Source organism: Jeotgalibaca sp. PTS2502 (genome assembly GCF_001975685.1).
GTDB classification, from domain to species: domain Bacteria; phylum Bacillota; class Bacilli; order Lactobacillales; family Aerococcaceae; genus Jeotgalibaca; species Jeotgalibaca arthritidis.
The window spans coordinates 2,173,182-2,230,220 of record NZ_CP019433.1; the positions used below are offsets into that span (position 1 = coordinate 2,173,182).

A 57,039-nucleotide genomic window follows, 5' to 3' on the forward strand; every position below is an offset into this window, starting at 1 on the left:
TATGTTTTTTAAACAAGCCAAAACTCAAGGCAAGACACAAAATATTACTCAAATTAAAAATACATACACACAAGAGCAAACCTTAAAAAAACAAATTTCTACAAATCTTCAAAGAAAAGCAAGAAGAAGACTGCTAGCGATTATGATTGTAGGTTTGTTGATGGTGGTTCCGTTAGGTATCAATGTGGTCAAGAATTTATTTGAGATTCGTTCTTTGGATGGGAAAATTGCGGAGACAAAAGAAATTAATGTTGCATTGGCAGAAGAAAATCAAAATTTGAAGGTTCAAGTTGGGTTGCTACAGGATGATGAATATGTGGCTAAGCTAGCGAGGAGTCGTTATTACTTGAGTAAAGACGGCGAACTTATTTTCAGCTTGCCTGAAGATAATCGTAGCAAAGCAGCCGAAAAAGAAAAATCCGAGGAGAAATCAGCGGAATAAAGCGCTTATCCGGTGACAACCAACTGTATTTATAATGGATAACATGCTATAATTAGCATACAAAACTTAAGGAGGAAACTTTTTTTTATGTCAATTGAGGTTGGTAGCATTATATCAGGAAAAGTAACAGGTATTACAAATTTTGGTGCATTTATCGATTTAGGTGAGAAGAAAACAGGACTTGTTCATATCAGTGAAATTTCTGATAGTTATATTAAGGACATTAATGAAGTATTAACTGTTGGAGACGAAGTAAAAGTTAAAATTTTATCGATAGCAGATGATGGGAAAATTGGGTTGTCAATTCGTAAGGCAGAAGAGAAAACCGAAGAAGTTTCCCGACCTCAACGTGAGTATAAACCTAGCCAACGTAGTTCTGCTCCTGCTCCTGCTCCTAGAAAAACAACGTCATATAGCAGAGATAACAACGCTAGAGGAGACCGTTTTTCTCAAGGGCAAGAAAGCAAAAAAGATAGTTTTGACAATTTGATGAGCGCATTCCTAAAAGATAGTGATGATCGCTTAACATCGTTGAAACGCAATACTGAAGGTAAACGAGGCGGCCGAGGCGGAAGACGTAGCTAATAGGCTGATTAAAAGAGGGGTTGAACGAACAGTCATTTGGACCATTCGTTCTGCCTCTCTTTATTTTATTAAATAAGGAGGACAGAAGATGGATAAGTTAATGCAGCGTATTGCTAGCGACAATGAAAAGAATCACTATTGGCTACCATCAGATGTTGTCCTTGTTGCAGTCTCAGCAGGCGTTGATTCCATGGCATTACTAGATGTTATTCGCAGATTAGCTGAGGAAGGTGGTCCACAAGTAGAAGTCGTACATGTTCACCATCATTTACGGGAGTCAGCAGATGGTGATTTAAAATTGCTTGAGACTTATTGTCAGCTCCATCAGTTGCCGTGTCATGTTAGACACTGGCACCAAAGCGAGCATCCAAACAGTAATTGGGAAGAAGCTGCGCGTCATGTGCGCTATCAATTTTTTGAAGAGCAAATGGAGGAGCGACAAGCGAGTTGTCTATTGACGGCTCATCATGCGGATGACCAGATGGAAACCATTCTAATGAAGCTGACACGAGGGAGCACTTTGAGTGGTTATAGTGGGATGAAGGCGGTTCGGCCTTTTGGAAATGGGCGGCTTATCCGGCCACTGCTAAGTTATGAAAAAAACGAGCTCTACCGTTATTGTCATGACAATGGGGTGCCTTATCAGGAAGATGAGACCAACCAAAGTATGGCTTATACAAGGAATCGTTATCGCCATCAACTTCTTCCGCTTATTAAACAGGAAAATCAACAAGCGAGCCAGCATTTTCAAGCCTTTTCCCAACAGCTACAAGATATTGAAGAGCTGTTAAGCCCGCTATTAACAACTCACTTTGCTCGCTTGTTTCAAACGAATGAAGATGGTTGGCAGTTAGATCGATTGCTGTTTATTGAGGAGACACCGGCACTACAACGGCTAGTGTTAACTTATTTTTTTGAAACAATCGGTCCAAAAGAGTCTATTTTCATCAGTAAGAAGCATCTCCCGACTGTCCTAGCATTTATTCAATCTGACCTTGCTCAAGGCGAATTAAATCTAGTCGGTCTTCAGCTTAAAAAACGCTATAATGTCATTTACTTCCATAGAGGAAGTGCTGAAAATGAGAAAGAACGTAAAAAAACGCCTATTTATAAAGAACTTAAACTAAATCAATGGTTAGAATTAGAGATTAATGGTAAAATAGGATTGTTTTTATTTAGTAATGGTGATTTAGAAAGAGCGGAATTAAATCAAGTCAGCTTTGTCTTTAAACAAGCTGATGTTCAGTGGCCGCTAATGGTTCGTCCTTGGCAGCCAGGTGATACGATTCAGCTTAATCCGAAACAACCTTTTACTAAAAAAATTGCGAGATTATTTGTTGACCGCAAAGTTCCAAAAGAAGAACGGCAACGAGCCCAAGTGGTTTGCGATGCAAATGGAACAGTATTATGGCTTATGGGTTATGCCACGTCAGTTTTACTGACTGAAGCTAGCCAACAGCAAATGAATCAAGAAAATAACGAGTACCTAATGCTGGTATTTGAAAATAACTAATGAGGTGAAAATGTGATCCATCCAGATATTAAAGAAGTATTGTATACAGAGGAAGAAATTAGACAGGCAACGCAAGAATTAGGTACCGTTCTAACAAAAGAATACGCAGGTAAAAATCCACTAGTGATTGGTGTTCTGAAAGGTGCCATCATGTTTATGACGGACTTATCTCGTGCGATGGACTGTGATTTAGAGTTAGATTTTATGGATGTTACAAGCTACGGTGCAGCGATTGAATCAAGTGGTGACGTTAAAATTCTTAAAGATTTAGATACATCAGTAGAAGGCCGTGACCTATTAATTGTTGAAGACATCATCGATACAGGTCGTACATTGAGCTACCTTATTGAAATTTTCCGTCACCGTAAAGCAAAATCAATTAAAGTGGTAACCTTATTAGATAAGAAAGAACGCCGTGCGGTTGATTTAGAAGCGGATTATGTGGGCATCCACGTACCAAATGAATTTGTCGTTGGCTATGGCTTAGATTACATTGAAAAATACCGTAATTTGCCTTATATCGGTGTTTTAAAAGAAGAGATTTACCAATAAAAGAGATAGTGAAAGATGGTCAGATATGGTATCATATTTAAGATACATTAATTAACTATCGCATTATAAGAGAAAAAAGGATATAAGCCAAAAAGGCATACTATCTGACAGGGAGGGTCAAATGAAAAAGAATAATTTTCTCAAAAGCAGTGGCTTTTGGATTCTAATCTTCCTGGCAGTCATCGCAGTCGTAACCATGATGACACGAGGAGTCGGGAACCAGTCAAGCCAAACTATTACTACAACTGAATTTGTCACAGCTTTAGAAAATGAAGAAGTGAAAGAATTCAGCATGCAGCCAGGCGCAGGCGTTTGGGAAATCGTCGGAGAATACCGTGAAGAAAAAACAGTTGAGAGTAGTTCTTCATCAAACGATTTGTTGTTGTTCAATGAGCAGAACTTAACAACAACAGCATTCCGTTCGACAGTATTGCCAAATGACTCAACCCTTGCACAAATCGGTGAATTAGCTGCCGCAGCAAATACGGACGTTACGATTGTCGAACAAGACCAATCAGGTGCTTGGATTAGTATTCTATTTAGCATCTTGCCTTTAATTATCTTCGTCTTCTTCATGTATATGATGATGGGACAAGGCGGCGGTCAAGGTGGCGGCGGAAGAAACGTTATGAACTTTGGTAAAACAAAGACAGAAGATGTTTCGAAGAAAAACGTTAAAGTTCGTTTCTCTGATGTCGCAGGTGCAGAAGAAGAAAAACAAGAATTAGTTGAAGTTGTTGAATTCTTAAAAGACCCAAGACGCTTTACTGCTCTTGGCGCACGTATTCCAGCAGGTGTTCTATTAGAAGGACCTCCAGGAACGGGGAAAACATTGCTTGCTAAAGCCGTTGCCGGTGAAGCAGGGGTGCCATTCTTCTCGATTTCAGGTTCTGAATTCGTAGAGATGTTTGTTGGAGTCGGTGCAAGTCGCGTTCGTGACTTGTTTGAAAGTGCTAAAAAAGCTGCACCAGCCATTATCTTTATTGATGAAATTGATGCAGTTGGTCGTCAACGTGGTGCTGGTATGGGTGGCGGACACGACGAACGTGAACAAACCCTTAACCAATTATTAGTTGAAATGGACGGATTTTCGGGTAGTGAGGGTATTATTGTTATCGCTGCAACAAACCGTTCAGACGTTCTCGATCCAGCTTTACTTCGTCCAGGTCGTTTTGACCGTCAAATTTTAGTTGGTCGTCCAGATGTTAAAGGCCGTGAAGCAATTTTGAAAGTTCATGCGCGTAATAAGCCATTGGCAAATGACGTTGACTTAAAAGTTGTTGCACAACAAACACCAGGTTTCTCTGGTGCAGATCTAGAAAACTTACTAAACGAAGCAGCGCTAGTAGCTGCCCGTCGTGATAAAGTTAAAATTGACGCCTTAGACATTGATGAAGCGCATGACCGTGTGATTGCTGGTCCAGCTAAGAAAGACAAAGCGATCAGTAAAAAAGAACGTGAAATGGTTGCTTACCATGAAGCGGGACATACGGTTGTTGGTATGGTACTAAGCGATGCACGTACGGTTCATAAAGTAACGATTGTGCCACGTGGACGTGCTGGTGGATATGCGATTATGCTTCCTAAAGAAGATCGCTTCTTAATGACTAAAAATGAAATGTTTGAACAAGTTGTTGGTTTGCTTGGTGGACGCTTGGCTGAAGAAATTGTCTTCAATGTTCAAACAACTGGAGCAAGTAATGACTTCGAACAGGCGACAGCCCTTGTCCGTAGTATGGTAACAGAATACGGTATGAGCGAACGCCTAGGAACTGTTCAATACGAAGGGAATCAACAAGTTTTTGTTGGCCGTGATTATGGTAATACCCGTTCTTATTCAGAAGATATTGCTTATCAAATCGACTCAGAAGTGCGTCGTATGATGGGTGAAGCTCATGATAGAGCACGACAAATTATTAATGACCATCGCGAACAATTAAACTTGATTGCTGAAAAACTGCTTGAACTTGAAACCTTGGATGAGAAAACAATCAAGAGTCTATTTGAAACAGGTAGAATGCCTGCAGAAAATGAGACAACTGAATATCCAAGTGAAAAGGCAGCTTCTTATGAGGACGCAAAACGTGCTCTAGAGAAGAAAGAAGCAGAGCGTGAGCAAGCTCAAAAAGAGAAAGAAGACCACTTAGAAAACGAAGAGGGCGACTACTTCTCAAACTGGGCAGATGAGCGTGAAGAAAAAGAATCAGATAAAGACTCAGAAGAATAAGAAAGAAACAGAGTGGGACTATCCTGCTCTGTTTTTGACTTTACGAGTTGTCTCGTTTGGTTTTTGGACAAGCTATAGTAAAATGGAAGAGAATAGAAAAATAGACCATCGTGGGAGGATATTAAATGTCAGATTATTTAGTAAAAGGATTAGCATATGAGGGGCAGTTCCGTGTTTATGCCGTTGATGCAACAGAAACAGTAGGCGAAGCGCAACGTCGTCATGATACATGGAGCGCATCTTCAGCAGCATTAGGCCGTACAATGGTTGGGTCGGTTTTAATCGCAACAACTGGATTAAAGGCAGAGCAAAAGATGTCAGTGATTGTTAATGGGAATGGTGTTGGTGGCCGCATTATTGTTGATGCTAATGGTCAAGGAGATGTGAAAGGCTATATCACTAACCCACATGTTAGCTTACCTTTAAATGGAAATGGCAAGTTAGATGTTCGTGGTGTTGTTGGAACAGAAGGCTTACTAACTGTCATTAAGGACCTAGGATTAAAAGAACCATTTACCGGTCAAGTCCCATTAGTGAGTGGCGAATTAGGTGAAGATTTCACTTATTATATGGCGAACTCTGAACAAATTCCTTCAGCAGTTGGACTAAGTGTTTTAGTTGATACCGATGATTCCATCAAAGTCGCTGGCGGTTTTATGATTCAAGTATTACCTGGAGCCAGTGAAGCAGCGATTACATCCATTGAGAAAAATCTAGCGGATATGCCGCTTGTTTCTCGCTTAATGGAAAAGGGTGTGACACCAGAAGAAGTTCTAGAGCGTATTTTAGGCAAGGAAAATATTCGCTTTGTTGAAAAAATGCCGGTACAATTTAAGTGTGATTGCTCGCATGATCGTTTTAAAGATGGTCTTGCAGCAGTAGGAAAAGATGAATTACAGGCAATTATCGAAGAAGACAAAGGTGCAGAAGTCATCTGTCAATTCTGTGGCGAAAAGTACCACTACTCAGAGGAAGAATTAACGGAACTATTAGTAGACATTCAAAAATAAAGGGTATCTCATCAAGTAGAATGGAGGAAAACGAATGAAGAAAGTCGTTAACCATATTTCAGAACTAATTGGAGAAACACCGCTATTTAAATTAAGCAAGCTTGTCCCACAAGGTGCAGCCGACGTCTATGTGAAGTTGGAATCTCTTAATGTAGGGCGCAGTATCAAAGACCGAGTTGTTCTTAATATCTTAGAAGTTGCGGAAGAACAAGGTCGTATTAGCCCCTCGGATACGGTTGTAGAAGTAACTGATGGCAATGCTAGTCTATCATTAGCGATGTTAGCAGCATCTAAAGGCTACCGCTCAATTTTGATGATGCCAGCAGGAAGTAGTCAAGATTTTAGTGAAAAACTCGCTTATTACGATGCAGAAATCATAGAAACCCCAGCGGAAGAGGGAATTGAGGGTGCTATTAAAGCAGCACGTGACTTGAGTCAACAAGAGGGTTACTTTTATTTGAATCAGTACAGTAATCTTGTGAACACGGCAGTTCACGAAGGGATGACGGGGCCAGAAATTGTGGATGCCTTTGATGGTCATTCGCCAGATGCCTTTGTTGCAACGGCAGGGACAGGCGGGACATTGACGGGCGTTGGCCGTTATTTGCGTTCTGTTAACCCTAATGTAGAGTTGTATGCTGTTGAAAGTAATCAAGCCGCTTTGTTGAGTAATGATGATACAGGACGTGTAGCAATCAGTGGTATGAGCGGTGACTACCTCTCGCCACTTTTAGATCAAACCTTATACAATGGCGTTGTTCGGGTGAGCTTAGAAGAAGTTCATCAAACAACCCAAGATTTAGCCCGTCTCGAAGGGTTGCTATTAGGCCACGCCAGTGGTGCGGCTATCGCCGGCGCCATTGAAATTGCTAAACGGCTAGGAAGTGGCAAAAAAGTAGTCACCATTTCAAATGGCGACTACTAAAAAACACAAGCTTTCGAGCTTGTGTTTTTTAACGGCTACCATCTTTCCCTTTTATTACAAGCTCGAAGGTGGTAGAATGTTTGAGACGTTTTTAATTTCTAATTAAAAACAAAGGAATAAAATGTTCAAGAAACCTTGCATTTTAACGTGTTTCTTGGCAAGATAGATAAGACAGAATATTGATAGGAACAGAACGGAGTGACCTCATTGAGTCAAGAAAAACATTCTGAAGAATTGAATGACCAATTGATCGTTCGTCGCGAAAAAATGCAAAATTTGCGTGAGTCAGGTGTAGAACCATTCCATAGTGGTTTTAACCGCACACACTTGTCACAAGAATTGCATGAGACATACGACAGTTTAACAAAAGAAGAAATTGACGAGCAAGAAATCTCAGTTTCCATTGCAGGACGAATTGTAACAAAACGTGGAAAAGGTAAAGTTGGCTTTGCCCACTTACAAGATAGCCAAGGCCGTATTCAAATTTACGTTCGTAAAGACGAGGTAGGCGAAGCTGACTATGAGATTTTCAAACAAGCTGACTTAGGTGATATTGTTGGTGTTGTTGGAACAGTTATGAAAACCAATACCGGTGAAGTAACGGTGAAACCAAGCCAATTTGTTCATTTAACAAAAGCATTAAAACCTCTACCAGATAAATACCATGGCCTAACAAATGTGGAACAAAAATACCGTCAACGTTACTTAGACTTAATTAGTAATGAAGATAGCTTTGAGCGTTTTGTTAGCCGTAGTAAAATTATTACTGAAATCCGTACTTACTTAAATGGCTTAGGCTATTTAGAAGTTGAAACACCTGTGTTACACACAATGGCAGGTGGCGCAAGTGCTCGTCCGTTTATCACTCACCATAACGCTTTAGATATGGAACTTTACATGCGTATTGCATTGGAGCTGCATCTAAAACGTCTGGTTATCGGTGGTATGGAAAAAGTTTATGAAATTGGTCGCGTCTTCCGTAATGAAGGAATCGATACAACGCATAACCCAGAGTTCACTATGCTAGAACTTTATACGGCTTACACTGATTACCAAGATGTTATGAACCTAGTAGAAGGAATCTTCTCAACGGTTATTGAAAAAGTAAAAGGAACTACAACTATTTCTTACAACGGCCAAGAACTAAACATGGCTGGTCCTTATGCACGCATCCATATGGTTGATGCGATTAAGGCAGAAACTGGTGTTGATTTCTGGGCTGAAATGACAGACGAAGCAGCTCGCCAATTAGCGAAAGACCACAATGTCCAAGTGACAGAGCATATGACAGTTGGACATGTTATCAATGAATTCTTTGAAGAGTTTGTTGAAGATAAACTGGTCCAACCAACCTTTATCTATGGTCACCCAACAGCCATTTCGCCTTTAGCACGTAAAAACGAAAAAGACGGCCGCTTTACTGACCGCTTTGAATTCTTTATCATGGGTAAAGAATACGGTAATGCCTTTACCGAATTAACAGACCCAATCGATCAAAGAGAGCGTTTTGAAGCGCAAGCGAAAGAAAAAGAACAAGGTAACGACGAAGCTCATGGTGTGGATGAAGAATTCCTTGAAGCACTCGAGCATGGTATGCCGCCAACTGGTGGGCTAGGAATTGGTATCGACCGAATGGTGATGCTCATTACTGATAGCCAATCGATTCGTGACATCCTATTGTTCCCAACAATGCGTCCGCACGACGACCATTAATATGAAGTAGTAACCCCACCCAAATCGTTTCGGTTTGGGTGGGTTTTTATTTGGTTTAGCGTTTAAAACCGACTTCAGCATCCGAAAAAGGTCTGAAGTCGGCCGAATCACCATTTCCACCGACTTCAGCGCTAATTATCCAGTTGAAGTCTGTTTATCAGCCATTATAAAGGGACAGCACTTTCCGAGTAGTATCTAGCGAAACAGTATGACCACACCAATCCCGTAATAGAACAGAAGTGATCATTTTTTCAGGAAACAACAACCGAAACTCATAAAGGCAATGCATCACAGCCTCTGTCTTAGTATAATAGCGCCGACAAGCCGGACAGAGAAAGTGCCGATGACTAGACACAAGAGCTTGGCAGACACAATCGCAGCACCAGACACCTTTTTTTAAACGATCGTAGCTATAAAAAATACCGATATCATAAAAATCTTTCTCATAACGCCTACTTTCAATGTAATCAGCGATAGCGTGATGCCGTTGGTCAAGTTTACGAGATCGATTCTTAATTGATTGAAAATGGCGATTAAGTTGAGCGTGAGTGACGAGTGGCAACGCATCGCTGTTACCGTATAACTGAAATTCAGGATTAATGAATATTAGCCGTTTCGTAATGGGAAACTGAATACCAGCATTTCTTAACAAAATATCTAATGTTTCATAGGCGCGGTCTAGCTGAATAAAGGGACTGCGTATTTTCTTTTTTTGCGATGTAAAGAATTCCCCATCTTCATAATAGTAATTACCGCTAAAGTTTTTGATATCATAAAGATAAATCATATCCCATGTCACCACAATAAAATCAAGCTGTGGGCATAGGGTGGCTTCAAATTCAGAGTCATAAATGGCGAGATAATCAAAAGACTGATTCAAAAGGTACTTACCAAAGTTAAATTCGCCAGAAGAACCGAGCTGGCTATTAGTAAAACGGAATTGATCGTGAGCCTTAAATGACATGCGGCGATTGAGAGATTCGAATGTTTTTACAGATATGACTGTTCTTAATGTCATCTATTTCACTCCTTCATATATACAATCCGCAAAAGAGATTTATTTCCGTTTTAAAAAACTTTCGTCTAAACTGTTGACGAATACGAATTTTCATGTTATTATTTCAAAGGTGCTTTTATACACAGATTCCTGAAAAGAATTTCAGTCGTGCTGACTGATTGTATAACAGCACAGTACTTAAAAAATCGAAGAAATATTCGGTTTATTATTTTTTGCAAATAAATGGACCACCTGGATGTGTGGACCAAGAACAACCTGTTAAGGAAGGAGGAAACATTAAATGCCTACAATTAATCAATTAGTTCGTAAACCTCGTAAATCTGCGATTGAAAAATCTAAGTCTCCTGCTCTAGGAAGAGGATATAACAGTTTCAAGAAAGCTCCAACAAACACAAACTCACCTCAAAAACGTGGTGTTTGTACTCGTGTTGGTACAATGACTCCAAGAAAGCCTAACTCGGCTTTGCGTAAATATGCGCGTGTACGTTTGTCTAACCTTTTAGAAGTGACAGCTTACATTCCTGGTATCGGCCATAACCTACAAGAACATAGTGTTGTTCTTATTCGTGGTGGACGTGTAAAAGACTTGGCGGGTGTTCGTTACCATATCGTACGTGGTGCTTTGGATACAGCTGGTGTAAACGGTCGTATGCAATCACGCTCTAAATACGGTGCTAAAAAACCTAAAAAATAATTGAGTCTATAAACTCAACACTTAAAACTAAAATTGAAAACTGAGGAAGGAGGAGTCAGAATGCCTCGTAAAGGTCCAGTCGCAAAACGCGAAGTAATGCCAGATCCGATTTACAATTCTAAATTGGTAACTCGCACAATTAACCGTCTTATGGTTGATGGTAAACGTGGAAAAGCAGCAACTATTCTGTATAACGCATTTGACATCATTAATGAATCTACTGGTAATAACCCATTAGAAACTTTCGAACTAGCTATGAAAAACATCATGCCTGTTCTTGAAGTAAAAGCTCGTCGTGTAGGGGGTTCAAACTATCAAGTACCTATCGAAGTTCGTCCAGAACGTCGTCAAGCATTAGGTCTACGTTGGTTAGTTAACTACTCTCGTCTACGTGGTGAAGATACCATGGAAGAAAGATTAGCTAAAGAAATCATGGATGCTGCAAACAACACAGGAGCATCAGTTAAGAAACGTGAAGAAACACATAAAATGGCAGACGCTAACAGAGCTTTCGCTCACTACCGTTGGTAAGATTGTCTTACATAATATGCATAAGATAAGAGCAGCGGCAGCTGTTCTTACTTAACTCAATAATTACAAAGAAAGAGGTGTACGAAGCAGATGGCAAAAAGAGAATTTACTCTTGAAAACACAAGAAATATCGGAATCATGGCTCATATTGACGCTGGTAAAACAACGACTACTGAGCGTATTCTGTACTATACTGGTAAAATCCATAAAATTGGTGAAACTCACGATGGTGGGGCACAAATGGACTGGATGGAACAGGAACAAGAACGTGGTATCACAATTACTTCTGCTGCTACAACAGCCCAGTGGAAAGGTCATCGCGTAAACATCATCGATACACCTGGACACGTGGACTTTACTGTAGAAGTAGAACGTTCATTACGTGTTCTTGATGGTGCGGTTGCATTGCTAGATGCTCAGTCTGGGGTTGAACCTCAAACTGAAACAGTATGGCGCCAAGCAACTACTTATGGAGTACCTCGTATTGTTTTCATTAACAAAATGGACAAAACTGGTGCTGACTTCTTGTACTCAGTTGGTACGCTTCATGAACGCCTACAAGCTAACGCTCATCCAATTCAATTGCCAATTGGATCTGAAGATACATTTACAGGGATCATTGACCTAGTGGAAATGCAAGCTGAAATCTATGATTCAGAAGACGGAACTGACTACCACGAGGAAGAAATTCCTGAAGAATACAGAGAAATTGCTGAAGAATGGCATACAAAACTAATTGAAGCTGTAGCGGAAACAGACGAAGAGTTAATGGAAAGATACCTTGAAGGTGAAGAAATCTCTATTCCAGAACTTAAAGCTGCTATTCGTAAAGCAACAGTTAACGTAGAATTCTACCCTGTACTTTGTGGTTCAGCATTTAAAAACAAAGGTGTTCAGTTGATGCTTGATGCAGCGATTGACTACCTACCAGCTCCAACAGACGTACCTGCTATTAAAGGTTTCGAACCTGGAGACGAAGAAAATGTTATCGATGTTCATGCTGACGATAGCGAACCATTTGCAGCTCTTGCATTTAAAGTTATGACTGACCCATTCGTAGGTCGTCTAACATTCTTCCGTGTTTACGCTGGAACATTACAATCTGGTTCTTACATTCAAAACGCAACTAAAGGCAAACGCGAACGCGTTGGTCGTATCTTGCAAATGCATGCTAACAGCCGTGAAGAAATTCCTGAAGTATTCTCTGGAGATATCGCAGCAGCTGTTGGTTTGAAAGATACTGGTACTGGTGACACATTGTGTGACGAAAAACGTCCAGTTATCCTAGAATCAATGGAATTCCCTGAGCCAGTTATCGAAGTTGCTATTGAGCCTAAATCAAAAGCTGACCAAGATAAAATGGGTACTGCTTTACAAAAATTATCTGAAGAAGATCCTACTTTCCGTGCATCATCTAACCCAGAAACAGGTCAAACTGTTATCGCTGGTATGGGTGAGTTGCACTTGGACATCATCGTTGACCGTTTGAAACGTGAATTCAAGGTAGAAGCTACTGTAGGTGCGCCTCAAGTATCTTACCGTGAAACATTCAAAACAAGCGTTGAAGCTGAAGGTAAATTCGTTCGTCAGTCTGGTGGTAAAGGACAATTCGGTCACGTATGGATCGAGTTCACACCAAACGAAGAAGGAGCTGGATTCGCATTCGAGAATGCTATCGTTGGTGGGGTTGTTCCTCGTGAATACATCCCAGCTGTTGAGGCAGGATTGAAAGACTCAATGGAAAACGGTGTTCTTGCTGGATATCCATTAGTTGACGTTAAAGCTCGTCTATTCGACGGATCTTACCATGATGTTGACTCTTCTGAGACAGCATTTAAGGTAGCTGCTTCTCTAGCATTGCGTAACGCTGCTAAGAAAGCTAACCCAGTAATCCTAGAACCTATGATGGCTGTAGAAGTTACAGTTCCAGAAGAGTACCTAGGAGACGTTATGGGACACTTTAGCGCTCGTCGTGGTAGCATTGAAGGAACTGTTGCTCGTGGTAACGCACAAATCGTTAAAGGATTCATTCCTCTATCAGAAATGTTCGGTTACGCAACAACACTTCGTTCAGCATCACAAGGACGTGGTACATTTACAATGGTATTTGACCACTACGAAGCTGTTCCTAAGTCAGTTCAAGAAGAAATTATCGCTAAAAGTGGTAAAGGTTCTTCAGAAGAGTAATCTTCATTCTATAACATGATATATTGCATTTTAGGTCCGTAATCGGTATACTTTATTATGATAGGCGGACCTGTAAATGCAGTAGTCTATAAAAATAAAAACACTCAATATGAGGAGGAAATTTAGAAATGGCAAAAGAAAAATTCGATCGTTCTAAACCCCATGTTAACGTTGGTACTATTGGACACGTTGACCACGGTAAAACTACATTAACTGCAGCAATCACAACTGTATTAGCTAAACATTACGGTGGAGCAGCTGTTGACTACGCTTCAGTAGACAACGCTCCAGAAGAAAGAGAACGTGGGATCACAATTAACACGTCTCACGTAGAATACGAAACAGCTAACCGTCACTACGCTCACGTGGACTGCCCAGGTCACGCGGACTACGTTAAAAACATGATTACTGGTGCTGCTCAAATGGACGGCGCTATCTTAGTAGTATCTGCAGCTGATGGCCCAATGCCACAAACTCGCGAGCACATCCTATTGTCTCGTAACGTTGGTGTTCCATACATCGTTGTTTTCTTGAACAAAGTTGATATGGTTGACGACGAAGAGTTATTAGAATTAGTAGAAATGGAAGTTCGTGACCTATTGTCAGAATACGACTTCCCTGGTGATGACACTCCAGTTATCGCTGGTTCTGCATTGAAAGCTCTAGAAGGCGAAGAAGAATACGAACAAAAAATCTTAGACTTGATGGAAGAAGTAGACAACTACGTTCCAAACCCAGAACGTGACACTGACAAACCATTCATGATGCCTGTTGAGGACGTATTCTCAATTACAGGTCGTGGTACGGTTGCTACAGGACGTGTTGAACGTGGACAAGTTAAAGTTGGGGATGAAGTTGAGATCGTTGGTATCGAAACTGAAACTACAAAATCAACTGTAACTGGTGTTGAAATGTTCCGTAAATTGTTGGATTACGCTGAAGCGGGAGACAACATTGGTGCATTGCTACGTGGGGTTCAACGTGAAGATATTCAACGTGGACAAGTATTGTCTAAACCAGGTACAATCACACCTCATACTAAATTTACTGCAGAAGTATACGTACTTTCTAAAGAAGAGGGTGGACGTCACACGCCATTCTTCACTAACTACCGCCCACAGTTCTACTTCCGTACAACTGACGTAACTGGTGTTGTAGAATTGCCAGAAGGTATCGAAATGGTAATGCCTGGCGATAACGTTAAAATCACAGTAGAATTGATCCAACCAATCGCTATCGAAGAAGGAACTCGTTTCTCTATTCGTGAAGGTGGACGTACTGTTGGTTCTGGTGTTGTTTCTGAAATTACTGCTTAATTTTAAAAAAAGCATAATAACATTACAACTTCTAAAGGAAGAGCATTTGCTCTTCCTTTTTTTGTGCTCATTTTTATCTAGAAAAGGGTTTTTGTTTATCAGAATTAAAAGAAAATATCCTTGTTTTAGTTGAGACGAAATGGCCTAAATGGATATCATTTTAGATTTAGGTAAATATTCGTTATAATGAGCATAGATTCACACTTAAAAAAATATAAGGGGGAATTCATCATGAATGGATTTACGAATTCATTGGAAAGTATTTGGTTATCATTTGTAGGTTTACTGCCGAGAATATTAGGAGCAATCTTATTAATTATTCTGGCATGGTTTATTGCAGGTGTGGTTAAGAAGGCGTTGACGAAAGGGTTACATGCTATTAATTTTAACCAGAAGTTAACGAAATGGGGTGTGGCATCGTCAGTTGAAGATGGCAACCGTATTATCGAGTCCATTGCTAAAGTCTTTTACTATTTGATTTGGTTATTCTTTATTCCAGGAATACTAGCTCAAATTGGTCTGGCCAATATTGCATCGCCAATTACGAATATGTTTGATTCATTCTTAGCATTCTTACCAAACTTATTTGCTGCAGTTGTTATTTTAGCAATTGGTTACTTTGTTGCTAAGTTTGTAAAAGAACTTGTTCGCAATCTACTAGAAACGGTGAACATTGATAAATATGTTCGTAAATATACAGCTAAGGCATCTAACGTTACACCAGTAGATGTCGAGAAGCAACGTTATACAGTCGCTAAAGTGTTAGCCAATACGGTATTCGTTGTTATTCTCATCCCAGTTATTACTATGGCACTCGAAACATTGGCTATTCGTTCCATCTCAGAGCCAATCGTGAATGTTTTAAACCAAGTACTAGCGATTATTCCCAATATTCTCGTAGCGGTTATCTTGTTAATTGCTGGAGGGTTGATTGCTAAATTTGTAGGTGATTTACTGGAAGGCTTATTAGGAAGTTCAGGAATCGATCGTTATTCACGCTATTTAAATACATCGAATAGCTCGACTATCACGATTTCAACTATTATTGCTAAAGTTGTTCAAACGGTTATTGTTGTCTTCTTTTTTGTAGAAGCTTTGAACGTATTAAACCTTGCCGTTCTAAACAGTATTGGCGTAGCGATTATTGCTTACTTACCATCTGTGCTAATCGGGCTAGTTATTTTAGCTTTAGGTCTATTCGGCGGTAATGCACTATCATCATTCATTAAAGATTCAACCGGTAGTATGATGATGGGGGAAGTAGTGAAGTACATCTTGTATGTTTTAGCCATCTTCATGACCTTAGATCAATTAGAATTTGCTTCAACAATTGTTAGTACAGCTTTCTTATTTATTATTGGTGGTTTAGCAGTTGCATTTGCACTAGCATTTGGACTAGGTGGTAAAGACTTTGCTAAGCATCAATTAGATAAATTAGATCAGAAAATTGAAGAAGAAAGCAATAAGGTCACTCATACAGCGCCGAAAACAGAAGCAGAAAAAAAGATTGATCATGAAATTGATCAGTCGTCCCTATCCTAATAATAACAAGCTAACAGACTAGAGGTCGAAAGACTTCTAGTCTTTTTTTGTCGAAACAGTCGATACACGTCAAATAAATGAGCGGTATCTTACATTTCGAGGCTAGAATGTAAGATACAACTCCCATTCGTGCAACTGTAAGCTACATTTGAAGGTAGAAATGTAACTTACAGGTCTTTTTTGAAAGCTGTATCTGACATACCGTATTGCACATATAACTTTACACTGAAAATTTTTTTATTTATAATGATATTATCTATTAATAAAGGGACAATTGACACTCGAGCCACACTAAGAAAGGCTGAAGACTATGAAATTACATTTTCATTTCAAGAGAAGTTTATCTGGTATTTTTCCTGAAGAGAGAAAAGAACGCACAGAGCAATTACCAATAAAAAAAGCTAAAGTACCGGATATGCTCATTTTTCCTTTAAATATGCATATCGGAAAACCTGCTAAAGCAGTTGTTTCGGTAGGAGACTATGTAAAAATTGGCAGCCTTTTAGCAGAAGCAGATGGTGGCATTTCTGCGAATGTGCTATCTTCGGTTTCTGGAAAGGTCATGGCGATATCAAGTCGTCAAACCGTTAAGGGTCCTCACCAAGCGATCGTGATTCAAAATGATTTTAAAGACGATAAAGACGAAGCTTTTTTTAAACAGCAAAAGTTAGAAAGCTCAGCAGATAAACTAGCGATGATTCGCCGAGCAGGTATTGTAGGGATGGGTGGAGCAACCTTTCCAACAGATGTAAAAGCATCAGCTCAAACGCATAAACCGATTGATACGATTATTATTAATGGCGCAGAATGTGAGCCCTATTCGACGAGTGATCACCGCATGATGATTGAGCACGCTGAAACAATCGTAAAAGGAGCTCGTCACTTGCAAAAAATTCTTGCTGGCAAACGTGTCTATATTGCGCTAGAAGACGATACACCAGATTGCGAAACAGCTTTATTATTAGCGATAAAGGATGTTCCTGATTTTGAAATAAAAGTGCTAAAAACCATGTACCCACAAGGTGCAGAAAAAGTATTAATAAAGAAGTTAACCGGTAGAGAGGTGCCATCAGCAGGCTTACCTGCTGATGTGAGGACATTCGTCACCAATGTATCGACTGCCCACGCCGTTTATGAGGCAATTGAAGAGCAAAAGCCGCTCTTTGAACGAGTAACAACTGTCACAGGGGAAGCCATTCGTCAACCTCAGAACCTTCGTGTTCGTATAGGTACACCGATTAATTGCCTAATCGAAGAATGTGGTGGTTTTATTAGCCCGCCAGCTAAACTATTACATGGCGGACCTATGATGGGGATTGCCATTGATTCAGCCGATATTCCCATTACTAAAGGGAGTTCAGTTATCACATTTCTATTAGCTGAAGAAGTGACAGATCAGGAGCGAACAGATTGTATTCGTTGCTCAGAGTGCTTAAACGTGTGCCCGGTTAGTTTACAACCTATTCTTATTAGTAACGCCTATGAAAGAGGAGATATCAATGAAGCGGAACGTTTAGGAGCCATGGATTGCATCGAATGTGGCAATTGCTCGTTTATTTGTCCATCAAAAATACCGCTCTTAGAGAATATTCGCTCTGCCAAATCAGCCATTAAAACAAAGAATGCGGGGTAGAGTAAAATGAATCAAATAAAAGAGTTATCTATTAGCCGATCGCCTCATTTATATGCAAAACCATCTGCTCAGTGGGTGATGCTGCAAGTCATTATTTCACTCTTATTCCCAACATCAGCAGCTATATACTTTTTTGGTTGGCGTGTATTAATGATGCTCATGGTTGGGATCGGGACCGCTGTATTGTCAGAATACCTTTTCCAAAAAATAGCACGTAGACAATCAACCATCGAAGACTTGAGTGCTGTCATTACGGGTATGTTAATCGCACTTAGTCTACCGGTGACCGCTCCTCTATGGACGATTGCAGTGGGGAGTGTATTCGCGATTGTAATCGTCAAGCAAATTGGAGGAGGGATCGGCCGTAATATCTTTAATCCAGCGGTAGCTGCTCGGGTAATGTTAAAGGTATTCTTTTCGCCATGGATTACCAATTGGGTTTTGCCGGGAGAGGATATCGTCTCTACAGCAACGCCATTAGAGTACATTGGTCATATGACGACAAGTTTACCCAGTGAAGGCATACCAAGTTTAACAGACTTGTTTTTAGGTGTCGGTTTAGGTGGCCCAATAGGCGAAACCTCCAAGCTAATGATTTTAATAGGGATGATTTATCTCATCATAAAAAGGGTGATATCACCAAACTTACCACTAATCTATTTAGCGACGCTTGCTTTAACAACTTCAATTGCTGGTGGCTTTCAATTTGATTATTATATGACCCATGTTTTAAGTGGTACAGCATGTTTTGCTGCGGTTTACATGATTACGGACTACAGTTCCCAACCCTTAACAAGAGATGGAAAACTACTTTATGCGCTTGGAGCAGGATTGTTAACTGCTATCATTCGATTGCTATTTAATTTTCCAGGTGGAGTGGGTATCGCTATCTTAATTATGAATGCTCTGTCACCCGCGATTGACCGCTATTTAGCACCAAGAATTTACGGACACCAGCAACGTTTAAAGAAAAATAATGCGGCACGCGAGAAAGTGGTCATAAAATAATCCTATATAATAGGAAGAGAGTTGATTTTATAATCAAAATCTTCCTATTTTCTTATGCGAAAAACTTGATTTAAAGGGACTAAACAGGCAAAATAAAACAAGTTGAGAAAAAACAACAAACAAATAAATTTTTATTGAAAAAAGCTTGCAAATTATATAATAAGTCTGTATACTAATGAAGTGCGAAATTTACAGAAGTAAAAAGCACAGGGGTCCTTATTTGAGGACGCCAAGTGATGAAACGAGAGGTTGCGACACGCCCGGACGCTTTGCCACGGCGGGTGAGGCCGGAAAATTTTCGTGGAGCTAGTCTTATGAGTTACATTTGACGAAGGAGGGAACAAAATGGCAAAACAAAAGATTCGTATCCGTTTGAAAGCATATGAACACCGCGCATTGGATCAATCAGCAGATAAAATTGTAGAAACTGCAAAGAGAACAGGAGCTTCTGTCTCAGGTCCGATTCCATTGCCTACAGAGAGACAATTGTATACAGTGATTCGTTCACCGCATAAATACAAAGATTCTCGTGAGCAATTTGAAATGCGTACGCACAAACGTTTGATTGATATTATCAACCCAACAAGCAAAACTGTTGATGCATTGATGAAACTTGATCTACCATCTGGCGTAGACATCGAAATCAAACTATAATTTATCGTTAACCCAAAAATAAACTAACTAATAAAACAACGGAGGTGTTACCATGACCAAAGGAATCTTAGGCAGAAAAGTAGGTATGACTCAGTTCTTTACAGAAAACGGAGAATTGGTGCCTGTAACTGTTATCGAAGCTACTCCAAACGCAGTATTACAAGTTAAAACTGTTGAAACAGATGGCTACGAAGCGGTACAAATCGGTTACCAAGATTTACGTGACGTATTAACTAACAAACCTGCTAAAGGTCATGCAGCAAAAGCAAAAACTGCTCCTAAGCGCTTCATTAGAGAAATCAAAGATGTTGAGCTGGGAGAATACGAAGTAGGACAAGAACTTAAAGTAGATATGTTCGTAGCAGGAGACATCGTTGATGTCACTGGTACATCTAAAGGACACGGTTTCCAAGGCGTTATCAAACGTCACGGACAATCTCGTGGACCAATGTCTCACGGTTCTCGTTACCATCGTCGTCCTGGTTCAATGGGTGCAGCGTCTGATCCATCACGCGTTTTCAAAGGTAAAAAATTACCTGGACAAATGGGTGGCAAACGCATTACTATCCAAAACCTAGAAATCGTTAAAGTTGACGTTGAAAACAACGTTATCTTGATCAAAGGTAATGTACCGGGATCTAAAAAATCATTAATCGAAATCAAATCAGCTCGTAAAGCTGCTAAATAAGTAATATAGAAAGGAGGAACGAGAAACATGCCTAACGTAACCCTATTTAAACAAGATGGTACTCAAAATGGTGAAGTAACACTAAACGAGGAAATCTTTGGAATCGAACCAAACGAAAGTGTTGTATTTGATGCAATCATTATGCAACGCGCGTCATTAAGACAAGGAACGCACGCTGTTAAAAACCGTAGTGCAGTTCGCGGAGGCGGCCGTAAACCATGGCGTCAAAAAGGAACTGGTCGTGCTCGTCAAGGATCAATCCGTTCACCACAATGGGTTGGCGGTGGAGTGGTTTTTGGACCAACACCTCGTTCTTACAAATATAAATTAAACAAAAAAGTTCGTCGCTTAGCACTTAAATCAGTTCTTTCTGAGAAAGTTACAGAAGGAAACTTATTAGTACTTGAAGGACTAACTTTCGACGCACCAAAAACAAAAGAATTTGCACAAGTGTTATCTAACTTGAATGTAGACTCAAAAGTATTAGTAGTTGTTGAAAATGATAACGACTTTGCAGTATTATCTGCACGTAACCTTCCAAAGGTAACGGTTATCAATGCAGACGGACTAAATGTACTTGACATCGTGTCTCATAACAAAGTTGTATTGACTCAAGCTGCTCTTTCTAAGGTAGAGGAGGCTCTTCAATAATGGAATTACATGATGTTATTTTACGCCCAGTCATCACGGAAGCATCTATGCTTGCAATGGACGAGAAGAAATATACCTTTGAAGTAGATGTTCGCGCTAATAAAACTCTAGTAAAACAAGCAATTGAAAAAGTGTTTGATGTAGAAGTTAAAAACGTGAATATTATGAATGTACGCGGAAAACTTAAACGTATGGGCCGTTACCAAGGCTATACTAAAAAACGCCGCAAAGCGATTGTTACTTTAACAGAAGCTTCAAAAACAATCGAATTATTCGACGAAGAATAAAACAAATAGATACCCAAATCAATATATAGGAGGGAATATAACGTGGCGATTAAGAAATACAAACCGATAACTAACGGTCGTCGTAACATGACAGGGTCAGATTTCGCTGAAATCACAAAAACAACTCCTGAAAAAACGTTACTAGAAAAGAAAAGCAAACACGCTGGCCGTAATAATCAAGGTAAAATCACAGTACGTCATCAAGCTGGCGGACACAAACGTGCTTACCGTATTATTGACTTCAAGCGTAATAAAGATGGCGTAATCGGCCTAGTTAAAGCTGTTGAGTACGATCCAAACCGTACTGCTAACATTGCACTAATCCACTACACTGATGGAGTTAAAGCATACATCATTGCTCCAAAAGGAATCGAAGTTGGACAAAAGATTGAATCTGGTGAAGGAGTAGATATCAAAGTTGGTAATGCTTTGCCATTAGCAAACATTCCAGTTGGTACATTCATTCACAACATTGAAATGAAACCTGGTAAAGGCGGACAATTAATCCGTTCTGCTGGTACAAGCGCTCAAGTATTAGGTCGTGAAGGCAAATACACTCTTGTACGTTTAAACTCAGGCGAAGTTCGTATGATCCTTTCAGCTTGTCGTGCAACAGTTGGTACTGTAGGTAACGAACAACACGAATTGATTAACATTGGTAAAGCAGGACGTAATCGTTGGTTAGGTAAGAGACCTACTGTACGTGGTTCTGTAATGAACCCTAACGATCACCCACACGGTGGTGGTGAAGGTAAAGCACCAATCGGACGTAAATCACCAATGACACCATGGGGCAAACCTGCACGTGGTATGAAGACACGTAATAAAAAAGCTAAATCTAGCAAATTAATTATTCGTGGACGTAAAAAATAATTAATACAATCAAATGTATGATACAGATAGAAGAGAACCGAAAGGAGGCTTCACCATGGGTCGTAGTTTGAAAAAAGGACCTTTCGTCGATGAACATCTTATGAAGAAAGTGGAAGTTGCTGCTAAGAGCGAGAAAAAACAAGTTATTAAAACTTGGTCACGCCGTTCAACAATTTTCCCACAATTCATCGGCCAAACGATTGCAGTATATGATGGAAGAAAACATGTCCCTGTATACATTCAAGAAGATATGGTAGGACACAAATTAGGGGAGTTCGCTCCAACAAGAACATACCGCGGACACGCGGCTGACGATAAGAAAACAGGTCGTCGTTAATTACGAGGGGAGGAATTAAAATGGCAGAACAAATTACAGCTGCAAAAGCAACTGCTAAAACTGTCCGTATCGCACCTCGTAAGGTTCGTCTAGTAGTGGATCTTATCAGAGGAAAAAGTATTGGAGAAGCAATCTCCATTCTGAAATTTACACCACGCTCTGCATCACCTGCAGTCGAAAAAGTGTTAATGTCAGCAATTGCTAATGCGGAACATAACTATGATTTAGATATTGAAAACTTGGTAGTAAGTGAAGCTTATGTGAACGAAGGACCAACAATGAAACGCTTCCGTCCTCGTGCTAAAGGATCCGCTTCACAAATTTTGAAACGTACAAGCCACATTACAATCGTGGTATCAGAAAAGAAGGAGGGATAATCTGTGGGTCAAAAAATTAATCCAATAGGAATGCGTGTTGGCATTATCCGTGATTGGGATGCTAAATGGTACGCAGAAAAAGATTTCGCTGATTTCTTACATGAAGATTTAAAGATTCGTAAACATATCGAAACTAACTTAAAAGAAGCATCTGTTTCTCGCGTAGAAATCGAACGTGCAGCTAACCGTGTTAATGTTTCAATCCATACTGCTAAACCAGGAATGGTTATCGGTAAAGGTGGATCTGAAGTAGAAAAACTACGTAAAGCTCTAAACACTTTAACAAACAAACGTGTTCATATTAACATCGTTGAGATTAAAAAAGCAGACTTGGATGCTAAATTAGTGGGAGAAGGAATTGCAAGACAATTAGAAAACCGTGTTGCTTTCCGTCGTGCACAAAAACAAGCTATCCAACGTACAATGAGAGCTGGAGCTCATGGTATCAAAACTATGGTTTCTGGTCGTTTGAACGGAGCAGATATGGCTCGTTCAGAAACTCATTCTGAAGGAACTGTTCCTTTGCATACTCTTCGTGCAGACATTGACTATGCATGGGAAGAAGCTGACACTACTTACGGTAAACTAGGCGTTAAAGTTTGGATTTCCCGTGGTGAAGTATTGCCAGAACGTAAATCTGAGAAAGGAGGGAAATAACCAATGTTAGTACCTAAACGTGTAAAACACCGTCGTGAATTCCGTGGAAAAATGCGCGGAGAAGCAAAAGGTGGAAAAGAAATTGTTTTTGGTGAATTTGGTTTGCAAGCTGTTGATTCAAAATGGATCACTAACCGTCAAATCGAAGCAGCCCGTATTGCTATGACTCGTTACATGAAACGTGGTGGGAAAGTTTGGATTAAAATCTTCCCTCACAAATCATATACATCTAAAGCTATTGGTGTTCGTATGGGTAAAGGTAAAGGTGCTCCAGAAGGCTGGGTATCTCCTGTAAAACGCGGCAAAATCATGTTTGAAGTTGGCGGCGTACCTGAAGAAGTAGCACGTGAAGCTTTGCGTTTGGCATCTCATAAATTGCCAATCAAAACTAAAATCGTAAAACGTACAGAAATTGGTGGTGAATCGAATGAAGGCTAATGAAATCAAAGACTTATCCACTGCTGAAATGATTGAGAAAGAAAAAGCATTCAAAGAAGAGCTTTTCAATCTACGATTCCAACTTGCTACAGGGCAACTTGAAAACACTGCCCGCCTTAAAGAAGTTCGCAAATCAATTGCACGCATTAAAACAGTATTGCGTCAAGAGTTGCAAAATCAGTAATTCAGCAAAGGAGGGTACTAAAAAATGACTGAACAACGTAATAAACGTAAAGTCTACCAAGGCCGTGTTGTCTCTGACAAAATGGATAAAACAATTGTAGTAGAAGTATCTACTTACAAAAACCATCCTACATACGGTAAACGTGTAAGATACTCTAAAAAGTACAAAGCACATGACGAAAACAATCAAGCAAAACTTGGTGATATCGTAAAAATCATGGAAACTCGTCCGCTATCTGCTACTAAAAACTTCCGTTTGATGGAGATTGTAGAAGAGTCTGTGATTATCTAATTTTTATAAAAAACAAGAAATAATTCCTGATCCGGAAGGAGGATACTAAAGTGATCCAAACAGAAAGTCGTTTGAAAGTTGCCGATAACTCAGGAGCAAGAGAAGTCTTAGCTATTAAAGTATTGGGTGGATCTGGCCGTAAATACGCAAACATTGGTGATGTTATTGTTGCAACAGTAAAACAAGCAACACCAGGTGGCGTTGTCAAAAAAGGTGAAGTGGTTAAAGCTGTTATCGTTCGTACTAAAACTGGTGCACACCGTAAAGACGGTTCATACATCAAGTTCGATGAAAATGCATGCGTAATTATCCGTGATGACAAGAGCCCACGTGGAACACGTATCTTTGGACCTGTTGCTCGTGAATTACGTGACAACAACTACATGAAGATTGTTTCTCTAGCTCCAGAAGTATTGTAAGAATCGTAAGAATTGAAGGAGGTGCAACAACTCATGCACGTAAAAACTGGCGATAAAGTTAAAGTGATTACTGGTAAAGATAAAGGTAAAGAAGGAACAATCCTAAAAACTCTACCTAAAAAAGACCGCGTGATCGTTGAAGGCATTAACATTGTGAAGAAACATCGTAAAGCTTCACAAAGCAACTTGACTGGTGGTATTCTTGAAGAAGAAGCGCCAATTCATGTGTCTAATGTAATGTTGATTGATCCTAAGACTGGTGAACCTACTAAAGTAGGCTATAAAGTTGAAGACGATAAGAAAGTCCGCGTTTCTAAAAAAACTGGCAATATTATCGACTAATCATTGAAGGAAGGAGGATCTTTTAGATGAACCGTTTGAAAGAGAAATATACAAAAGAAATCACACCTTCATTGGTGGAGAAATTCAACTATACTTCTGTTATGGAAGTTCCTAAAGTTGAAAAAATTGTTATCAACATGGGTGTTGGTGACGCTGTAGCAAACGCTAAAAACCTAGAAAAAGCAGTTGAAGAGCTAACGTTGATTTCTGGTCAAAAACCAGTTATCACTCATGCTAAAAAATCAATCGCTGCATTCCGTTTACGTGAAGGTATGGCAATTGGTGCTAAAGTTACTTTACGTGGCGAAAGAATGTACGAATTCTTAGACAAACTAGTAACAGTTTCGTTACCACGTGTACGTGATTTCCGTGGTATCAGCAAACGTTCTTTTGATGGACGTGGGAACTACACTTTAGGTGTTAAAGAACAATTGATTTTCCCTGAAGTTGACTACGATAGAGTTGACAAAGTACGTGGTATGGATATCGTTATCGTAACTACTGCTAACACAGATGAAGAATCAAGAGAATTATTGACTCAATTAGGAATGCCATTCCAAAAATAAGCGAAGGGAGCAAAATTAAGTGGCTAAAAAATCAATGATCGCTAAAAACAAACGCCCAGCAAAATTCTCAACGCAAGAATATACACGTTGTGAACGTTGTGGACGTCCGCATTCTGTTTACCGTAAGTTCAAATTGTGCCGCATTTGTTTGCGTGAACTAGCTTATAAAGGACAAATCCCTGGCATGAAGAAAGCAAGCTGGTAATCAGCCATACCCGTAAGAAGGAGGTAAATGTTAATGGTTATGACAGATCCAATCGCAGATTTCCTTACTCGTATTCGTAACGCTAACATGGTTCGCCATGCAAGCCTAGAAGTTCCTGCTTCTAATATGAAAGTAGAAATCGCTAAGATCCTTAAAAATGAAGGATTCATTAAAAACTTTGAAGTCATTGAAGACGACAAACAAAACGTTATCCGTGTTTTCTTAAAATATGGTGCAAATAACGAACGTGTTATCACTGGATTAAAACGCATCTCTAAACCAGGTTTGCGTGTGTTTGCGAAAAGTGGCGACGTTCCTCGCGTATTAAACGGCTTAGGAATCGCTATCGTATCCACTTCTGAAGGTGTTGTCACAGATAAAGAAGCAAGAGCTAAAAATATTGGTGGAGAAGTATTGGCTTACGTTTGGTAATCCATTCTTCCTACTCTAACTAAAACAAGGAGGTGCAGCCCTGTGAGTCGTATTGGTAATAAACTAGTCGAAATTCCAGCTGGCGTAACCATTACTCAAGATGGAAACACAGTAACAGTTAAAGGTCCTAAAGGCGAATTGACACAAACTTTCAGTGAGCTAATCACTATTAATGTAGAAGGAAGCACTGCTACATTTACTCGTGCAAACGAAGAAAAGTTCACAAAATCTATTCACGGAACAACTCGTGCGCTATTCAGCAACATGGTTGTTGGTGTGTCTGAAGGATTTAAGAAAGACTTAGAATTAATTGGGGTTGGGTACCGTGCTCAATTACAAGGTAACAAACTTGTATTGAACGTTGGATACTCTCATCCAGTAGAATTCACTCCAGAAGAAGGTGTAACTGTAGAAGTTAACGCTAATACAAAAATCACTATTTCTGGTTACGACAAAGAAAAAGTTGGCGCTCTAGCAGCTAACGTTCGTGCGGTACGCCCACCAGAGCCATACAAAGGCAAAGGTATCAAGTACTCTGACGAAATCATCCGTCGTAAAGAAGGTAAGACTGGTAAATAATAGCCAGTTCCTTCTTAAAGCAAGTTAATACATTTAAATAAAAGAGGTGACAATTGTGATTAATAAACCAGATAAAAACAAAACACGCCAGTCAAGACATGCTCGCGTAAGAAGAAAAATCTCTGGTACTGCTGAGTGCCCACGCTTGAACGTATTCCGTTCTAACAAACACATCTACGCTCAATTAGTTGATGACGTAGCGGGTGTGACGCTGGCAAGTGCCTCAAGTAAAAAAGATGCATCTGAAGCAGCTACTAAAACAGAACAAGCCGCAGTTGTGGGTAAAGTTATTGCTGAACGCGCAATTGAAAAAGGTTTGAAATCAGTAGTATTTGACCGTGGCGGATATTTATACCACGGACGCGTACAAACATTAGCTGAAGCTGCCCGTGAAAACGGACTAGATTTCTAAGAAAAGGAGGATGCCTACATATGGTATATATTGACCCAACTCATTTAGATATTGAAGATCGCGTTGTTGCGATTAACCGTGTAACTAAAGTTGTTAAAGGTGGACGTAAACTACGTTTTGCTGCTTTAGTTGTTGTCGGAGATAGAAATGGCCATGTTGGTTTCGGTACAGGGAAAGCTAACGAAGTTCCAGAAGCAATCCGTAAAGCTATCGAAGCTGCTAAGAAAAACATGATTGAAGTACCAGTTACAGGAACAACAATTCCTCACGAAGTAATCGGTCGTTATAGCGGTGGTAACGTCATGTTGAAACCTGCTGTTGCCGGTTCTGGAGTATCAGCTGGAGGTCCTGTTCGTGCGGTCATCGAATTAGCAGGTATCGCTGATATCACTTCTAAATCATTAGGCTCAAGCACTCCAATTAACATGGTTCGTGCAACTGTTAATGGTCTAGAACAATTGAAAAAAATCGAGGATGTTGCTGCATTACGTGGTAAATCCGTAGAAGAAATTAAAGGTTAAGGAGGATATACAAGATGGCAGAATTAAAGATTACTTTAGTACGTAGCTCAATTGGACGTCCTCAAAACCAAAAAGATACTTTGAAGGCTTTAGGATTAACAAAAGTTGGTAAAACTGCTGTAAAACCTGCTAATGATGCAATCAAAGGCATGATTAACACAGTTAGCCATTTAGTAGAAGTAGAAGAAGTTAAATAATTCAATCAATAACGAAGGAGGTGCCCAGTTACTATGAAACTTCATGAATTAAAACCAACAGAAGGATCTCGTAAAGTGCGTAACCGTGTAGGTCGTGGATCTTCATCAGGAAACGGAAAAACATCTGGACGTGGACATAAAGGTCAAAAAGCTCGTTCAGGTGGTGGAGTAAGATTAGGCTTCGAAGGTGGACAACAACCATTGTTCCGTCGTATCCCTAAACGTGGATTTACAAACATCAATAGTAAAGAATATGCTGTTGTAAACCTAGATACTTTAAACCGTTTCGAAGAAGGTACAGAAGTAACACCGGCATTACTTGTTGAAAGCGGCGTTGTACGTGATGAAAAATCCGGCATCAAAGTTTTAGCAAAAGGTGCGGTTGAGAAGAAATTGAACGTTAAAGCTCATAAATTCTCCGAAGCAGCGAAAGAAGCGATTGAAGCTGCAGGTGGAACTGTTGAGGTGATCTAATGTTTGGACTTCTGAAAAATGCATTTCAGGTGAAAGACATTAGAAACAGAATTTTCTTTACACTTGGTATGCTGATTGTTTTCCGTATCGGAACTCATATTACTGTACCTGGTGTGAATGCGGGTGCCATTCAAAACTTGGCATCAACGGGCTTATTTAGCCTATTGAACACTTTTGGAGGTGGAGCACTTAGTCAGTACTCTATCTTCGCCATGGGTGTCTCGCCTTATATCACTTCTTCTATTGTCATTCAACTCTTACAAATGGATATTATTCCGAAATTCACGGAATGGTCTAAACAAGGTGAAGTTGGTAGAAGAAAGTTGAATCAAGCAACAAAGTACTTAGCAGTTGTTCTTGCATTTGTACAATCAATCGGGATTTCAATTGGTTTTAACCAATTATCCAACTTAGGATTAGTTCGCAACCCAGGCTTAGAAACCTATCTCATGATAGCGTTGATTATGACTGCAGGTTCGATGCTAGTAATCTTTATCGGTGATGCGATAACAATGAATGGGATTGGTAATGGAACGTCTCTGATTATCTTCTCTGGTATTGTTGCTCGTATTCCAGCCGATTTAGTTACTTTCTATGAAGATCGTTTTGTCAATTCAAGTGAACTGACAACCAACATCATTTTTACAGTAGCCTTACTTGTAGCAATGTTATTAGTTGTTATTTTTGTTGTTTATATTCAACAAGCGGAAAGAAGAATACCAGTTCAGTATTCTAAACGAGCAACTGGGTCAAACCAAGCAGCTCACTTACCGTTAAAAATCAACTCTGCTGGAGTTATTCCGGTTATTTTTGCCAGTTCATTCATGATGACTCCGCAAACAATCTTAGGATTCTTTGCAGCGAATCATAGTGAGGCAACTTGGTATCAAGTGGTTAATACACTAGTCAACTTCCGTGAACCAATTGGAGCTGCTATTTATACAATTCTGATTGTCGTGTTCACGTATTTCTATGCGCTAATTCAAATTAACCCTGAGAAAATGGCCGAGAATTTACAAAAGTCAGGAGCGTACATCCCGAGTGTTCGCCCTGGTAGAGGAACCGAAGAATATATTACAGGCTTGTTGATGCGCTTAAGTACAGTTGGCGCTGTGTTCCTCGGATTGATTGCTCTCTTGCCTATTGTTGCTTCTGCATTATGGAACCTACCAGACTCATTAGCGCTTGGTGGAACGAGTCTTTTAATTGTTATCGGAACCGCATTGGATACCGCAAGACAAATTGAAGGACGAATGGTGAAACGCAATTATCAAGGATTTATTCAAAAGTAAGATGTGTACGGGGGTTAGCCCCGAACACACTTGCAATTGTATAAAAGGAGACGAGTAAAAATGAAGAAAAACCTGATTATTACAGGCCTACCTGGAGCAGGAAAAGGAACACAAGCTGAACGTATTATTGACAAGTATGGTATTCCACATATTTCTACTGGAGATATGTTCCGTGCAGCAATGAAAAATGAAACTGCATTAGGACTAGAAGCCAAGTCTTTTATGGACAAAGGGGAACTTGTTCCTGATGAAGTGACAAATGGTATTGTTAAGGAACGTCTGCAAGAAGAAGATACGAAAAATGGTTTCTTATTGGACGGGTTCCCTCGCACAATGGAACAGGCCGTAGCTTTGGATAACATTATGACTGAATTGGGTCGTCAGATTGATGCTGTCATCAATATTGAAGTAAACCCAGATGTTTTAATGGCTCGTTTGACTGGTCGCTTGATCTGCCGTAATTGCGGTGCGACATACCACAAACTTAACCATCCACCAAAAGTAGAGGGAGTTTGTGATCGTTGCGGAAGCACTGACCTGTATCAACGAGAAGACGATAAGCCGGAAACAGTTGAAAACCGTATTCGCATTAATCAAGAACAATCCAAACCAATTATTGAGTTTTACTCTGAAAAAGGTTTACTCCACACACTTAATGGTGAAACTGAGATCGAAGATTTATTCCAAGAAGTTCAAGACATCATTGGTTAATATAGTTAATTAATAGTAAGTATTTTCTTTGCAAAGGCTTGATACTATGCTATACTATTGTAGTTAGTGTAAAATAATATTGCTTAGACAAATCGTAATTAATTAGCTTGAAATAATGTGAGGAGGTAAGAAGATGGCGAAAGACGACGTTATTGAAATTGAAGGAGTAATCGCTGAGACGTTGCCCAATGCAATGTTCAAGGTAGAACTTGAAAACGGCCATATTGTGCTCGCGCATGTTTCTGGAAAGATTCGAATGAACTACATTCGTATTTTACCAGGTGATAAAGTTACGGTGGAACTATCCCCGTATGATCTTACACGCGGCCGTATAACATATCGTTTCAAATAATTACACTCCATCATTTTAAAGGAGGAAAAATAATGAAAGTTAGAGCATCAGTAAAACCAATCTGTGAGAAATGTAAAGTAATTCGCAGAAATGGCCGTGTTATGGTGATTTGTGAAAATCCTAAACACAAACAACGCCAAGGATAATAATAAGGAGGTGCCATTAAATGGCTCGTATCGCTGGAGTAGATATTCCGCGTGACAAACGCATCGTTATCTCATTGACATACATTTATGGAATTGGTAGCACAACTGCTAAGAAAGTTCTTGCAGACGCTAACGTTTCAGAAGAAACTCGTGTTCGTGACTTAACTAACGATGAGTTAGACCGCATCCGTATTGAAGTTGACAAACTAAAAGTTGAAGGTGACATGCGTCGTGAGGTTAACTTAAACATCAAACGCTTGATGGAAATCGGTTCATACCGTGGAATCCGTCACCGTCGTGGTTTGCCAGTTCGCGGACAAAACACTAAAAACAATGCACGTACTCGTAAGGGTCCTGCAAAAGCAATCGCTGGTAAGAAAAAATAATTCATAAGTGAAGGAGGTTAACACTTCATGGCTAAAAAAGTATCTCGTAAACGTCGTGTGAAAAAGAATATCGAAAGTGGTGTTGCTCACATTCGTTCTACGTTCAATAATACTATTGTTATGATTACAGATGTACATGGAAACGCAATTTCATGGTCTTCAGCTGGTGCGTTAGGGTTCAAAGGTTCTCGTAAATCAACTCCTTTCGCGGCACAAATGGCTGCAGAGTCTGCTGCAAAAGCTTCTATGGAACATGGCATGAAGAGCGTTGAAGTAGCAGTTAAAGGTCCTGGTTCAGGACGTGAAGCAGCTATTCGTTCGCTACAAGCAACAGGATTGGAAGTTACAGCAATTCGTGACGTAACTCCTATTCCACACAACGGATGTCGCCCACCAAAACGCCGTCGGGTATAATACATCTTTTGTATCCAGAAGTTTTATATCGCAATGGACTCACTAGGATGAACGAACCGTTTTGAAAGGGGTAAATTGACATATGATCGAAATTGAAAAACCAAGAATTGAAACGATTGAGATCAGCGAGGATGCTACATTTGGCAAATTCGTTGTAGAACCACTTGAACGGGGATATGGGACAACACTTGGTAACTCATTACGTCGTATTTTATTATCTTCATTACCAGGTAATGCAGTATCTACTATTCAAATTGATGGCGTTCTGCATGAATTCTCAACCATTGATGGTGTGTTAGAAGATGTGACTCAAATCATCTTAAACATTAAACAATTGGCTTTAAAATTCTATACCAATGAAGACAAGACAATCGAGATTGACGTAAAAGGTCCAGCAGTTGTAACTGCTGCTGATATCAATCACGACAGTGATGTAGAAGTATTAAACCCTGATTTATATATTTGTACCGTTGCTGAAGGTGCACAGTTCCATGTGCGTATGGATGCAAAAAATGGCCGTGGTTATGTTCGTTCAGAACATAATAAAACGGAAGACATGCCAATTGGTGTTATTCCAGTTGACTCGATTTTTACTCCTGTACATAAAGTAAATTATCAAGTTGAAAATACTCGCATCGGTCAAAAGAACGTATATGATAAATTAACTTTGGACGTATGGACTAATGGTTCAGTAAGCCCAGAGGAAGCAGTTAGTTTAGCTGCTAAAATCCTGACAGAGCATTTAAACATCTTTGTAAATCTAACTGACGAAGCTCGCAAGGCTGAAGTGATGGTAGAAAAAGAAGAGACTCAAAAAGAGAAAATGCTTGAGATGACAATTGAGGAATTAGACTTGTCTGTTCGTTCATATAACTGTCTGAAACGTGCAGGAATCAATACGATTCAAGAACTGACTAATAAATCAGAAGCAGAAATGATTAAAGTGCGTAATCTAGGACGTAAATCACTTGAAGAAGTGAAAAACAAGTTGGATGAACTTGAGCTAAGTTTACGCCAAGATGATTAGTACTGCAGCAAAGGAGGATTTCCAGAAATGGCTTACCGTAAATTAGGACGTACAAGTTCTCAAAGAAAAGCAATGCTACGCGATCTAACGACTGATCTAATTATCAACGAACGTATCGTAACGACTGAAGCTCGCGCTAAAGAAATTCGTAAAACTGTTGAAAAAATGATTACTTTAGGTAAACGCGGAGACTTGCATGCTCGTCGTATGGCTGCACAGTTCGTACGTAACGAAGTTGCTGATGTTCGTGAAGAAAACGAAGAAATCGTTGTCGAAACAGCATTGCAAAAACTATTCAGTGGCTTGGCTGAGCGTTATGCAGAACGTCAAGGTGGATACACTCGTATCATGAAAACTGAACCACGCCGCGGAGACGCAGCACCAATGGTTATCATTGAATTAGTTTAATAAAACTATTTATCTTTCAGATGAAAAGAGCGCTACGATGTTGACTACTCCCAATTGGTTGAGAAGTTAAAGTCTAGCTCGTGAACCCTAACGGAAATGATATGATTTCCGTTAGTGGCTCACCATTTGTAGATCTATAAGAGATGGACGCTAAATGTTCAGCTCTATTTTTTTTCTTATTTCCAAATATCCCGTTCAACAGAAAAGATGAGCCAATGTGCTTGTCTTTTTTTGTTGGATTTTTTTATTTCGAATTCGAATTATATGGTACAATAAAGAGGAGAAAAAGAAAGTAGGGATAATATGACACAGATACTCGGACACCACCATGTTTCTATGATGACTAAAAGTGGCGATGCAAACACAGACTTTTATCAAACCATTTTAGGACTTAGACGCGCTAAAGTCAGCGTTAATCAAAATAATCCGGACATGTATCATCTTTTTTTTGGAGATAAGACTGCTAGTCCAGGAATGGATTTAACCTTTTTTGAAAATCAAAAACTGGGACAAACGCATAGAGGGACGAATGCAGTGACACGGATTGGATTAATTGTGAATAAGGAAGACAGTTTGACGTACTGGCAAGATCGATTTGATGAGTTTGGTGTCACTCACAGTGGAAGAAGCACTTATACACAGCGTCCGGCCATTTTATTTGAAGATTTTGAAGGATTACGCCTGGCGCTTATCGTTGAAGAAGGTCAACAAGCTGATTTTTGGGAATCGTGGGAAGAATCAAGTGTTCCCTACGACCATCAGATTAGAGGAATGGCAGTGGTAGAATGGACTGTGGAAAATTTACAGGCGTCTAAGCAAGTCTTAGTAAATTTGTTTACTTATCAACAGGTCTATCAGACCGAAAATACAGCTCTCTTCCAAGCTCAAGAAGGAAAAATGAATGGTGAGATCCTCTTAGTGGAGCAAGATGGTCCAAAAGAGAAACCAGGAAAGCGCAGTGTTCACCATATCGCTATTCGTGTCGAAAATAAGGAAGCACTCGACTATTGGCAAGAACGTATTAGTAATTTTGGCTTTAATGTGGTTGCGCGTCATGACCGTTTTTATTTTGAGAGTCTCTATTTTAGAGAAGCAAATGGTATTATGATTGAGCTAGCCACTGACGATCCGGGCTTTACAGTGGATAGAGCTGTGGAAGACTTAGGCAAAGAGTTAGATCTGCCACCGTTTCTAAATGATCAAAGGCAAGCGATTATGGAAAACCTTAATCCATTAAAAGGGATTAAGGAATAAAACTGTCAGAAATGAAAAGAAGATTGAAAATTTCATAAAAGTGTCAAGACACCTGATGCTTTTTTACTAACTTTCCAGTATACTAGATAAGTGAAAATGAAATTATAAAGGATTACTTGGCTCTTTCATATTAGTATAAATTGAGAGATGGTAAGCAGAAGAAAGTAGGGTGTCCAATGGAAGAAATAATCCAACTCAATCAAATAACTTTTACATACTCAGAAGACGATTTACGTCCTGCTTTAAATGATGTCTCATTCTCAATCAATAAAGGAGAATGGATTGCTATTATTGGACCAAACGGCTCAGGTAAATCAACACTAGCTAAGACCATTAATGGACTTGTTGAGGCCAAATCAGGGGACGTTGTGATTGGTGGCATCACACTATCAGATGAAACGGTATGGGATGTTCGTCGTAAAGTCGGCATGGTGTTCCAAAACCCCGATAATCAGTTTGTCGGATCAACTGTTCAAGATGACATCGCCTTTGGGTTAGAGAATATCGGTGTACCACGTGAAGAAATGATAGAGCGTGTTTTAAAATCAGTAGAAGCTGTTCATATGTCTGAATTTTTAGATAAAGAACCTGCTCGTTTATCAGGTGGACAGAAACAACGGGTTGCGATTGCAGGCATTATTGCACTAGCACCAGATATTATTATTTTAGATGAAGCAACGACTATGCTCGATCCAAAGGGCCGTCGTGAGGTTATTGAAACCATTCAACGGATTAAGAAAGAAGAAAACTTAACGGTTATTTCCATTACCCATGATATTGACGAGGCTGCTAAGGCGAATCGTATTTTTGTTATGGAGGCAGGCCAATTAAAACAAATTGGAACGCCAGAGGAAATCTTTGCGGTAGGAGCAGATATTATTGATATGGGACTGGATATTCCTTTCCCAGAAAAATTGAAATATCAATTAAAACGTCAAGGATTAGACGTACCTGAAACATACTTGACTGAAGAAGGGATGGTGGATTGGCTATGGACATTATATTCCAAGATGTAGGATTTGCTTACTCAGCCGGCTCACCCTTTGAAAGTCGGGCACTTTATGATGTTAGCTTGCAAATTCCATATGGCTCCTATACGGCTTTAATTGGCCATACAGGAAGTGGGAAATCAACGGTAACCCAACATTTAAACGCTCTGTTAAAACCAACAGAAGGCAGCGTTACAATTGGAGACCGTTTGATTACTAAGGAAACAAGCAATAAAAACTTGAAGTTCCTACGTAAAAAAGTAGGGATTGTTTTCCAATTTCCTGAATCGCAACTCTTTGAAGAGACCATTGCTAAGGATATTGCCTTTGGACCAATGAACTTTGGTGTCTCAGAAGCCGAAGCCATGGAAACTGTTCGCAAAGTACTGCCATTAGTAGGCCTAGACGAGACGTTTATGGAGCGGTCACCCTTTGACCTATCCGGTGGGCAAATGCGCCGTGTGGCTATTGCAGGGGTTCTAGCGATGAATCCAGAAGTTCTTGTCTTAGACGAGCCAACAGCGGGACTTGATCCTGCTGGACGCCGTGAAATTATGAATATGTTCTACCGATTACATAAAGAACAAAACATTTCGATTGTCTTAGTCACTCACCAAATGGATGATGTAGCTACTTATGCTGACCATGTTATTATTATGGAAAAAGGAACTGTCGTGAAGATGGGATCGCCAGAAGAGATTTTCTTGGATGAACAGTGGCTAGTGGATAAGCAATTAGGCTTACCGGCATCCTTGCAATTCATGCAAATGTTTAGCCAGAAAACAGGCATTCAATTTGGTGAGTTAAGACCACTTGGAACAGAAAAATTAGCTGAAGTCATTGTGGCTAAATTGAAGGAAGAAGGTGGGCTGGATGCTTGATAAGTTACTATTTGGACGATATATCCAAGGCGATTCTTATGTGCATAAGATGGATCCACGTGCCAAATTAATTGGTGCCTTCTACTTTATTATTGTTATTTTCCTAGCTAATAATTGGATGACTTATTTAGCCATGACCTTATTTACCATTTTATGTGTCTATTTATCGGATATTCCTTTTAAAGTGTTTCTTAATGGGGTAAAACCACTGATCTGGTTAATCGCCTTTACGGTTGTCTTGCAAGTGTTGTTTACAACCGGTGGGGAAACGTATTTTAGCTGGGGAATTATTACTATTACCTCCTTTGGATTATTAAACGGTGCGTTTATTTTTATGCGCTTCGTCTTAATTATTTTTATGTCGACCTTGTTGACCTTAACGACGATGCCATTATCCTTAACCGATGCGATTGAAACCTTATTAGGACCATTGAAACGCTTCAAAATGCCCGTTCATGAGATTGCGTTGATGTTATCAATTGCCTTGCGCTTTGTGCCAACATTGATGGATGAAGCAACCAAAATCATGAATGCCCAACGAGCAAGAGGAGTCGATTTTGGAGAAGGCAATATTATTCAACAAATGAAGGCTGTCACACCTATTTTGGTTCCGCTGTTTGTAAGTTCCTTTAACCGTGCTGACGAATTAGCTAACGCGATGGAAGCGCGTGGTTACCAAGGTGGCGAAGGCCGAACAAAATACCGTCAACTCCATTGGCAAAACCGCGACACTATGGCGATGGTTAGCTTTGGGTTGTTGACCGTATTACTTATTGTATTAAGAGGATAAATGAGCGTATAAAAAGGTAGGCCCGACTCGTTAGACCGAATAGTGTTCGGGAAACGTAGTCGGGGCTACCTTTTTGATTAGATGGTTATAGTTATTAAGGAGGTTCAAGGTGGCACAACGTTATAAATGTATTATTCAATACGATGGTACCCGCTATGTCGGTTATCAAATTCAAAAAAATGGCATCAGCGTTCAGGAAGTCATTCAAAAAGCCCTTAAGAAAATGTTCAAGGGGCAAGTTATCTTAATTGAAGCATCTGGCCGAACCGACTCTGGCGTTCATGCACTAGGGCAGGTCATTCACTTTGAGTGCCCAGTAGACATTGAGCCCGTTCATTTGCAGCGCGCACTCAATAGCCTGCTGCCTGGCGATATTTCGATTGTTCAAGCAGAACGCGTCTCAGATGACTTTCATTCACGTTTCCTAGCTAAAGGGAAAAAATATATGTACCGGGTTGATTTAAACCTCTTTGCTGATCCCTTTAAATGTCAGTATACCCTTCATCATCCCTACCGAATGAACCTGGATAAACTCCAACAAGCTTTGGACAAATTAGTAGGGGAGCATGATTTTACTAGCTTTTGTTCCACGAAAACCATTAAAGAAGACAAAGTAAGAACGGTCTATGAAGCCAAATTTGAGATTGATGAAGCTCAAAATGAGCTTGTTTTTACCTTTATAGGTAATGGCTTTTTATATAACATGGTTCGCATTTTTGTGGGTACCTGTTTACAGATTGCAGATGGCTTGAAAGAGCCAGAAGAAATCGACCGCTTGTTCGCGGTAAATGACCGCAATGAAGCTGGTCCAACCGCAGACGGTAAGGGATTGTATCTAGTTGAAGTTTACTATGATGAGCAGTTTTTGGACGAAATAAAACAAGCAAAAAACTAAGTGCTTTTTCGCAAAAAAATACCGATTTTTATTTGACAAATTGGCAACTCTGGGGTAAGATATAAGACGGTATTGTTTGCCCCACTATATGAGCCCCGGAAACTCAAGATGGATCAAACATTCAGATAAGAATATGGAGGAAACAAACGTGCGTACAACATATATGGCTAAAGCTAACGAAATCGAACGCAAATGGTACGTGATCGATGCAACTGACATTCCTTTAGGACGTGTATCAACAATTGCAGCATCAATCCTACGCGGAAAAAATAAACCAACATTCACTCCACATGTGGACACAGGTGACTTTGTAATTATTATTAACGCTGATAAAGTTAAATTAACAGGTAAAAAAGCATCAGACAAAATCTATTCTCGCCACTCAGGTTACATTGGTGGACTAAAACAAGTTTCTGCTGGGGAACTACGTGACAAAAATTCACGTCGTTTACTAGAGTACTCAATCAAAGGAATGCTTCCTAAGAACGCTCTAGGATCTCAAATGTTTAGAAAATTACATGTATACGGTGAAGAAACTCACCCACATGCAGCACAACAACCAGAAGTTTTAGACATCACAAACCTAATTTAAGGAGGGAAACACATTGGCACAAGCTCAATACATCGGCACTGGTCGCCGTAAAAACTCAACTGCTCGTGTACGTCTAGTACCGGGAACAGGTAAAATCGTCTTCAACAAGAAAGACATGGAAGATTACATTCCATTCCCTTACTTGTACGAAGTAATCAAACAACCATTAAACATTACAGATACTTTAGGTAGCTACGACGTTCACGTGAACGTTAACGGTGGTGGATTCACTGGACAAGCTGGAGCAGCTCGTCACGGAATCTCTCGCGCACTATTGTCAGTAGATCCTGACTTCCGTGCACCACTAAAAGAAGCTGGACTACTAACACGTGACCCACGTATGGTAGAGCGTAAAAAACCAGGTCTTAAGAAAGCTCGTAAAGCTTCTCAATTCTCTAAGCGTTAATATTGCTTATATATCAACGTTCAAGACGTTTCGCAACTTAGTTTGTGAAACGTCTTTTTTCATTGTTGACACCATTATTGACACCATTTAGGACAGTGCTATTTTGAGCTAGTTTACGATAAGCAATTTCACCAACAGGCATTTTAATAACATTTGGTGTATTTACATAAACTTTTGTGATTGTCGTATCGCTATGAGTAAGAGCTTCTGAAATCTGTTCTAAAGAAGTACCAGATTGTCTAGCTAAGGTTGCTCCAGTATGTCTTAACTTGTGTGGTGTAGCATGAGCTAGGTGTTTATGTCTGCGTTCAATAGATTTCATTCGATAGTTTAAATAGTCAGTATGAAGTGGTTGATTGATATTGCCTTTACGATCATTAAATGTGAAAACAAGTTGTTCCTCAGTTTACTCGATATCAAACTGATCTAGCTCGGTTTGCTGTTGATTTTTCCATTTGAGTAATAATTCTTTCAATTCAACGGGAATATGGAAAATTGTCGTTTTATTTCCCTTTGTGTTTTTCTCGTTACCAAACTTATCTAATGCTTTACCAATAGAGATTTGTGATTTTGAAAAATCAATGTGTTTCCATTTTAAGGCATAAGTTTCAGATTTTCGGTCAGATAAGAAAAAGGTCGTCTGGAAAAGAATGTAGTCTTGAAAAGATAGAAGTTCGTTCTGCCAATCTACGTGAACAGCGATAAGCCATTCCTGTAATTCTTCAAATGACAAATATAAATCTTCTTCTTTCCTAGCTTGCTTTAATTGGTTCTTTTTAGTCGCTTTAATGCGTTTTAAGGACTTTTCAAGTTTATTCCGCTCAATGTATTCTAGTTCCTCAGCCCAATCAAAAATCGAGTTTACATAGCTTCTCAATGTTTTAAAGTTCGCATACTCAATAGCTTTTTTTGTCATTAATTGCAAGACTAACGCCTTATTTTGGTTGAGGTAATTCAGTGTGTATTTACCGAACATTGGTAATATGTGAAGTCTGAATACATCTTTTGTATTGCTAACTGTTACAATTGTTGGCGGATTCGTATTTGTTGAAGTGAGCCCTGACGTATAAGCATCTAGCCAAACATCGCTATAAAAATCTTTGAACAGAGCTTCTCCACCCAATTCAAAAGCATTCTTATCTTTATTCTCACGTATTTCCTTGATTTTGGCATAGAAGTCAATCTGTGCTTCATTTGCCTCCTTTTTTGTTTTGAACGTTTTTGAGTAAAGCTTTTCTACCCCCAATAGGTCTTGAACATCTTGGGGGTAATAAAGTCTTAAACGATAAGTGTTATTAGTAGTTTTTGTAATTGCCATAGTATTTACCTCCGAAATGCGAGCCGAAATCAAATACTATAACTTGATTATACAAACTCTAAGGTGTTTTTTCTAGTTGTTTTAGCCATTTATCAATAGAGATTTTATCGAAACGAGTTGAGCCATTGACTTTGATAACAGGTAAGCCTTGCTTAATCCAAGAATCTAGGGTGTTGTTGGATAGTTGTAGATAGTGGCAGGTTTGTTTTTTATTCATGTACCTACAATTAAGATTGACTTGATTTCTAGTATTTTCAATTTCAGTAAGAATCAGAGTAGAAACTTGGATTTTTATGTTGCTTAATTGTTCATTACTGAGTAAAATTTCTACTTCATTCAAACTAGGTACCTTAGATATTGATTGTACTCTTTTAACTGTTTGTTACTTTGGATAGTGAATTTATTCATAGAGTGATCTCACCTTTCTTCTAAATTAATTTTCATCTAAAAATTGTTTGAACTTATTATATGTTTCTAACCCATTCAGTTGATTTTGCTGTTTCAGCGTATTCACTAAAGTATTTTTCTTTTTTGTCTCTGGAATAGGGACATAGGTTTGTAAAAAAGAATCATATTCCTGTACTTCAAAATAATCTGGTGTCATAAACTGAACAAACGTAATTCTTCGTTGAAGCTGCTTAAAAGAATCTATTGTTTTTTTTCTTCCAAAAATTTCATCATAGAATTGCTTTGGACTGTAAGGGGAAGTGACAATGAACAGGTCAACCATAAGAGATTTATCAAAAAATCGACTGGGTGCTTTAGGATTTTCTCCATAAGGATCAAGCATTTTTAATAAATCATCATAAGGAAAAGTTTTCGGTCGTAATTCATCTAAAATAACAATGTGTTCTCCTTCATAATGCTGAAAACTATCATTTGATGAACCTGTAATAAAATAGCCTCCTTTTTCTGCGGTTGCGTATTTTTTCGCTAAAACGGTTTTCCCTGTTTCTGAGCGACCATAAATCCATAGTACTGTAATAGGTTCACCCTTGGCTTTTCGATGAGCAAGCCAGATTTTTGCTTTCTCAGCTTGGAATTGTTGATGTACATCATTGATTTGTTTTTTTGCTTTTGCAAATTGTGATCCTGTTAAGCTGGCAATGACATCTTCTTTAGAGAGTTCGCCAGAACCTAATCGATCGAGCAAATCTTTGATGATCTCACTATCTTTTGCTGTACCTCTTTGTTTTACTTTTTTGGAAATGTCATTCAATAAAGATGGATAATCAAAATTTGCTTTGACTTCTTCAATAGGATAGAGATATTTTTCTTGTGCTTCATTTGTTTGGTGAACCAAATAAGAATAGGCATTATTGACATTTCCTCGCCATTGTTGAAAAGCAGATACTTGTGGTTCATTGATGAGCTTTGCGAGTTGTTCCAAGCTTCTTGGATTTTTAAACTGTAGAACAATATGGACGTGTTTTTCAATAGGTTTGCCTTCTTCATTTATATCTTTGTCATGAATGATTCCTGCAATCTTCACAGGTTGTAATTGCGTGGTTAAGGTTTTAAAGATACTTGCGAGTGTTTTTCTTTTAATTGATTTTGGTAGATGTCTTAACTGCTGTTCATACATCACATTTACTGCTCTTGGTGTAGCCATGGTGACAAGCTCCTTTCATGTCTAATTTTGTTAAACTTCATCAAGACTTTAGTCTAATTTTGACAAATTTCGAATTTAGCTAAAAACGCTTGGCTCGTTTGGTATTATTCGATTTTTTTGAACTTTTGACAATGTTACATGCGGTGGTATAACAAGCCCTACCACCGCGTTGATTGTAGGTTTTACTTGAAATTTGGCTATAGAATGTAAAAATTAATTTATAGTGGTGTTTGTGGTGCTTTTTTGCTTTCGTTCCGAGCAAAAGCACCACGGATTAATTTCGTTTTGTACCAATTAGCCACAGAGTAAATTTTTTACGCTCAAAGGTTGAGATAATATAGTCTGAATAGAAGCTTGCTAGATGTTCCTTTATTTGTTCCTCATGCTCTTTCAGTATTTTTTGAGCTTGTGCTTCTTTAGGAACTTTGATGAATAAAGTTAACTGATCTTGTGTTAAATCAAGTACTGATTTTCTAACTGCTAGATTAAATCGAGTGACTGACTTGTCTTCCGTTTGGAGCTTCTCATTTAACTGGTTATTGGTTTTAGGAAGCTGTTGAGATTGTTTTAAAAAACGTCTAAAACGCAACGTACCAAGATAGGATTTTCCTAAATTAAGTAGAGAATCATTTTTCAGTCGTTTAATAATTTCCGCCAAAAGTAAAATGAGTAGTAAGGTAGACATGATGATACTAATCTATTGAAGTGAAAACACTAGCTTTCTAAACAGAATAGACTGAAATCGAATTAATGGAAGAGTACTTGAATCAATCTCCGTGAAAACTTGTATCGTTTTAAATAACATCAACAAGATAAGCGCGAGAAGGAGTACCGAGCCTAAAAGCTGTATAAAATTGTAGGTTTTAATGAAATACGATTTTTTTATCATAGAATCCCTCTTTCCGTATAAAATGTAGGCGTGAGAAGTGGTAATACTTGATAAGGATGTTCACTATCGATTACCTGTATCAAACCTGTTCCTTTCCCAATAGGAATAACTATTCCTTCGGGGTCTAAATCAGGAAATAAGAATTGAGTGGTCTTACTACTGATATTGCCAATTTGAACCAATACGTTTGCTTGTTCTCGTACACTTACGGGTACAGCATTAAAATCAAAGCGCTGTGAGACTAAAATTAAATGACAGCTAGTTGCACGACCTAACAAAGCGATTGAGCTAAGTAGAGACATGAAAGAATCTTTGATTTGTTTGTTTACTCCTTCAGAGAGTGCGAGAACTTCATCTATCACGATAGTTAGATGTTCAAATTCATGTGTAGGGTCTTCATATAAACGTTCTTGCCTTTCATAAACCGTGTTTAGTACAGAGCTTAAGGCATCATTAACTTGGCTAACAAAATCACTTTTCGATCGATTACTCTGTGGATGAATAACAGATAAATTACGACTTTTTGCCCATCTTGAAGGGCTATCGAATTTGGGGTCAATAATGATAAGCGTAGACATTGAATTTAAGATTTCCAGAATATATGTTAGAAAGTAAGATTTTCCACTACCAGAATTTCCAGCAATCACAATACTTGTGATTTTTCGATAATCGATTGCTAAATTTTTCATGATAGGAAGTTGACTTTCTTTAATTGTAGAAGCGTATTCTGTTAAATTTGAGATAATCAGTCGTTCGCTAATACCTTTGAACCAAGGAAAGAATAAGGCTCGTTGTGTGTGAATATCTTCTGTATCAAGGGGCATAAAATAGGCTGAATTTTGTTTTAAAAGTGTATACCGCGGATAAAGACTAGCATTTGTAATAATGAAAATTTTTTTATATAGCTCATCATCAATCAAATAGCCCGCAGGAGTGCGGGGGACGAATAAAAATCCGTCCTCCTGAACTTCTACATAAAAAGAATTGGTATACGTTGATTCTCCGTTCATAGAGAGTGCCATGTTTAAACTTTGATTCAAATATTTTTCAATAGCTACTCTATCCATTAGTTAATTACCTTGAAACCGTTCGCCTTAAAATAGACATTATTTCGAATTTCGATTCCTTGTAAATTATCAAATTCTACAATGGAAAGAAAGGGCGGTAAGGTAGGCTCTTTTTCAAATTTCACGCTAAACGGATTTAAGCCTTTTTGTACGAACCAAAGTTTATAGCCCTTGATATTATTAGTACGTTGCTTGTCTACATACTCATGTTGGGTTTCAATAAATGAAGTGGCACATTGAGTTGGTACATTTGTCACGATAAATTTTCGAGCGGTTGCTTCTGAATATTGGTTTGATTGAGTAAATGATGTTTTCATATTATAAAGTTCTCCAAATCATATTATTTTTTTGCTTAAATGAAGTATCCGCAATTTTCTTCATTTTTAGTTGAATGATTTGCGGGTCATCCAACGAATGTATCAAAGAGATGTGCACGAATCTTCGATATATTTATAATAATAGAGAATCTTTTAAAATGGTTGTCAGTCTAGTTGTTAATTGCCAGTCAGTTGAACAACAAAATGAACAACTGAATTTTAGACAATAAAAAAAGAGCTGTTTAGCTCTTTTTCGTATCCTCTATTTGGCGAATGTCAATAAATCCTCATCTGTCAGAAATAGCAATAAATTATTTTGCATATGAATGATGGATTCTACCATACTTAAAATATCCTCATTTAAGAGTTCCTGCAATCGATGCCCAATTTGGCTATTATTTGTAAAATAGCCCGGAATGACTTGATTTTGGAAGTGGGTATCTTCATACCTACGCATATAAAGAGCATCCATTTCTTCATCGGAGATATTGTTAGAAACTTTAAATATTGGATAGCCATCTTCAATCACTGGACGGTAATTTTTGGATCGCCCATTGTATTTTGATGAAATGACGCGGGAGATAACACTGTCAATATCTTCTTCTATTATATATTCCTCTTTCGGTTTTTCCTTAAAAATAATGTCATATTTTTCAAATTCAGCCAATAATTTATCATCGGGTTGCTCACCATTTTGCACCATTTTCATTGCAATTTCGTAAAGTTTAGCTTGTTTCTTTAATTCATTATCTGGTAATTTTTTATCGTTTTTTCTTGCTCGACTTCCTATAGTAATATTTATACCGCCATCTCTTGTGGTTTTAATTGGAACAGTTTGTTGATATGTTTCGGGTAAATCTTCTTTTAGGAAGTCTTGAATTAATTGTTTTGACAATAAACCTAGTTTAAAAATACTATTATTTTTCATTTTTTCAATAACGGTTGGAACAATATTTGCACAAAATTCTTTGATGATCCAAAAATTCATGGTTGAGTTAATGGTGGAATAAGCAAAATGTTCAAGAATAGAGGGCATTGCATTTGTTTTAAAGGAACGAATCATTTTTTCTTTGCACAGCCACCACATTTTATCGCATATATCTCGACTATCAATTACTGTATCATCGTTTATAGGTGTTGTTATAAAATCTCTTTCGATATTAATGAATTTCTCACCAATAGATAAAGTTCTATCCATTTCTTTGTTTACTGAATCCATAAAAGTTTCATCAGATTTCAAGAAATTATATCTTTGTAAATTAAATTCTGCAAACATCTCTGCCATAGATAGAACAGCTTTTTGAGAAGTTATGGATACCCTATCCACATTTTTATATAAATCAGAATGAGTACTTAAATCTTTTTGTAGGATTGAAAAAAACAATCTGTCAAATATCCATTCTAATGTTTTCTCTAACTCTTCTGAATTTCCAAAAATAATTTCTTCAGGTAAGACTTCAAATACATTTGCATAATCCAATAAAACTGTTTCAGTAATAAAGTTTCCGCATTTAGGACAAATTTCTTTCTCAATCCGACTTATAGCAGCTTTATCAGAAATTTGTTCCATTGTTAATCTGTAACTTTCACGTAATTTTTTGCATCTTTACGAGATTTTTGGTACTAGTAATGCTTGTAAATCAATCATACTTTACACCTACACTTTCCCTATTTTATAGTCTGAGTACAAATGAGAATTAATGTTCTCGAAAATGTTATTTTGATTAGTTTTATTTACAAATTATTATTTAAGGTAAAGAACGTAAAAGGGGGTAATGAGTAAAAAAGCAGAATGAAATCTTGATTAATCCCATTCTACTCTATTTTTTATAAGGCATTCTATTATCTGTAAGGTTTAATAAATAATATACACTTGTTGAGTAATATTGAGCTAGTTTGACTAGTGATTGACTAGGAATATCTAAATTTCCTGATTCATAACGAGAATAAGTTGTTTGGCTGACATTTAAAAGTTTTGCTAATTGTTCTTGGGTTAAATCTTTATCCTCACGTAAATCACGAATTCTATAATACATAAAATCACCTCAAGATAATTTTACGTTATGCGTTTTTTGCATATTGATTTTTATGCGATATTCGCATAAAATGAAGATGTAAATTAAAACTACGAATAAGGTGTCTTTTGAGCGATTAAGCTTAGTCAATAATGCATGCTCTCGTTTCAAACATTTTTGTTTGAGCGGGAGTTTTTTATTATGAGTTAAAGAATTCTATTTGAGAATTACCTTGTTTCTTTTGATATAATTAACTAATAGAAGAATGTTCAGGAGGTATAACATATATGTCAATAACAGAAACCTTGCTAGATTTCGCTTTTAGTGAATTATTAACGAGTTTTAAAGATAAAAAGAGAGAAGCAAAGATACTCAAGGATTTAAAAGAAAATATCCAATCTTTTGATGAAAACTTTAATAATACAGAACTAGACACGAATACTTTTGAAAAGTATCTTTGTGAAAATCCGCTTGTATCGAGTTATTTTTCAAAGATATTTATTCATGGTCAAGAGCAAGATTCGGCCACTTTAAATAAAATTATTAATGATGTAATTAATAAGATTAATGCAAAGCGAATTTCTCAAGGGGTAAGTTCTTTTACCAATAAAGTAATTATTGAGGATTATTTTAGTCGATTAAGCGCACATCTTATTTCAGAAAGAAAGCGTATTTTAGGGCTAGAAAGTATCCTGTTAACCGCTGAAATTAAAGATGTTCTACTACCTGCGATTAATACTCTTTTGGAAGAGCAACTAACTAAGCCATCAAATGATAATTTTAAGTTTACAAGTCAACTTCTATATAGCAATAATCAAACTTCAATAATAAGTTTAGGAGAACGGTATTCACCTGAAATTAATATTGCAACAATTGGAAACGAACCTTTCGAAGCATTATTTCAGACGAGAACTTTCCAGACAAAGTTGATAAGTTTCTATAATGAAATTATTAATCAATTTGATAGGTATAAAAGCCCAAGTGGTTGTGAAAAAGAATGGGAAGAGTTAGTAAAAATAGAGACATCTGAAATAGTAAGCACTGATTTAATTGAACAGAATGTTGATAAGGTTGCTACATTTTTCGTGAAAAATAGTGATGTTCAAAAGGAACTAACGGATCTTCAAAAACATTATTTTTATAATACTAAAAGAGCTCTTAGCGATTTTGAAGATTTTGTTGCTGAAACAAAAATGAAACTATGGAATCATCCATTTTTAATAATCACCGGTGATGCTGCAATCGGGAAGTCCCATCTTTTAGCTGATAATGTCGAGAAGATGGAGCAACTAGGTCACCCAATCATTTTTACTTTGGGACAGCAATTTCTACCTACTAAAGATCCATTACAACAGATTGTAGAGAATTTTGGTTATACAATTTCAGTTGAAGAATTTTTATATCAGTTTGACATGTTTTCCGAAAAACGTGGTAAAAGAGGTTGTATCATAATTGATGCATTGAATGAGACAGGTTTAAATAGGTTTTGGCAAACACAGTTACAGATAATGACGAGTAAGATTGCTAAATATAAAAATATTGGTATAGTTTTTTCAATTAGATCTACCTATGTTAGGAATATTCTTCCAGAAAATTTTGCTGAACAAAATAATTTTCAAATTTATAATCATGATGGAATTACAGAAGCAGAAGATCATGAAATAGAAAAATTTGAAAGATATTTTGGATTAGATAGAGGAGAACTTTTGAAAATATATCCAGAATTTTCAAGCCCATTATTTTTAAAACTTGCTGCAATTTCGTCACTTATGCCTGATTCATCGAAGAAAAAATTAACATGGGAAAGTTTGATTGCTCAATATATAAAGCATATAGAGAAAGAAATAAGTACTGAGTATAGGCTAAACTATGATGGAAAGTACTTGGAATCAATAATTGAATATATTTCTCATGAGATGCTGAATACTCATAGCAATTTCTTAAATTATCGACAAGTTAAAAGTGAGATTGCAAGAAAGCTAGATTATGATATAGCATCGAGTAGACAATATCTCGATGAGCTGATTAAAGAGAATTTATTTAGTAAGTTTACGAGTTTTGATGGAGAAGAAAAAATTCATTTTACGTATGAAAAAATTCGGGATTTCTTTGTTGCAAGTGATATTGCCTTGAGATTTGATCAGAATCCAGAGACTTTTGGAACAGTGATACAAGATTTATTATTGGCTAATAATGAGTATGGAGTTGTGGAAATACTTTTCTTCATGCTTCCAAATAGTAAAAATGCTGAAATCACTGATTTTATTGAAAATAAAGATGACTTTTATGATTTAGATAGATCTTTTATTGAGAGTATACCATGGCGGACAGCAAGTTTGAATTCCGAATCAATAAAAGATGTTTTAAGAAATATATTTAATAATGATAATATGATGATGGAGTTCTTGAATAAACAATTTCTACTCGCGATAGATACAGAAAGTCCATTTAATTCAGAATGGCTGACAGCTTTTCTTTTCCCTTTACCTAATGATTTGAGAGACTATGTTTGGACAACTAGAGTTTCAAACGGTTACTATACATTCGCATTGCAGTTTATTAGGAGAATTAAGAGGAATTATATGACACACTCATGTAGTCAGTTGAATTTGGCATTGAAACAGCTCATATGGCTTCTTTCATCTGTAAATGGTGCGGTAAGAGATAATGCAACTAAAGTTATCTCATTGATTTTGATAAGGAAACCAAAATTAATAAAGGATAACCTTGAATTTTTCAAAGATATCTCTGACTTGTATATAAGAGAACGTCTATACGCAGCTATTTTTGGGGCTATTGTAAAAATTGAGGATTACCAAGTTATAGAATCTACGGCAGAATCCATCTATGTTACAATATTTGATCAAGATGAAGTAGTTCCAAATGTATTACTAAGAGATTATGCAAGACAATCAATAGAATTTGCTTTATCTAAAGGTCTGTGTAAAAATATTGATCAAAAATTAATAGTTCCACCTTATCAATCTCGTTGGTATGATTTTGAATTTACTAATGATGACGTAGATTCCTATGTTAAGAAATATGAAAGCATTGGAAATAATGAGGGGAATTCTGTATACAGCATTAGAAGTTCAATGACAACAGAGTATGGGCGAGGTGCTGGCGCTTATGGTGATTTTGGTAGATATATTTTTGGTTCAAGAGTTTCTCCATGGAGTAACCAATTTAATGATCAAGATCTAAGTAATATTGCCTTTAAAAGAATTTTTGAAATTGGATTTTCTCCCAAATTACATGGATATTTTGACAATACTCAACCTTCAAATTATGACCGACATAGTCATAGTATTGAAAGAATTGGAAAGAAGTATCAATGGATAGCTTACTATGAAATTCTGGCTAAATTAGCAGATAATTTTCAGATATTTGAAGAAAAAATAATTTATGATGAAGAGTATCAAGTATATCAAGAACACTATTTGGAGCGGCTTATGAGTTCTTTTGCATCTTTTGATTGGCCTAGCGATGATGACGGGGAAGTTGAAGCGCAGGATATAGTGGAAGAAATGAACTCTGAAGAACATATTATAGAAGTAAAAAAAGTAAATCAACGATATTTTCAAGGTCCGTTTGAAGATTATATGAAAAATATTGATCCCACTTATCATACCGAGTTACCTGATCCCATTGGAAAGCTACTTAGTTATTCTCAGGTACCTTCATTAATCGAACCCAATGTCTTTAATGTTGATAAGGAGTTTGTTGAATGTGAATACAATGGGAAAAAATATATAAATCTATATTTTCGTTATAGCAATGAAGAAAATTTACGAGGATTGAAATCTGCTAGTACTGTGGTAGGTGTAGCGTTCTTCTCGAACAAGATTGTTGAAGATAAGATAATTGAAGATAATATTAAGAATTATGGACAAGGAGTTTCGGCGCCCAACAGTGTAAATATTTTCTTACATGAATTATATTGGAGTCCAGCGTATGATTATTTTGAAAATATATATGATGAAGAAGAAAGAAATTTGAAAGAGTTTGCTGCTTATGAGTATTTATGGGAAAGTAACGATGATTTTTCAATTGATGAAGGGGTAAGTTTATATATTCCATCAAAAAATTTAGTAGATCATTTTTCTCTTACTTCAATTAATGATGGAGTTTGGAAAGATAATAATGATGAAATAATCGCTTTTGATGGAATTGTATATGGGTATGAACATTCTCTATGGTTTGATCAGGTAAAACTTATTGAATATATGAATATAACTAATCAACAATTGTTCTGGAGGTCGTGGGGAAGTGAATCAGTCGGTTCAGAGTTTATTGAAAAATGGTTTCTAGTTGAGAAAGAAGATACAAATTACAAAATTCATATTTCAGAAATGTATGAAGGAACCCGAGACAGATAAATATTTCAGAAAATGTGAATGTGTTTTTATTTTACAACTGAGTAAGTTGTTAGTTTAGTCATTTAACATTTTTTATTATTTAAATGTTTGTCTAATAAATAATGTGGATATTTATATAAATCAATGCAGATATATAGAGAGTGTAAAATATTTTGTGTAAATAGAAAAAAGGAAGTCTCTTCTGTAGAATAGAGTTACCACAACACATTCACAGAAAAGAGGACTTCCATATGAACGATTTTACTACAGAAATTCTAAAGACTCTAGCGAACAAAGGCGATTTGAATGAATTATTCCGTGTCCATTTGGAAAAAGCTGTCAATACGCTTCTCAAAACGGAGTTAACGGCTTTCCTCGATTACGAAAAGTACGATCGCATTGGTTTTAACACGGGTAATTCTCGTAACGGCTCCTATGACCGTACGGTCAATACCGAGTACGGGGAACTTCATCTCCAGATTCCGCGCGACTGCAACGGCGAGTTCAAGCAACAGACTGTTCCTGCTTATAGACGGACGAATGATACCTTAGAGGAGACTGTCATTCACCTCTTCCGAAAAGGTATTACCATGTCGGAAATCGCAGACTTGATTGAGAAAATGTATGGGCATCACTACACGCCCCAAACCATGTCCAATATGACTAAATCATTTACGGAAGAAGTCACTTCATTTAAGGAACGTGAGCTTCATGACCGTTATGCCGCTATTTATATGGACGCAACCTATATCCTTTTAAAGCGGAAAACCGTCGCCAAGGAAGCCATTCATATCGCAGTTGGCATTCGCCCGGACGGTTCAAAGGAAGTGTTGAGCTATGCGATTGCACCAACTGAATCTATCACGATTTGGGAAGAGATTTTAATAGACCTCCAGGAACGTGGCGTGAAAAACGTCCTCCTTTTCATCACGGATGGCTTAAAGGGGATGGCAGGGGCCGTGCAGCGGTTCTACCCCAAAGCCCATTTTCAACATTGCTGTGTGCACGTTTCCCGTAATATCACCCACAAAGTGCGTGTCGATGATCGTAAGGAAGTCTGTGATGATTTTAAAATGGTGTATCAAGCGTCATCTAGAAAGGCGGCATTGGAAGCACGTGGTGCTTTTGCGGAAAAATGGAAAACCAGTTATCCAAAAATGGTGGAATCGATCCTTTCGAACGATTACCTGCTCACTTTCTATGATTTCCCATTAGCCATACACAAGACTATTTACTCTACGAACTTGATTGAATCCTTTAATAAGCAAATCAAGAAATACAGCCACCGCAAGGAACAGTTCCAAAATGAAGAGTCGATGGAACGTTTCTTAGTCTCATCTTTTGATACTTCCAACCAAAAATTCCTAGGTCGCAGTCATACAGGTTTCCAACAGGCCGAAGGCGAGCTCGAACAAATGCTGAGTCAACCGATGGAGAATTAGAAACAATCTACAGTAGGGAAGAACCATTTACACAAAATTATTGACGCTCCCGATATATATTCTTTAAAGTGATAATATAATTATATAGATTAAATTCTACATAATATATTATCTAAAAATGGAGGATGATCATTTTGTTATTTAGACCAAGAATTTTTATCAGCTCAACATTTAAAGAGAATGAAGGAACTAGAAAAAAATTAGAAGAGATTTTTACAGATTTTGGGGCAGAGCCACTATTATATGAGAGTGTTCTAACGCCTTCGGTATTACCATTAACTTATCGTCAAAACGTTTTGGATTCTGATTTTATTATATTAATTTTAAAACAAGATTATGGTACTAAAACAAATTCAGGATTATCTGGGACTCACGAAGAATATAGAATTGCAAAGAACAATAATGTTCCAATGCATGTATATATTTTAAAAAATGAAGAAGATACTGAAGAAGATGAAAACGTATTAAAATTTAAAAAAGAATTAGGAAAAGATAACATATCATACTATTATTTTAAAGACGAAGAGGAACTGGTTTCTCGAATACAAAAGACAACATTTACTATTGCAAAAGAAATAATGTTAAATGATATACAGAATGTTAACCTTCCTGAAGAAGATATTGCACGACTAGTACTAGAAAAAGATTACTCTAAAGCTATATCAATTTTTAAAATTATTGATAAAGCTATAAAGTTAAATCATTACGAAGAAATTGATTTCGCAACAACTACTCTATTTGTTGACATGGTTGAAGAAATTAAATTAAATTATTTTATTCAAGAAAAGGTATTTATTGATTCGAAATTAAATGAAAAATTCCATGATTTTTTGCATGTTGGAGAAGAGATATGCACTGTAATTGTTAATAATACAGAGTATAGTAGTTTTCGTATGAGATATACTCTTGACCATGAAGAAATTAAATTATTTAATACAAAAGTAAATGGAAACGTTGATGGTCTTAGTGAGAATATACAAGCATATTTTAATAAATACGGCAAGTTGAAGAAAATCATTCAAGACCATAAACTTTCATATGATGTAAATTTTTAGTTCATATGAAAGTTTTTAATTGATAGTGTAGTACATATATGATAATAAAGTATTGTATTTTCGATAGATCGGCTCGCATTATTTTTTACATTTAAAAATTGATACTATTGGTTTCAAATTAATTGAAACTAGTCCAAACTTTGTAACTAAAATAATAATATAAATGTTGATATTACAAGGTTTTGAAGCTCATTGAAAATTAAATCAATCGAACCAGGTCTTAAGAAAGCTCGTAAAGCTTCTCAATTCTCAAAACGTTAATCAATTTCTTATTGTATCAACGTTTACAAAGGTTTTTTGGTTCAAGTTGGTTCAAATCAGCTTAAACCTCATAAAGAACTTAACAGATTTAAAGCATCGGCATCTTGCTGGTGCTTTTTTTCTGGCATTAATTCCAGATAATAATTTTGTGTCGTTTGAATATTGATATGCCCTAATCGTTTTGAAACATAAGCAATATCAATATCTTGGGCAAATAAAAATGATGCGTGTGTGTCTCTTAAACCATGAAAAGTTGTTTTTTTAATGTCTAATTCCTTTAATAATTCGGCTAAGAGTTCGGATTGTTTAAAACCTCCAAAACTAAAGATATAACCATTTTCTTTAACAGGTATGTTACGAATTAGCTCATATACTTCTTTGTTAATAGAAACATCACGTTTTGCATTTTGTGTTTTTAGTGAAGTATCATCAGAAGTAGGACTAATCGAGTGCCTAACTTCTATTCCATATTCATAAAGGCTCTCTGGTCGTATTGCTAATAGCTCTCCACGTCGCATACCCGTTTCTAGTGCAAGTAATACAAGTAGGTTAAATTCATCTTCTGGATACTGTAGGACGTGATTACGAAGCTTTTTAAAGTCAGTAATAGATAAAGCTTTGTTTCGCTTAGGTGGGTTTTCACCGCGTGTTTTTACTAAACGAGCAAAATCTTTTGCAATATATCCACGAGCAAATGCATCACGTAATGCGGTCTTAATTTTCAATAGCACTTCATGTGTTGTTTTTCGTGAGTGTGTTTTCGCATATTCGTCAATTTTCTTCTGAACAACAATGTCATTTAGATCTTTTAATTGGATATCCTGAAATAAGTTTCTAATAACACCTAAAGTACGAACATAATTTTGAAATGTCGTTTCTTTAACATCATTTACTTTTACAAGATAAATCCAATTCTCGAAGAAATCCGCAAATGTTGTTGTTCTGTGGGCAAGTTCCTTGCCTTCCCCTTTAGCTAATTCCATTTCTAAAGCCCAAAGTCTTGCTTCTCTTTTTGTAGAAAATGTTTTGGATAGCTTTTTATGCTGTCCATGCTTGTACAAAGAAACTTGTGCCCTGTATGATTTTCCCCTTTTTACAATACTAGCCATGCTATCAATTCCTTTCATAAAAATAGTTGATAGATGCTAGTTGAATACAACTGTATTGTATTCTGTAACTAGCATAATATCAACTACCAATCATTTAAATGGATCGTGCTTCAATAAAACTTGTTAAAGATTTCATTGTGTACCGTTCTTGTCTACCTACCATAAAACGTTCAAGGTCATCATGGGAACGAATGTATTTATCAAATGATTTTGGATCTATACCTAGAAAGCGGGATGCTTGTTCACGAGTTAAAAGGTATGGGTAGTCTGTTGTCGTCATATTTATGCTCATAAAGGCATCGTCTCCCTTAATTTTAATATTATCTATTGCAAAATTACCTAATTGTTCTATTTGAACGGATAACCTTGTTTTGTATATAATACAGAATACTTTTTTAGCCATAACATGACATCATCATTTGGTTCATAATTTTCAAATTCATCGTAAAGAAATGCTAAACATTTCCTTAATCCTTCATCTCCCCAGATATGCCAAACTTTATATAGATATGGAAATAATCCTGATCCATTTAAAATGTGCTTTTGCGATTGTTCTAATAAGTTCGACCGCGGTGAAGGGGAACTAAACATAAAGCTTTTTTGATTAAGCAAATTTAGCATTTTCCTACTGTAAGTCGTTAGTCTGTCAGACTTAGCATAATAAAATTGATAACGATCAGTTAAGGCTGAAACGAGCAAATCTTTTAGTTCTGTATCACTTTTTATTTGTTCAAGTTCGTCTGATAAATCGTGTGCGTAAGTACCTTTAAAAACTGCTTCAAAGCGTACCCAAGAATCATAATGGATAGCTTCCTCATAACGAACACCCATCGTTTCAACTTGTTCTTTCTTCTTATCATAAACCCTTAATAAAGCCTTGATATTTTTGCCTTTCGAGCCCAGATAAAAAGTTGATGTGATATTATCTTTAGTTATTGCCGATAAAATTGAGTGATTTCTTCTTCCTGTACCAGTTTTAACGATTTGATTTTTTTTAGAAAGCTGATTGTAAATCGTGTTTACATTTACTTTTTCATTAATAAAGTCAATTGCAATATCCATTCTTGAAAGTCTAGAAGTATATGAAGCATTATTATTAATATTTTCAAGAAACTGGTGAATCTGTATCGAATCACCAAATGATGATTCGTATTCCTTTCTATATTCCATCCAAGCATGAGCAGAGAACTTTATACAAATTCCCATTTGGATAAAATCCGTATGATATGCTATTGCAAAATAGTACGTTGCATTTTCACAACTAAAACCATTTGAATATCCCTGGGGCAGTGATTGTGTCGCATCTTCTAACTTGCCTAATACTGTTTCGATCTTTGACAATCTGACAAACTCTTTAATAATGCTGATTGCCATACCTTCCCATTCTTCAATACAATTAGGTCTTTTTGTAGATTGTAGAACTAGCGTGAATTCATCGACTTGAACATCTAACAATAAAATCACTCCTTTCAAGTCAATAAACATTGGTATATCAATAACCGAAGTGAAATTCTAGTTTTGCGGAGCGGGGGTTATTACATAACCCCCGCTCACGATCTTAAGTGAGTCACAGCTTCTAATATGTCAAAATCTAAATAACTAAAGTGACAAATTCTCGGTGTATTAGCCACGATTGGACAAGTTAAGATACCTTGCCCTAATTGGAAATCCTTCTCTGGTATGTCTACTCCTGTACCAAATGCCGTTACATAAGTCTGCTTTTCAGCATTACCAAGAACAAATTTCACTGGAAGATTTTCACGTAAATTAGTAGGTAGTAAAGATGCATCAGATTTTTGCATCACAATCCATAAGAAAAAACCTAACTGACGACCTTGTAAAATAACTTGGGATAACAATTTCGTCACTTCATCACGTTTTTTCTTTTCTAGAGTTTGAATAACCGATTGAAAGCTAGCAAATTCATCAAATATAAAAATGTGAGGTTCATATTGAAAGTGAGCATAATCTGCTTCCAATTTTGTATTTAGTTTCTCTTTAATTTCAACTTTTCTAGATTCCATTTTTTCAACAAATGACTGGAGTAACTTGATTATTTCATCGATATCAGTAGCGGTATTCTCCTCTGATATTTTATCTCCAAGAACAGCCAGACTTGAGTTTTTAGGGTCAGCAAAATATAAATTATAATGGACTTTTTTAGTTATCATTTGCAGGATAAGGGAGTAAAGTGCATATGTTTTTCCAGATCCTGTTTGACCAACTAGTAAAGTTCCGTGTAAGGGTATTACAATTGATTTATCAATTTGCAATGTGTATTCATCCAAATGGGATGTCTGCGCACGTAATTCATCCAAGTCGTTAAATTCATATTGTTGAGCGATATTACAATCGTAAATTTCAAATACATGATAATTTTCATCATTAGATAAATAAGCCCTGTCAACTACAAAATCACCTAGAGCATAGGAAATATTTACATCACTAATATCTTTATTAATGTTGATGTTTTCAATGAAGAGTTTTCCTTGCGTGTAATTATCAGAGAATATAACTTTTACTTTTGGTAAATCAACTACTTCATTATTGAAGTAAAACCTTTTGTTATAATA

Annotated in this window: 66 protein-coding genes and 1 pseudogene (1 of these 67 cut by a window edge); 54 read left to right on the forward strand and 13 right to left on the reverse strand. The window is 37.5% G+C overall.

The genetic code is table 11. The features are described 5' to 3' along the window. Position 1: 1 nt before the first annotated feature. From BW721_RS10855 to lysS, 8 genes are all read left to right on the forward strand, one after another. The gene (locus BW721_RS10855) at positions 2 to 442 is read left to right on the forward strand and encodes an FtsB family cell division protein (protein WP_076768473.1); all 441 of its coding nucleotides are present in this window, start codon (positions 2 to 4) and stop codon (positions 440 to 442) included. Between the two features lie 87 nt (positions 443 to 529). Then, complete coding sequence (locus tag BW721_RS10860) at positions 530 to 1,027, forward strand: S1 domain-containing RNA-binding protein (protein WP_076768474.1); 498 nt, start codon at positions 530 to 532, stop codon at positions 1,025 to 1,027. Positions 1,028 to 1,115: 88 nt separating this feature from the next. After that, positions 1,116 to 2,540, forward strand: coding sequence for a tRNA lysidine(34) synthetase TilS (gene tilS / locus BW721_RS10865; protein WP_076768475.1), 1,425 nt, complete (start codon positions 1,116 to 1,118; stop codon positions 2,538 to 2,540). A gap of 12 nt (positions 2,541 to 2,552) precedes the next feature. After that, the gene (gene hpt, locus BW721_RS10870) at positions 2,553 to 3,092 is read left to right on the forward strand and encodes a hypoxanthine phosphoribosyltransferase (RefSeq protein WP_076768476.1); all 540 of its coding nucleotides are present in this window, start codon (positions 2,553 to 2,555) and stop codon (positions 3,090 to 3,092) included. Positions 3,093 to 3,213: 121 nt separating this feature from the next. After that, complete coding sequence (gene ftsH / locus BW721_RS10875) at positions 3,214 to 5,319, forward strand: ATP-dependent zinc metalloprotease FtsH (protein WP_076768477.1); 2,106 nt, start codon at positions 3,214 to 3,216, stop codon at positions 5,317 to 5,319. Between the two features lie 125 nt (positions 5,320 to 5,444). Next, entirely contained in the window at positions 5,445 to 6,329 is an 885-nt protein-coding gene (gene hslO, locus BW721_RS10880; RefSeq protein ID WP_076768478.1) for an Hsp33 family molecular chaperone HslO, read from the forward strand. Positions 6,330 to 6,363: 34 nt separating this feature from the next. After that, positions 6,364 to 7,254 carry a PLP-dependent cysteine synthase family protein gene (locus BW721_RS10885; RefSeq protein ID WP_076768479.1) on the forward strand — a complete coding sequence of 297 codons (891 nt, stop codon included), beginning with the start codon at positions 6,364 to 6,366 and terminating at the stop codon, positions 7,252 to 7,254. 267 nt (positions 7,255 to 7,521) lie between these two features. Further along, complete coding sequence (gene lysS / locus BW721_RS10890) at positions 7,522 to 8,967, forward strand: lysine--tRNA ligase (RefSeq protein WP_442905246.1); 1,446 nt, start codon at positions 7,522 to 7,524, stop codon at positions 8,965 to 8,967. Between the two features lie 157 nt (positions 8,968 to 9,124). Here lysS and BW721_RS10895 read toward each other — a convergent pair whose 3' ends face one another. Continuing rightward, positions 9,125 to 9,985 (reverse strand): nuclease-related domain-containing protein, encoded by an 861-nt coding sequence (locus BW721_RS10895; RefSeq protein ID WP_076768481.1) that lies wholly within the window; start codon positions 9,983 to 9,985, stop codon positions 9,125 to 9,127. 280 nt (positions 9,986 to 10,265) lie between these two features. On the opposite strand from BW721_RS10895, the gene rpsL reads away from it, so the two are divergent. The 43 genes from rpsL (at position 10,266) to rpsI (ending at position 39,023) form a co-directional block, all read left to right on the forward strand. Further along, a complete protein-coding gene (gene rpsL / locus BW721_RS10900) occupies positions 10,266 to 10,679 on the forward strand; it encodes a 30S ribosomal protein S12 (RefSeq protein WP_076768482.1) in 414 nt (137 codons plus the stop codon). Between the two features lie 60 nt (positions 10,680 to 10,739). Next, on the forward strand, positions 10,740 to 11,210 hold the full coding sequence (rpsG, locus tag BW721_RS10905) for a 30S ribosomal protein S7 (protein ID WP_076768483.1): 471 nt from the start codon (positions 10,740 to 10,742) through the stop codon (positions 11,208 to 11,210). Between the two features lie 90 nt (positions 11,211 to 11,300). Beyond that, positions 11,301 to 13,397: an elongation factor G gene (fusA, locus tag BW721_RS10910; protein WP_076768484.1), complete on the forward strand. Its 2,097-nt coding sequence runs from the start codon at positions 11,301 to 11,303 to the stop codon at positions 13,395 to 13,397. Positions 13,398 to 13,525: 128 nt separating this feature from the next. Continuing rightward, positions 13,526 to 14,713 (forward strand): elongation factor Tu, encoded by a 1,188-nt coding sequence (tuf, locus tag BW721_RS10915; RefSeq protein WP_076768485.1) that lies wholly within the window; start codon positions 13,526 to 13,528, stop codon positions 14,711 to 14,713. Positions 14,714 to 14,944: 231 nt separating this feature from the next. Further along, on the forward strand, positions 14,945 to 16,255 hold the full coding sequence (locus BW721_RS10920) for a mechanosensitive ion channel (RefSeq protein ID WP_076768486.1): 1,311 nt from the start codon (positions 14,945 to 14,947) through the stop codon (positions 16,253 to 16,255). 310 nt (positions 16,256 to 16,565) lie between these two features. Further along, complete coding sequence (gene rsxC / locus BW721_RS10925) at positions 16,566 to 17,888, forward strand: electron transport complex subunit RsxC (RefSeq protein ID WP_076768487.1); 1,323 nt, start codon at positions 16,566 to 16,568, stop codon at positions 17,886 to 17,888. A gap of 6 nt (positions 17,889 to 17,894) precedes the next feature. Next, on the forward strand, positions 17,895 to 18,896 hold the full coding sequence (locus BW721_RS10930; RefSeq protein ID WP_076768488.1) for an RnfABCDGE type electron transport complex subunit D: 1,002 nt from the start codon (positions 17,895 to 17,897) through the stop codon (positions 18,894 to 18,896). 345 nt (positions 18,897 to 19,241) lie between these two features. After that, complete coding sequence (rpsJ, locus tag BW721_RS10935) at positions 19,242 to 19,550, forward strand: 30S ribosomal protein S10 (protein WP_076768489.1); 309 nt, start codon at positions 19,242 to 19,244, stop codon at positions 19,548 to 19,550. A gap of 52 nt (positions 19,551 to 19,602) precedes the next feature. Then, positions 19,603 to 20,238, forward strand: a complete 636-nt coding sequence (gene rplC / locus BW721_RS10940) for a 50S ribosomal protein L3 (RefSeq protein WP_076768490.1) — start codon at positions 19,603 to 19,605, stop codon at positions 20,236 to 20,238. Between the two features lie 27 nt (positions 20,239 to 20,265). Further along, a complete protein-coding gene (gene rplD / locus BW721_RS10945; RefSeq protein ID WP_076768491.1) occupies positions 20,266 to 20,889 on the forward strand; it encodes a 50S ribosomal protein L4 in 624 nt (207 codons plus the stop codon). Beyond that, positions 20,889 to 21,176, forward strand: coding sequence for a 50S ribosomal protein L23 (rplW, locus tag BW721_RS10950; protein ID WP_076768492.1), 288 nt, complete (start codon positions 20,889 to 20,891; stop codon positions 21,174 to 21,176). The genes rplD and rplW overlap by 1 nt, the downstream gene beginning before the upstream one ends. A gap of 42 nt (positions 21,177 to 21,218) precedes the next feature. After that, on the forward strand, positions 21,219 to 22,049 hold the full coding sequence (gene rplB, locus BW721_RS10955) for a 50S ribosomal protein L2 (protein WP_076768493.1): 831 nt from the start codon (positions 21,219 to 21,221) through the stop codon (positions 22,047 to 22,049). A gap of 55 nt (positions 22,050 to 22,104) precedes the next feature. After that, a complete protein-coding gene (gene rpsS / locus BW721_RS10960) occupies positions 22,105 to 22,386 on the forward strand; it encodes a 30S ribosomal protein S19 (protein WP_076768494.1) in 282 nt (93 codons plus the stop codon). 20 nt (positions 22,387 to 22,406) lie between these two features. After that, entirely contained in the window at positions 22,407 to 22,763 is a 357-nt protein-coding gene (gene rplV, locus BW721_RS10965) for a 50S ribosomal protein L22 (protein WP_076768495.1), read from the forward strand. A gap of 3 nt (positions 22,764 to 22,766) precedes the next feature. Continuing rightward, a complete protein-coding gene (rpsC, locus tag BW721_RS10970) occupies positions 22,767 to 23,420 on the forward strand; it encodes a 30S ribosomal protein S3 (RefSeq protein ID WP_076768496.1) in 654 nt (217 codons plus the stop codon). A 3-nt stretch (positions 23,421 to 23,423) separates the two neighbouring features. Further along, positions 23,424 to 23,858, forward strand: coding sequence for a 50S ribosomal protein L16 (gene rplP / locus BW721_RS10975; protein ID WP_076768497.1), 435 nt, complete (start codon positions 23,424 to 23,426; stop codon positions 23,856 to 23,858). After that, a complete protein-coding gene (gene rpmC / locus BW721_RS10980; protein WP_076768498.1) occupies positions 23,848 to 24,042 on the forward strand; it encodes a 50S ribosomal protein L29 in 195 nt (64 codons plus the stop codon). Before rplP ends, rpmC begins: the two co-directional genes overlap by 11 nt. A gap of 24 nt (positions 24,043 to 24,066) precedes the next feature. Beyond that, positions 24,067 to 24,333, forward strand: a complete 267-nt coding sequence (gene rpsQ / locus BW721_RS10985) for a 30S ribosomal protein S17 (RefSeq protein WP_076768499.1) — start codon at positions 24,067 to 24,069, stop codon at positions 24,331 to 24,333. A 50-nt stretch (positions 24,334 to 24,383) separates the two neighbouring features. After that, on the forward strand, positions 24,384 to 24,752 hold the full coding sequence (gene rplN / locus BW721_RS10990) for a 50S ribosomal protein L14 (protein WP_076768500.1): 369 nt from the start codon (positions 24,384 to 24,386) through the stop codon (positions 24,750 to 24,752). A gap of 33 nt (positions 24,753 to 24,785) precedes the next feature. Beyond that, complete coding sequence (rplX, locus tag BW721_RS10995; RefSeq protein ID WP_076768501.1) at positions 24,786 to 25,094, forward strand: 50S ribosomal protein L24; 309 nt, start codon at positions 24,786 to 24,788, stop codon at positions 25,092 to 25,094. A 26-nt stretch (positions 25,095 to 25,120) separates the two neighbouring features. Then, a complete protein-coding gene (gene rplE, locus BW721_RS11000) occupies positions 25,121 to 25,660 on the forward strand; it encodes a 50S ribosomal protein L5 (protein ID WP_076768502.1) in 540 nt (179 codons plus the stop codon). A 19-nt stretch (positions 25,661 to 25,679) separates the two neighbouring features. After that, the gene (locus BW721_RS11005; RefSeq protein WP_076768503.1) at positions 25,680 to 25,865 is read left to right on the forward strand and encodes a type Z 30S ribosomal protein S14; all 186 of its coding nucleotides are present in this window, start codon (positions 25,680 to 25,682) and stop codon (positions 25,863 to 25,865) included. Between the two features lie 33 nt (positions 25,866 to 25,898). Then, positions 25,899 to 26,297 carry a 30S ribosomal protein S8 gene (rpsH, locus tag BW721_RS11010; protein WP_076768504.1) on the forward strand — a complete coding sequence of 133 codons (399 nt, stop codon included), beginning with the start codon at positions 25,899 to 25,901 and terminating at the stop codon, positions 26,295 to 26,297. 42 nt (positions 26,298 to 26,339) lie between these two features. Then, a complete protein-coding gene (gene rplF, locus BW721_RS11015) occupies positions 26,340 to 26,876 on the forward strand; it encodes a 50S ribosomal protein L6 (RefSeq protein ID WP_076768505.1) in 537 nt (178 codons plus the stop codon). 55 nt (positions 26,877 to 26,931) lie between these two features. Continuing rightward, positions 26,932 to 27,288 carry a 50S ribosomal protein L18 gene (gene rplR / locus BW721_RS11020; RefSeq protein ID WP_076768506.1) on the forward strand — a complete coding sequence of 119 codons (357 nt, stop codon included), beginning with the start codon at positions 26,932 to 26,934 and terminating at the stop codon, positions 27,286 to 27,288. Between the two features lie 20 nt (positions 27,289 to 27,308). Then, complete coding sequence (gene rpsE, locus BW721_RS11025; RefSeq protein ID WP_076768507.1) at positions 27,309 to 27,809, forward strand: 30S ribosomal protein S5; 501 nt, start codon at positions 27,309 to 27,311, stop codon at positions 27,807 to 27,809. 14 nt (positions 27,810 to 27,823) lie between these two features. Beyond that, positions 27,824 to 28,006: a 50S ribosomal protein L30 gene (gene rpmD / locus BW721_RS11030; RefSeq protein WP_076768508.1), complete on the forward strand. Its 183-nt coding sequence runs from the start codon at positions 27,824 to 27,826 to the stop codon at positions 28,004 to 28,006. Positions 28,007 to 28,039: 33 nt separating this feature from the next. Further along, entirely contained in the window at positions 28,040 to 28,480 is a 441-nt protein-coding gene (gene rplO, locus BW721_RS11035; RefSeq protein ID WP_076768509.1) for a 50S ribosomal protein L15, read from the forward strand. Then, complete coding sequence (secY, locus tag BW721_RS11040) at positions 28,480 to 29,772, forward strand: preprotein translocase subunit SecY (protein WP_076768510.1); 1,293 nt, start codon at positions 28,480 to 28,482, stop codon at positions 29,770 to 29,772. Before rplO ends, secY begins: the two co-directional genes overlap by 1 nt. A 60-nt stretch (positions 29,773 to 29,832) precedes the next feature. After that, complete coding sequence (locus BW721_RS11045) at positions 29,833 to 30,483, forward strand: adenylate kinase (RefSeq protein ID WP_076768511.1); 651 nt, start codon at positions 29,833 to 29,835, stop codon at positions 30,481 to 30,483. A 133-nt stretch (positions 30,484 to 30,616) separates the two neighbouring features. Beyond that, positions 30,617 to 30,835 (forward strand): translation initiation factor IF-1, encoded by a 219-nt coding sequence (gene infA / locus BW721_RS11050; RefSeq protein ID WP_076768512.1) that lies wholly within the window; start codon positions 30,617 to 30,619, stop codon positions 30,833 to 30,835. 32 nt (positions 30,836 to 30,867) lie between these two features. Beyond that, positions 30,868 to 30,981, forward strand: coding sequence for a 50S ribosomal protein L36 (gene rpmJ / locus BW721_RS11055; RefSeq protein ID WP_062470716.1), 114 nt, complete (start codon positions 30,868 to 30,870; stop codon positions 30,979 to 30,981). A 20-nt stretch (positions 30,982 to 31,001) separates the two neighbouring features. Further along, positions 31,002 to 31,367 (forward strand): 30S ribosomal protein S13, encoded by a 366-nt coding sequence (gene rpsM, locus BW721_RS11060; RefSeq protein ID WP_076768513.1) that lies wholly within the window; start codon positions 31,002 to 31,004, stop codon positions 31,365 to 31,367. A gap of 27 nt (positions 31,368 to 31,394) precedes the next feature. Further along, positions 31,395 to 31,781, forward strand: a complete 387-nt coding sequence (gene rpsK, locus BW721_RS11065) for a 30S ribosomal protein S11 (protein ID WP_076768514.1) — start codon at positions 31,395 to 31,397, stop codon at positions 31,779 to 31,781. Positions 31,782 to 31,863: 82 nt separating this feature from the next. Continuing rightward, positions 31,864 to 32,808, forward strand: coding sequence for a DNA-directed RNA polymerase subunit alpha (locus BW721_RS11070; protein ID WP_076768515.1), 945 nt, complete (start codon positions 31,864 to 31,866; stop codon positions 32,806 to 32,808). 27 nt (positions 32,809 to 32,835) lie between these two features. After that, a complete protein-coding gene (gene rplQ, locus BW721_RS11075; protein WP_076768516.1) occupies positions 32,836 to 33,216 on the forward strand; it encodes a 50S ribosomal protein L17 in 381 nt (126 codons plus the stop codon). 303 nt (positions 33,217 to 33,519) lie between these two features. After that, complete coding sequence (locus tag BW721_RS11080; RefSeq protein WP_076768517.1) at positions 33,520 to 34,470, forward strand: VOC family protein; 951 nt, start codon at positions 33,520 to 33,522, stop codon at positions 34,468 to 34,470. Positions 34,471 to 34,646: 176 nt separating this feature from the next. After that, positions 34,647 to 35,486, forward strand: coding sequence for an energy-coupling factor ABC transporter ATP-binding protein (locus tag BW721_RS11085; protein ID WP_076768518.1), 840 nt, complete (start codon positions 34,647 to 34,649; stop codon positions 35,484 to 35,486). Further along, positions 35,462 to 36,340 carry an energy-coupling factor ABC transporter ATP-binding protein gene (locus BW721_RS11090; RefSeq protein WP_076768519.1) on the forward strand — a complete coding sequence of 293 codons (879 nt, stop codon included), beginning with the start codon at positions 35,462 to 35,464 and terminating at the stop codon, positions 36,338 to 36,340. Before BW721_RS11085 ends, BW721_RS11090 begins: the two co-directional genes overlap by 25 nt. Beyond that, the gene (locus BW721_RS11095) at positions 36,333 to 37,130 is read left to right on the forward strand and encodes an energy-coupling factor transporter transmembrane component T family protein (protein WP_076768520.1); all 798 of its coding nucleotides are present in this window, start codon (positions 36,333 to 36,335) and stop codon (positions 37,128 to 37,130) included. Before BW721_RS11090 ends, BW721_RS11095 begins: the two co-directional genes overlap by 8 nt. Positions 37,131 to 37,239: 109 nt before the next feature. Next, positions 37,240 to 38,025, forward strand: coding sequence for a tRNA pseudouridine(38-40) synthase TruA (truA, locus tag BW721_RS11100; RefSeq protein WP_076768521.1), 786 nt, complete (start codon positions 37,240 to 37,242; stop codon positions 38,023 to 38,025). A gap of 148 nt (positions 38,026 to 38,173) precedes the next feature. Beyond that, positions 38,174 to 38,617, forward strand: coding sequence for a 50S ribosomal protein L13 (gene rplM, locus BW721_RS11105; protein WP_076768522.1), 444 nt, complete (start codon positions 38,174 to 38,176; stop codon positions 38,615 to 38,617). Between the two features lie 13 nt (positions 38,618 to 38,630). Next, entirely contained in the window at positions 38,631 to 39,023 is a 393-nt protein-coding gene (rpsI, locus tag BW721_RS11110; protein WP_076768523.1) for a 30S ribosomal protein S9, read from the forward strand. Between the two features lie 6 nt (positions 39,024 to 39,029). Here the strand turns inward: rpsI and BW721_RS11115 are convergent. The 8 genes and pseudogenes from BW721_RS11115 to BW721_RS11155 all read right to left on the reverse strand — a co-directional run bounded on the left by BW721_RS11115 (position 39,030) and on the right by BW721_RS11155 (position 46,262). Then, positions 39,030 to 40,341: pseudogene (locus tag BW721_RS11115) on the reverse strand (site-specific integrase). 58 nt (positions 40,342 to 40,399) lie between these two features. Further along, positions 40,400 to 40,681 carry a helix-turn-helix domain-containing protein gene (locus tag BW721_RS11120; RefSeq protein WP_076768524.1) on the reverse strand — a complete coding sequence of 94 codons (282 nt, stop codon included), beginning with the start codon at positions 40,679 to 40,681 and terminating at the stop codon, positions 40,400 to 40,402. A 93-nt stretch (positions 40,682 to 40,774) separates the two neighbouring features. Then, positions 40,775 to 41,953: a Rep family protein gene (locus BW721_RS11125; RefSeq protein ID WP_076768525.1), complete on the reverse strand. Its 1,179-nt coding sequence runs from the start codon at positions 41,951 to 41,953 to the stop codon at positions 40,775 to 40,777. A 274-nt stretch (positions 41,954 to 42,227) separates the two neighbouring features. Next, entirely contained in the window at positions 42,228 to 42,638 is a 411-nt protein-coding gene (locus BW721_RS11130; RefSeq protein WP_076768526.1) for a hypothetical protein, read from the reverse strand. 200 nt (positions 42,639 to 42,838) lie between these two features. Next, on the reverse strand, positions 42,839 to 43,909 hold the full coding sequence (locus BW721_RS11140) for an AAA family ATPase (protein ID WP_076768528.1): 1,071 nt from the start codon (positions 43,907 to 43,909) through the stop codon (positions 42,839 to 42,841). Next, positions 43,909 to 44,226, reverse strand: a complete 318-nt coding sequence (locus BW721_RS11145; RefSeq protein WP_076768529.1) for a hypothetical protein — start codon at positions 44,224 to 44,226, stop codon at positions 43,909 to 43,911. Before BW721_RS11145 ends, BW721_RS11140 begins: the two co-directional genes overlap by 1 nt. 262 nt (positions 44,227 to 44,488) lie before the next feature. Continuing rightward, positions 44,489 to 45,796, reverse strand: a complete 1,308-nt coding sequence (locus tag BW721_RS11150) for a hypothetical protein (RefSeq protein WP_076768530.1) — start codon at positions 45,794 to 45,796, stop codon at positions 44,489 to 44,491. A gap of 250 nt (positions 45,797 to 46,046) precedes the next feature. Further along, a complete protein-coding gene (locus BW721_RS11155; RefSeq protein WP_076768531.1) occupies positions 46,047 to 46,262 on the reverse strand; it encodes a helix-turn-helix domain-containing protein in 216 nt (71 codons plus the stop codon). Between the two features lie 266 nt (positions 46,263 to 46,528). Between BW721_RS11155 and BW721_RS11160 the strand changes: the two genes are divergently transcribed. The 3 genes from BW721_RS11160 to BW721_RS11170 all read left to right on the forward strand — a co-directional run bounded on the left by BW721_RS11160 (position 46,529) and on the right by BW721_RS11170 (position 53,096). Further along, positions 46,529 to 50,620, forward strand: coding sequence for a hypothetical protein (locus BW721_RS11160; protein WP_076768532.1), 4,092 nt, complete (start codon positions 46,529 to 46,531; stop codon positions 50,618 to 50,620). A 230-nt stretch (positions 50,621 to 50,850) separates the two neighbouring features. After that, positions 50,851 to 52,041 carry an IS256 family transposase gene (locus BW721_RS11165; protein WP_076768533.1) on the forward strand — a complete coding sequence of 397 codons (1,191 nt, stop codon included), beginning with the start codon at positions 50,851 to 50,853 and terminating at the stop codon, positions 52,039 to 52,041. A gap of 134 nt (positions 52,042 to 52,175) precedes the next feature. Then, complete coding sequence (locus BW721_RS11170) at positions 52,176 to 53,096, forward strand: DUF4062 domain-containing protein (protein WP_076768534.1); 921 nt, start codon at positions 52,176 to 52,178, stop codon at positions 53,094 to 53,096. A gap of 329 nt (positions 53,097 to 53,425) precedes the next feature. Here BW721_RS11170 and BW721_RS11175 read toward each other — a convergent pair whose 3' ends face one another. From BW721_RS11175 to BW721_RS11190, 4 genes are all read right to left on the reverse strand, one after another. Beyond that, the gene (locus BW721_RS11175) at positions 53,426 to 54,466 is read right to left on the reverse strand and encodes a tyrosine-type recombinase/integrase (protein WP_076768535.1); all 1,041 of its coding nucleotides are present in this window, start codon (positions 54,464 to 54,466) and stop codon (positions 53,426 to 53,428) included. A 94-nt stretch (positions 54,467 to 54,560) separates the two neighbouring features. After that, a complete protein-coding gene (locus BW721_RS11180; protein WP_076768536.1) occupies positions 54,561 to 54,758 on the reverse strand; it encodes a DNA-binding protein in 198 nt (65 codons plus the stop codon). A 56-nt stretch (positions 54,759 to 54,814) separates the two neighbouring features. Then, positions 54,815 to 55,930: a replication initiation factor domain-containing protein gene (locus tag BW721_RS11185; protein WP_232222986.1), complete on the reverse strand. Its 1,116-nt coding sequence runs from the start codon at positions 55,928 to 55,930 to the stop codon at positions 54,815 to 54,817. A gap of 86 nt (positions 55,931 to 56,016) precedes the next feature. After that, on the reverse strand, positions 56,017 to 57,039 hold the 3' portion of the coding sequence (locus BW721_RS11190) for an FtsK/SpoIIIE domain-containing protein (protein ID WP_083686882.1). 291 nt of this gene lie beyond the right edge of the window; 1,023 of the gene's 1,314 nt are visible here — the last part of the coding sequence; the start codon falls outside the window, past its right edge; its stop codon occupies positions 56,017 to 56,019.

What these genes read in the sequence shown, in the direction of transcription:
- BW721_RS10855 (WP_076768473.1), top strand. Translation starts at nt 2, where the DNA reads ATGTTTTTTAAACAAGCCAAAACTCAAGGCAAGACACAAAATATTACT.
- BW721_RS10860 (WP_076768474.1), top strand. Translation starts at nt 530, where the DNA reads ATGTCAATTGAGGTTGGTAGCATTATATCAGGAAAAGTAACAGGTATT.
- tilS (WP_076768475.1), top strand. Translation starts at nt 1,116, where the DNA reads ATGGATAAGTTAATGCAGCGTATTGCTAGCGACAATGAAAAGAATCAC.
- ftsH (WP_076768477.1), top strand. Translation starts at nt 3,214, where the DNA reads ATGAAAAAGAATAATTTTCTCAAAAGCAGTGGCTTTTGGATTCTAATC.
- hslO (WP_076768478.1), top strand. Translation starts at nt 5,445, where the DNA reads ATGTCAGATTATTTAGTAAAAGGATTAGCATATGAGGGGCAGTTCCGT.
- BW721_RS10885 (WP_076768479.1), top strand. Translation starts at nt 6,364, where the DNA reads ATGAAGAAAGTCGTTAACCATATTTCAGAACTAATTGGAGAAACACCG.
- lysS (WP_442905246.1), top strand. Translation starts at nt 7,522, where the DNA reads ATGCAAAATTTGCGTGAGTCAGGTGTAGAACCATTCCATAGTGGTTTT.
- BW721_RS10895 (WP_076768481.1), bottom strand. Translation starts at nt 9,985, where the DNA reads ATGACATTAAGAACAGTCATATCTGTAAAAACATTCGAATCTCTCAAT.
- rpsL (WP_076768482.1), top strand. Translation starts at nt 10,266, where the DNA reads ATGCCTACAATTAATCAATTAGTTCGTAAACCTCGTAAATCTGCGATT.
- rpsG (WP_076768483.1), top strand. Translation starts at nt 10,740, where the DNA reads ATGCCTCGTAAAGGTCCAGTCGCAAAACGCGAAGTAATGCCAGATCCG.
- fusA (WP_076768484.1), top strand. Translation starts at nt 11,301, where the DNA reads ATGGCAAAAAGAGAATTTACTCTTGAAAACACAAGAAATATCGGAATC.
- tuf (WP_076768485.1), top strand. Translation starts at nt 13,526, where the DNA reads ATGGCAAAAGAAAAATTCGATCGTTCTAAACCCCATGTTAACGTTGGT.
- BW721_RS10920 (WP_076768486.1), top strand. Translation starts at nt 14,945, where the DNA reads ATGAATGGATTTACGAATTCATTGGAAAGTATTTGGTTATCATTTGTA.
- rsxC (WP_076768487.1), top strand. Translation starts at nt 16,566, where the DNA reads ATGAAATTACATTTTCATTTCAAGAGAAGTTTATCTGGTATTTTTCCT.
- BW721_RS10930 (WP_076768488.1), top strand. Translation starts at nt 17,895, where the DNA reads ATGAATCAAATAAAAGAGTTATCTATTAGCCGATCGCCTCATTTATAT.
- rpsJ (WP_076768489.1), top strand. Translation starts at nt 19,242, where the DNA reads ATGGCAAAACAAAAGATTCGTATCCGTTTGAAAGCATATGAACACCGC.
- rplC (WP_076768490.1), top strand. Translation starts at nt 19,603, where the DNA reads ATGACCAAAGGAATCTTAGGCAGAAAAGTAGGTATGACTCAGTTCTTT.
- rplD (WP_076768491.1), top strand. Translation starts at nt 20,266, where the DNA reads ATGCCTAACGTAACCCTATTTAAACAAGATGGTACTCAAAATGGTGAA.
- rplW (WP_076768492.1), top strand. Translation starts at nt 20,889, where the DNA reads ATGGAATTACATGATGTTATTTTACGCCCAGTCATCACGGAAGCATCT.
- rpsS (WP_076768494.1), top strand. Translation starts at nt 22,105, where the DNA reads ATGGGTCGTAGTTTGAAAAAAGGACCTTTCGTCGATGAACATCTTATG.
- rplV (WP_076768495.1), top strand. Translation starts at nt 22,407, where the DNA reads ATGGCAGAACAAATTACAGCTGCAAAAGCAACTGCTAAAACTGTCCGT.
- rplP (WP_076768497.1), top strand. Translation starts at nt 23,424, where the DNA reads ATGTTAGTACCTAAACGTGTAAAACACCGTCGTGAATTCCGTGGAAAA.
- rpmC (WP_076768498.1), top strand. Translation starts at nt 23,848, where the DNA reads ATGAAGGCTAATGAAATCAAAGACTTATCCACTGCTGAAATGATTGAG.
- rpsQ (WP_076768499.1), top strand. Translation starts at nt 24,067, where the DNA reads ATGACTGAACAACGTAATAAACGTAAAGTCTACCAAGGCCGTGTTGTC.
- rplX (WP_076768501.1), top strand. Translation starts at nt 24,786, where the DNA reads ATGCACGTAAAAACTGGCGATAAAGTTAAAGTGATTACTGGTAAAGAT.
- rplE (WP_076768502.1), top strand. Translation starts at nt 25,121, where the DNA reads ATGAACCGTTTGAAAGAGAAATATACAAAAGAAATCACACCTTCATTG.
- rpsH (WP_076768504.1), top strand. Translation starts at nt 25,899, where the DNA reads ATGGTTATGACAGATCCAATCGCAGATTTCCTTACTCGTATTCGTAAC.
- rpsE (WP_076768507.1), top strand. Translation starts at nt 27,309, where the DNA reads ATGGTATATATTGACCCAACTCATTTAGATATTGAAGATCGCGTTGTT.
- rpmD (WP_076768508.1), top strand. Translation starts at nt 27,824, where the DNA reads ATGGCAGAATTAAAGATTACTTTAGTACGTAGCTCAATTGGACGTCCT.
- rplO (WP_076768509.1), top strand. Translation starts at nt 28,040, where the DNA reads ATGAAACTTCATGAATTAAAACCAACAGAAGGATCTCGTAAAGTGCGT.
- secY (WP_076768510.1), top strand. Translation starts at nt 28,480, where the DNA reads ATGTTTGGACTTCTGAAAAATGCATTTCAGGTGAAAGACATTAGAAAC.
- BW721_RS11045 (WP_076768511.1), top strand. Translation starts at nt 29,833, where the DNA reads ATGAAGAAAAACCTGATTATTACAGGCCTACCTGGAGCAGGAAAAGGA.
- infA (WP_076768512.1), top strand. Translation starts at nt 30,617, where the DNA reads ATGGCGAAAGACGACGTTATTGAAATTGAAGGAGTAATCGCTGAGACG.
- rpmJ (WP_062470716.1), top strand. Translation starts at nt 30,868, where the DNA reads ATGAAAGTTAGAGCATCAGTAAAACCAATCTGTGAGAAATGTAAAGTA.
- rpsM (WP_076768513.1), top strand. Translation starts at nt 31,002, where the DNA reads ATGGCTCGTATCGCTGGAGTAGATATTCCGCGTGACAAACGCATCGTT.
- rpsK (WP_076768514.1), top strand. Translation starts at nt 31,395, where the DNA reads ATGGCTAAAAAAGTATCTCGTAAACGTCGTGTGAAAAAGAATATCGAA.
- BW721_RS11070 (WP_076768515.1), top strand. Translation starts at nt 31,864, where the DNA reads ATGATCGAAATTGAAAAACCAAGAATTGAAACGATTGAGATCAGCGAG.
- rplQ (WP_076768516.1), top strand. Translation starts at nt 32,836, where the DNA reads ATGGCTTACCGTAAATTAGGACGTACAAGTTCTCAAAGAAAAGCAATG.
- BW721_RS11080 (WP_076768517.1), top strand. Translation starts at nt 33,520, where the DNA reads ATGACACAGATACTCGGACACCACCATGTTTCTATGATGACTAAAAGT.
- BW721_RS11085 (WP_076768518.1), top strand. Translation starts at nt 34,647, where the DNA reads ATGGAAGAAATAATCCAACTCAATCAAATAACTTTTACATACTCAGAA.
- BW721_RS11090 (WP_076768519.1), top strand. Translation starts at nt 35,462, where the DNA reads ATGGACATTATATTCCAAGATGTAGGATTTGCTTACTCAGCCGGCTCA.
- BW721_RS11095 (WP_076768520.1), top strand. Translation starts at nt 36,333, where the DNA reads ATGCTTGATAAGTTACTATTTGGACGATATATCCAAGGCGATTCTTAT.
- BW721_RS11125 (WP_076768525.1), bottom strand. Translation starts at nt 41,953, where the DNA reads ATGGCTACACCAAGAGCAGTAAATGTGATGTATGAACAGCAGTTAAGA.
- BW721_RS11130 (WP_076768526.1), bottom strand. Translation starts at nt 42,638, where the DNA reads ATGTCTACCTTACTACTCATTTTACTTTTGGCGGAAATTATTAAACGA.
- BW721_RS11140 (WP_076768528.1), bottom strand. Translation starts at nt 43,909, where the DNA reads ATGGATAGAGTAGCTATTGAAAAATATTTGAATCAAAGTTTAAACATG.
- BW721_RS11145 (WP_076768529.1), bottom strand. Translation starts at nt 44,226, where the DNA reads ATGAAAACATCATTTACTCAATCAAACCAATATTCAGAAGCAACCGCT.
- BW721_RS11150 (WP_076768530.1), bottom strand. Translation starts at nt 45,796, where the DNA reads ATGGAACAAATTTCTGATAAAGCTGCTATAAGTCGGATTGAGAAAGAA.
- BW721_RS11155 (WP_076768531.1), bottom strand. Translation starts at nt 46,262, where the DNA reads ATGTATTATAGAATTCGTGATTTACGTGAGGATAAAGATTTAACCCAA.
- BW721_RS11160 (WP_076768532.1), top strand. Translation starts at nt 46,529, where the DNA reads ATGTCAATAACAGAAACCTTGCTAGATTTCGCTTTTAGTGAATTATTA.
- BW721_RS11165 (WP_076768533.1), top strand. Translation starts at nt 50,851, where the DNA reads ATGAACGATTTTACTACAGAAATTCTAAAGACTCTAGCGAACAAAGGC.
- BW721_RS11175 (WP_076768535.1), bottom strand. Translation starts at nt 54,466, where the DNA reads ATGGCTAGTATTGTAAAAAGGGGAAAATCATACAGGGCACAAGTTTCT.
- BW721_RS11180 (WP_076768536.1), bottom strand. Translation starts at nt 54,758, where the DNA reads ATGAGCATAAATATGACGACAACAGACTACCCATACCTTTTAACTCGT.